Source organism: Micromonospora sp. NPDC006431 (assembly GCF_042870725.1).
Classification (GTDB): Bacteria; Actinomycetota; Actinomycetes; order Mycobacteriales; family Micromonosporaceae; genus Micromonospora.
The window spans coordinates 55678-102220 of record NZ_JBIAHQ010000024.1 but is presented as its reverse complement, the minus strand read 5'-3'; the positions used below and the strand labels follow the sequence as shown (position 1 = coordinate 102220).

Here is a 46543-nt window from a genome sequence, read left to right as displayed (position 1 = left end):
CAAAGGCACAAAGCCAGTCAGACGAAGAGTCACGCCCACTGCTGCCGACCATCAGCCCATCACCTGCAGACCGACCAAGCCAGCCTCACAGTCAGCCGAGGGTCACGTAGGGCCGGTTTCCAGGTGAGCCTTCAGCGTGGCCAGATCCTTCCGGTTCGCCCGGCGCATCGTGGCGGCCAGGACCGGAGCGGCGACCGACGCGAAGCCGCTGGGCTCGCCTCGATTGCGCAGGATCATCCGGGTGGCGCCGTCGCCGTGCGGCTCCCACCGGTAGGTGGTCTCCATCGGGAATGGCCCCTCGGCGGTCCGCATCACGAGCCGCTCGTCCGGGACCAGCTCGACGATCTCGTAAGTGTAGGCGAGCCGCCTACCGAGGAAGTGCGCCACGAAGGCGACCCGGGAACCGACCCGCAGGGGCGTCGGCGTCAACCATTCGACCGAGGTGATGTTCACGTACCACGCGGGCGCGTTCGAGGGATCGCCCGCGTACCGGGCCACCTCGGCGACCGGACGGCCGATCACCACCTCGGACACCACATCCACCGCCACGGGCACACCCTCCGCGTCCTGGCCACGCCGACTCCTCGTCGCATCCAGTCTGACCCGTCACCGGGCGCGCCGCGCCCACGACGGGCGGGCCCGCAACCTGGCGAGTAGCGTGCACGCCGAACGATCAACGCGAGGAGGCGCACCGTGCTGACGACGACCGTGGACGTGCCGACCGGCGACGGAGTGGCCGACGCGTATCTCGTCCGGCCCGACGGGGAGGGCCCATTCCCGGCCGTCCTGGTCTTCATGGACGCGTACGGGCTGCGCCCGCGGCTGGCGGAGATGGCCGAGACGATCGCCGCCCGCGGCCACGTCGTGCTGGTGCCGAATCTCTTCCACCGCTTCGGTCGCGCGCCGCTGGTCGACCTCTCCGGGCTCCGCGAGCCGTCCCAGCGCGGCGCGCTGTTCGAGGAGCTCGGCCCGATGATCCGCTCCCTGAGCCCGGACGTCGTCGCCCGGGACACCGCCGCCTACCTGGACTTCCTGGCCGCGCAGCCGGACGTCGCGCCCGGCCCGGTCGCCGTCACCGGCTACTGCATGGGCGGCCTGAGCGCGCTGCGGGCCATCGAGGCGCACCCGGACCGGATCGCCGCCGCGGCCGTCTTCCACGCCGGGCGGCTGGCCACCGACGCCCCGGACAGCCCGCACCTGGCCGTCGGCGCGGTCACCGGCGAGCTGTACTTCGGCCACGCCGACCAGGACCGGTCGATGCCGGCCGAGCAGATCGCCGTCCTGGAACAGGCCATGGACCGCGCCGGCGTCGCCTACCGCTCGCAGGTGTACCCGGGTGCCCGCCACGGCTACACCCAGTCCGACACCTCTGAGTACGACGAGCAGGCCACCGAGCGGCACTGGGCCGCCCTGTTCGACCTGCTCGACCGCACGTTCCGCCGCTGACCGGCGACCTGTACGCGGCGACCGGGTCAACCGTCACCAACAGGACGGTTCACGGTTCACCCGCGTTGCGTCGGGTAACCGCCGCCATGGCCGACAAGCGGCGTACCGCCGACACCGTCCGCTCGCCCCTGAACCGGGTGACGGGGCGGGGCGAACGAGCGGTGACCCGCGTCCGTAGCCAGGGCGGACAGGCCGGCCGGCTACGCCTGCGTCAGCTGGAGGTCACTGCCGTGATCTCCGTGCAGGCCGGGCTCGCCGCCGCGCTCGCCGCCCTGCTCGCCCAGTACCTCCTCGGCCCCGGCGCGCACGTCTTCGCCCCGGCCGCCGCGGTCGGCACGATCGCCACCGCCATCGGGCAGCGGGCCCGGCGGACCTTCGAGCTGCTGGTCGGGGTCGGACTCGGCATCCTCGTCGGCGACCTGTTGCGCTTTCTGCTCGGCTCCGGGTCCTGGCAGCTCGGGCTGGTCGTGGCGCTGGCGATCGCGACGGCGCTGCTGGTGGCCGGCCGGGGCGGCGCCCTGGTCGGCCAGGCCGGCGGTACGGCGGTCCTGATCTCCGCCCTGGCCCCGGTCCGGTCCGGCCTCGAGCTGCCCCGCATCTTCGACGCGCTCGTCGGCGGCCTGGTCGGCCTCGCGGTGGTCGTCCTGCTGCTGCCGGTCAATCCGATCCGGGTGCTGGACCGGGCCGCCGCGCCGATCTTCACCGTCCTCACCGAGCAGCTCGACGCGGTGGCGCACGCCCTGACCACCCGGGACGCCGACGCGGCGGTCCGCGCGCTGGAGCGGCTGCGCGGGCTGGACGCCGACGTCGGGCGGCTCAACGAGGCGCTCACCGGCGCCGGAGAGGTGGTCACGCTCGCGCCGGCCCGCTGGCACCGCCGCGCGCTGTACCACCGTTACGCCAATGGCGCGGCACATCTGGAACGGCTGATCCTCTACGCGCGGTCGGTGGCCCGCCGCTCCGCCACCGCCCTGCAATATGACGAGCCCATCCCGGCTGCACTCCCCGACGCCGTCTCCCGGCTCGCTGAGGCCGCACGGGCGCTGCGCCGAGCCGGCCGCTCCGGCGAGGACCTGGACCGCACTCACCAGCTGACCCGGGAGAGCGCCCAACTGGCCGGCCGGGCGTGGGCCCAGGGCGTCCGCTCGTACGGTGACGGCGTGATCACCGACCTCCGTACGGCGGCCAGTGAGCTGCTGCGCGCCACCGGATGCGAGCCGGACGACGCCAACCGGATGGTGCGGACCGCCGCCGGCGCGGGTGAGGCGGAGCTGCACCCACCGATCCGGGCGCGGATGCTCCGGCCCCGGCGGCACACCCCGCGCGCCCGGCGGCGCCTCCGGCTGGAGCGGCGGGCCCACGGACGACGGGGCCGTCGAACGAGCGCTCCAGCCCGAGGCGAACGGCGGGCCGGTGCGCCGGCAGGCCACGGACCGGAAACTGGCCCCTCCCATGACCGGCGAGCGTGATTAGCGTCGGGTCATGACCATGGACCCGGATGAATTGCGCGACCGCTTCGCGGCGCTGACCACGGCCCACGTCGCCGACGCCTGCCTGCGGGCTGCCGCGCCGGTCCGCTGCGCCCCATCCGGCGTCGGACCGGTGGTCGCCGGTGGGCGGGCCGCCGGGCGGGTGCTGCCGACCCGGCACGTCGGCAGCGTCGACATCTTCCTGGAAGCGATCGACCGGGCCACGCCCGGCGACGTGCTGGTGGTGGACAACGGCGGACGCACCGACGAGGCGTGCGTGGGCGACCTGGTGGTGCTGGAGGCGCAGGCCGGCGGGCTGGCCGGCCTGGTCGTCTGGGGCCTGCACCGCGACACCGTCGACATCCGGGCGGTGGGGCTGCCGGTGTTCAGCCTGGGCGCCACCCCCTCCGGGCCGCAACGGCTCGACCCGCGGCCGCCGGAGGCGTTGAGGTCGGCGCGGGTGGGGGAGTGGACCGTCGACCCCGACGACCTCGCGCTGGCCGACGAGGACGGGGTGCTCTTCATCTCGGCCACCCGGGCCCGGGAGTTGTTCGACCTCGCGGAGTCCATCCGGGACACCGAGCGGCGGCAGGCCGAGCGGATCCGTTCCGGCGAACCGCTGCGGGCGCAGGTGGGTTTCGGGGGCTACCTGGCCGCACGGGCCGAGAACTCGGCGCTGACCTTCCGGGACCACCTGCGTGCGGTCGGCGGCGCGATCGAGGAATGAGCTCGGCGGGGTCGCGGCCGGCGATCCCGCGGTCCGGGGCGTCGGACGCGTCACGCCGCCTGGGGCAGGTGCCGCAGCCGGCGGTTCCACCACCCGGGGCGGGTGTGGGCCTGCCGGCGCAACCGCCGGTGCTCCCAGTGCTGATAGGCGACGAGCACCGGCACGAGTCCGAGCATGACCGCCGGCACGCGCAGCCGGGCGGTGCGGTTCTCCCGGACCACGGCGAGCAGGCCCGCGACGGCCGAGGTGTAGAGGATCGGGTTGTAGAAGGACATCAGCTCCGGTCCCAGCCCCTCGCAGTCCTCCAACCACGGCAGGCCGGCTCTGGTGCGACGAGTTGGCCAACCGCGCAGATGAGCCGACACGGCGGCGAGCCCGAAGCCGTTCGCCGCGGCCAACAACGGGTCAGCGGACTCGTCGCGACCGGTCGCGGCCAGGACGCCGCCGGTGACGAGCGTCCAGAAACCCGCGGCGGCGTACGGCCCGATCAGCGAGGCGAGCGGCATGCCGACACCCGCTGCCAGCTCGAAGGCCACGTGTCCGGCCAGACTGACCACGGTCAGCCGGGTCAGGGGTCGGCGCCCGACGGGTCCGGCTCGGATGCGACGAGCGCGCCGCGCGTGGCCCCCGAACATCACCGGAGGCCGTCCGACGTGATGCACCGGAAATGCCCCACTACGCTCCGCCCCTCACGAGATTTGCCGCGCCGCTGCTGCCCGACGGCGAGGTCCGCCCGAGCGCGGCGGGTGTACCCCGTTTTCGGCCGGGCATTCGCCACGCTGCGATCAGCGGCCGGAGCCCCGGAGCGTCGGCCGGCAACCAGGACCGGCGGGACGTCGAGGACCGCGAGCCACCGCCGGCCCGGACGGCGCAGGAGCCGTCCGGGCCGGCGACGTACTCAGAAGCCGAGCGCCTCGCGGCCGCCGACGATCGGCAGGGTGAGGCGGCTGGAGCCGGGCTGGACGGTCAGCTGGGTGCCGCCGAGCGGCAGCAGGGTGTATTCCTGATCGCTGGAGAAGACGACGACCCCGATGCGGTGCCCCGCCGCGAAGACGTAGTCCTTCGGCTCCAGGGTCCAGCGGTAGTCGTACATCACGCCCTGCTGGACCGCGACCGTGTGCGACCAGCCGGTCCGGTTCTGCGGATCCATCCAGCCCCGCGTCACCACGACCGGCCGCGCGGTCGAGCCGGGCGCGCCGTAGTCGACCAGGTAGACCGACAGGTTCGCGTCGGCGCGGTTGTCGATGGACATCCGCAACCGCATCTCCGGCCGCCCGGACAGCCGCACGTCGCCGGTCAGCACCGGCGAACGGTAGAGCAGCCGGTTGGCGCTGGCCGTGTCAGGACCAGCCACCAGCGTGCTCGGGCTGATCGTGCGGCCCTCGTCCACGAACGACTGCTCGGTGCGCTGGTTCAACGCGCCGATGGTGAACAGGCTGCCGGGCTCGGACGCGCTGTCGGCGGCGAAGTGCAGCGCCACATCCCGGGCGCCCGGGTCCGGCCAGTTCGCGTACGTGGTGTAGGACCGGTTCTCGCGCTGCAGGACCGCCGTGGGCTCGTCCATGATGCCGTTCTGCACACCCCACAGCCAGTAGTCGAACCAGCGGTTCTCGGTCTGCTTGTAGGTCCACGCCTGGCCGCTCGGCAGGGTCACCGTCGCGGCGTTGCCCGGCCCGCCGTGGCCGCCCTGGTGCAGCCAGATCTTGCGCGGCACGCCGGCTTTGGCGAGCCGGTCCCACCAGCCGGCGAAGTTCTCCGTCTTCACGTTCCAGTCGTTGAGTCCGTGCACGACGAAGACGCTGGCGGTGACCTTCTTGGCGTCCGGCAGGTAGTCGCGGGCCCGCCAGAAGTCGCTGTAGTCCCCGGTAACCCGGTCCTGTTCCGCCGTCAGCTGGGCGATCTCGTCGACGCACCGGCCTTCGGCGCGCGCCCTGCCCGCCGTGTACTGCGCCAGAACGTCGAGGTCCTCGCCCTGGAAGGTGCCCGGTGCCACCACCAGCCCGTTGGCCCGGTAATAGTCGTACCAGTTGCTGATCGCCGAGACCGGGATGATGGTCTTGAGGTTCTCGACCCCGGTCGTGGCCACCATGTTGGGCAGCGTCCCGTTGTACGAGACGCCGGTCATGCCGACCGCTCCGGTGGTCCAGTCGGCGGTGACCGGTTCGCCGGCGGCGTTGTACGCCTTCGCCCGGCCGCCCAGCCAGTCGATGATGGCCTTCGTGCCCAGCGTTTCCGCCATGTCCCCACTGGTCGGACAGCCGTCGGAGTCCGCGGTGCCGATGCTCTGCCCGAGCACCACCGCGTACCCGCGGGGGACGTAGTAGTCGTCGAGGGATCCGGGCAGGTTGGCCTTGGCCCGCTGGATCCCGATCGCCTGTGACTGGCTGCGCAGCTGCGTGGTGAGCCCGGTCTGTGGCAGCTCGTCCACCAGCACGCTCGGGTACGGCACGTCGTTCCAGGTGCCCTTGCGGTACGGGCTGTGCTCGAAGACGACGGGGACCTTGAACCCCTCCGTGGCGGTCTCCCGAGGGCGGGAGATGTCGGCGACGACCCGGTCGAGCCGGCCGTCGTGGTCGGTGTCGAGCGGCGTCTCCACCCACACCCGTTCCTCGATGGCGTCGGCGAACGAGAACACCGGTTGGGTCATCCCGTCGCTGACGACGATGCCTGGTGACGGCGTGGCGGCGGCCGGTGCCGCGGGCACGGCCAGGACGGTTGTGGTGGCTAGAGCGGCGGTGAAGAGAATGCGATAGCGCGGTTGGCGCACGTATACCTCCCGTGGTGGGGGCTTCCCAAGAGGATCATGGTAGTTGCGCCACTGGCCACGGTCGATGGTCGCTCGGGCGCGAATGGCGCCCGGGTCAGACGTGGCTGATCACGTCCTTGCCGTACGCGGACAGGGTCTTCTCCTTGTCGTCGTGCATCAGGTAGAGGGCGAAGTTGTGCACCCCGATCTCCTTGAGTTCCTGCAGCCGGTCGACGTGAGCCGACTCGGGCCCGAGCAGGCAGAACCGGTCGACGATCTCGTCCGGCACGAAGTCGGTGGACGGATTGCCGGCCCGGCCGTGGTGCGCGTAGTCGTAGCCCTCGCGGCCCCGGATGTAGTCGGTCAGCGCCTTCGGCACTACCCCGGAGTCGCCGTAGCGGGCGACCAGGTCGGCCACGTGGTTGCCGACCATGCCGCCGAACCAGCGCAGATGGTCCCGCTGGTGGGCGAGGTTGGTGCCGACGTAGGCGGGCGCGGCCACGCACATGGTGATCGCGTCGGGGTCCCGGCCGGCGGCGGTGGCCGCGTCGCGTACCGAGCCGATCGTCCAGCGGGCGATGTCGGGGTCGGCGGTCTGCAGGATGAAACCGTCGGCCTGCTCGCCGACCAGCCGCAGCGCCTTCGGGCCGTACGCGGCCATCCAGACCTCCAGCCGGCCGTCGCGCACCCACGGGATGCGCACCGGCGTGCCGTGGTGTTCGGCCTCCCGGCCCTCGGCCAGTTCCTTGATCACGTGCATGGCCTGTTTCAGCGTGGCGAGGCTCGCCGGCGGCTGGCCGATGACCCGCCGGGCCGAGTCGCCGCGACCGATCCCGCAGACGGTGCGGTTGCCGAACATCTCGTTGAGGGTGGCGAACAGCGACGCGGTGACCGACCAGTCGCGGGTGCTCGGGTTGGTCACCATCGGCCCGACGATCAGGTGCTTGGTCGCGGCGAGGACCTGCGAGTAGATGACGAACGGCTCCTGCCACAGCACGCAGGAGTCGAACGTCCAGCCGTAACGGAAGCCGTTGTCCTCGGCGGCGGTGAGCCCGGCGACGACGTCGCGGGCGGGTGGGTCGGTCTGGAGTACAACACCGAAGTCCACGGCCACTCCTTGTCAAACCAGGTACTGGCAGAGATCGCGCTTGAGGAACGTGCCGTGTCCGGCGGCGCCGTGGAACGCGCCGTCGTCGACGACGACCCGACCGCGGGACAGCACGGTGGCGACCTTCCCGGTCAGCGCCATGCCCTCGTACGCGGAATAGTCCACGTTCATGTGGTGGCTGCTCGCGGAGATGGTCTGCCGGGCCGTCGGGTCGTACACCGTGATGTCCGCGTCCGCGCCGGGCGCGATGACGCCCTTGCGGGGGTAGAGGCCGAACATCCGGGCGGGTGTGGTGGAGCTGATCTCCACCCAGCGCGGCAGGGTGATCTCGCCGCGCACGACGCCCTGATAGAGCAGGTCCATCCGGTGCTCGACGCCCGGCATCCCGTTCGGGATCTTGGAGAAGTCTCCCCGGCCGAGTTCCTTCTGGTCCTTGAAGCAGAACGGGCAGTGGTCGGTGGACACCAGCGACAGGTCGTTGGTGCGTAGACCGCGCCACAACTCCGCCTGGTGTTCCTTGGGTCGCAGCGGGGGAGAGGCGACGTACTTCGCGCCCTCGAAGTCCGGCCTGGCCAGGTCGTCCAACGACAGGAACAGGTACTGCGGGCAGGTCTCGGCGAACACGTTCTGGCCGGTGTCCCGGGCGCGGGTGACCGCATCGAGGGCGTGCGCGGCAGACAGGTGCACGATGTACAGCGGCGCGCCGGTGACCCTCGCGAGGGTGATGGCCCGGTTGGTCGCCTCGCCCTCCAGCTCGGGTGGCCGGGTCAGCCCGTGCTGCACCGGGTCGGTCTGGCCACTCGCCAGTGCCTGCAGGACGAGCTGGTCGATGGCGATGCCGTTCTCCGCATGCATCATGATCATCGAGCCGGTGTCGCGGGCCTTCTGCATCGCCCTCAGGATCTCCCCGTCGGTGGCGTAGAAGACCCCGGGGTACGCCATGAACATCTTGAAGGTGTTGACGCCCGCGTCGATGCAGGCCTCCATCTCCTTCAGCGACGTGTCGTTCACGTCCGAGATGATCATGTGGAACGCGTAGTCGATCGCGCAGTTGCCGTCCGCCTTGCTGTGCCACTTGTCCAGCGCGGACAACAGCGACGTGCCTTTGGCCTGCACCGCGAAGTCAACGATGGTCGTCGTACCGCCCCAGGCGGCCGCGATCGTGCCGGTCTCGAACGTGTCCGTCGAGAACGTGCCGCCGAACGGCATCTCCATGTGGGTGTGCCCGTCGATGCCGCCCGGCACCACGTACTTCCCGGCGGCGTCGATCACCCGCTCGGCGCCGGCCGCCCACTGCTGCGCCAGACCCGAGTCGGGTGCGGCGAGCGCCGCGATCCGTTCGCCCTCCACCAGCACGTCCGCCGGGTACGCCCCGGTGGCGTTGACGACAGTCCCGTTGCGGATGACGATGCTCATGCCGGCGCCTCGCTTCGCTCGCCGCCGTCATGAGGCACATCCGCGCAGTGCTTGATGATTCGCTCGCTACGCTCGCTCATGCCGGCGCCTCGCTTCGCTCGCCGCCGTCATGAGGCACATCCGCGCAGTGCTTGATGATTCGCTCGCTACGCTCGCTCATGGCTTCACCAGCGATTCGTAGGTCTCGGGCCGGCGGTCGCGGTAGAACGCCCACAGGTCGCGCACCTCGGCCAGCCTGTCCATGTCCAGGTCGCGGACGACGACCTCCTCCTCGGTGTCCGACGCCGCCGCGCCGACCAGCTGCCCCCGGGGGTCCACGAAATAGGACTGGCCGTAGAAGTCGTTGTCGCCCAACGGCTCCACCCCGACCCGGTTGATCGTCCCGACGTAGTACTCGTTCGCGACCGCGGCGGCCGGCTGCTCCAGCCGCCACAGGTACTCCGACAGGCCGCGGCTGGTGGCGGAGGGGTTGAATACGATCTTCGCGCCGGCCAGCCCCAGGGCGCGCCAACCCTCCGGGAAGTGCCGCTCGTAGCAGATGTAGACGCCGATGCGACCCACAGCGGTGTCGAAGACCGGATAGCCCAGGTTCCCCGGCCGGAAGTAGAACTTCTCCCAGAACCCCTTCACCTGCGGAATGTGGTTCTTCCGGTGCTTGCCGAGGTAGGTGCCGTCGGCGTCGATCACCGCAGCGGTGTTGTAGTAGACCCCCGGCTGCTCCTGCTCGTACATCGGCACGATCAGGACCACCCCGTGCTGCTCGGCGACCTCGCGCATCAGCGCCGTCGTCGGCCCGTCCGGGATCGCCTCCGTGTACGAGTAGTAGTCGGCGTCCTGGACCTGGCAGAAGTACGGACCGTAGAACAACTCCTGCAGGCAGACCACCTGCGCGCCCTGCGACGCGGCGCGGCGGATCGCCTCGACCGCGTTCGCGATCATGGACTCCTTGTCACCGGTCCACTTCTGCTGCACCAGCCCGGCTCGGATGATGGTGCTCACCTGACCTCCCCCTTGGCGTGGCTGCCGCGCGGTGCCGACAGCGCCAGATAAACCACGAACGCGCCGACCAGGCCGGCGACCCAGCTGTAGTCGTAGAGCGGCTTGAGGAACGGGATGAGCCCGTCCTCCGGGAACGGGCCCTTGCCGGGCGCGGAGTAGGCGCCACCGACGGCGAGGACCGCGCCGACGACGGTGGCGACGACCGCCGTCCAACTCCAGCCGCCGGAGAACCAGTGTCGGCCCTCGGGGCGGTAGAGGGCGGGCAACTGCAGGCGGGTGCGGTTGCGGACCCAGTAGCCGGCGATGAGCACGCCGGCGACCGCGCCGAGCAGGCCCCCGTAGAACCCGAGCCAGACGAAGATGTAGATGTTCGGGTCCTGCACCAGCCGCCACGGCTGGATCAGGATGCCCAGCACCCCGGTGATCAGGCCTCCGGTCCGGAAGGTGACCAGCCGGGGTGCGGCGTTGGAGAAGTCGTACGCCGGACTGACCGTGTTGGCCGCCACGTTCACCGACAGCGTGGCCACCACCACCGTGAACAGGCCGAGCGCGACGACCAGCGGGTTGTCGAACTTCGCGGCCAGCTGGATGGGGTCCCAGATCGCCTCGCCGTAGACCACCGCCGTACCGGAGGTGATCACGATCGACAGGATGGCGAAGAACGACATCGTGGTGGGCAGCCCCAGGATCTGCCCGTACGCCTGCTGCCGCTGGCTGCCACCGAACCGGGTGAAGTCGGGGATGTTCAGCGAAAGGGTCGCCCAGAAGGCGATCATCGCCATCAACGACGGGGCGAACAGTTTCCAGAAGTCGGCGCCCCAGCCCAGCTTGGACGGCTGGGACAGGATCGGGCCGGGCCCGCCCGCCTCGACCAGCACCCAGATCAGCAGCGCGACGGCGACCACGATGACGAACGGCGCGGCCCAGTTCTCGAAGCGGCGCAGGGTGTCCATGCCGCGCCAGATGATCGCCATCTCGATCGCCCAGAACAGCAGGAACGACGCCCACAGCGTCCACGGGTGGTCCATCACCTCCGTCGCGTCGACCCACCAGGAGCCCAGCAGCTTGCCGGCGATCGCGTAGATCGCCTCACCGCCGATCCAGGTCTGGATGCCGAACCAGCCGCAGGCGATGAAGGCGCGCAGCAGGGCCGCGAGGTTGGCGCCCCGGACGCCGTAGAAAGCGCGGGCGAAGACCGGGAACGGGATGCCGTACTTCGTCCCCGCGTGGCTGTTCAACAGCATCGGGATCAGGACGAGCAGGTTGCCCAGGGTGATGGTGAGGAACGCCTGCACCCAGTTCATGCCGAGCTGGATGAGCCCGGCGGCGAGCAGATAGCTGGGGATGTTGTGCGCCATCCCGACCCACAGCGCTGTGAAGTTGTACGTGTTCCAGGTGCGCCGCTCGATGGGCACCGGGGCGAGTTCGAGGTTGAAGTACCGGCTGTCGGCGATGGTGGAGAAATCGCGCAGCTCCACTCGGCCATCCGGATGGGTGATCTGGGTGCCCGGCTCGACCGCGGTGGCTTCGTGGGGTAGGGGTTCAACGGCCATCGGTGTCACCTCCCTGTTGCGCTGCCGCAACAGCGCCGGGCAGCCGGCGCGCGTGCTGCGGATGGGGCGGAACAGCACGATCTTTATCTCGGAATGGTGAGTGTCACGGACCCGCCACGGGCAGTGGCAAAGTGTCCACGCTTGCCATGATCACGGCACACTGTGTCCACGGGCACGGCCGCAGCGATCATGTCAATCCGCGCGGCGGACGGATTCCGGCCGCCTACCGGATTCGGCGTCCCGTCATGCGTCGTCGAGTTCGTGCACCAGCAGCGCGACGTACAGCGACAGCATCGACTCCGGGTCCTCCAACGACACCCCGAGCACCTGCGCGATCCGCGCCAACTGCTGGTAGTACGCGGTCCGCGACACGTGTGCGGCAGCCGCCGCCGCGGACTTGTTGCCGCCCTGCTCGCAGAAGCAGCGCAGCAGCTCCAGCAGCCGGCTGTGGTGGTTGGCGTCCCGCGCCAGCAGCGGACCCAGCTCGCGGTCCGCGAAGGCCCGGACCCGATCGTCGTCGCGCAACAGGTGCAGCAGACCGCGCAGGCGCACGTTGTCCAGCCGGTGGTACAGCTGCGTGCCGGGGGCGCGCAGGGCCGCCCCCGCCACGTGAGCGGCCTCGCCCAGACTGCGGCGTACCTCGGCGACGTGCGACACGGTGGTGCCGACCGCCACCAGCACCGGACCGGCCGCCGAGCGGTGCACCTCCCGGGCCAACCGGCGCAGCACCGCGTCGACCCCGGCCTGCGCCGGCAACGACAACAGCGCGCGTACGGTCGTGTCGTCCACCACGCCCACCAGGGCGGGCACCGCCACCCGCCGCGCCGCCAGCGCGGTCGCCTCCGCGAGGTCCCGCAACACCTCCTGCGTGGCCAGCGCGGGGGCCCGGGGCGTCCCGGTGGCCGGCCGGATCGCCATCCCGACCAACTGCCGCCGCTCGACGCCGACCCCCAGCGCCGCCGCCCGGGCGGCCAGGTCCGGCGGCGGTACGGCCTGACCGAGCAGCTGCGCGAGCAGCATCCGGTGCGTCTGCCGCTCCAGACTTTCCCGGTCCCGCGCCACGAGCCGATGCACCGCCAACGCCGACGCGGCCCGCTCGGCGACCACCACGTGCCGGTGCGGTGGCGGGTCCGGTGAGAGCAGGACCAACCGCCCCCAGTCGGCGCCCTGCGCCCCGACCATGGTGGCCAACCAACCCGCGTCCTCGTCGTAGGCGGTCCGCTCGGGCGCGGCCACCGACCGGGACCGCTGCCCCCAGTCGGCCAGCAACTCCGTCGGGTCCCGGCCGGCCGCGTCGTACGCGAGCACCTCGTGCCCCAGCGTCTCCAGCACCACCGGCAGCCCGGAGATCCGGGCCACCTCGCGCAGCACCTCCGCCGGATCCGCACCGGCCACGGTGAGCGAGGTGAACGTCTCGTGCACCTGCTCGGCGGCCCGCAGCTCGGCGAGCTGCGCGTCGACGATCAGCGCCACCACCGCCTCGGTGACGGACACGAAAGGGGTCTCCTGCGCCAGCGTGATCAGGGGCAGGCGGTGCCGGTTGGCCGCCGCCACCAACGCCTCCGGCAGCTGGCCGCTCCACCGCCGGACCAGCTCGATGACCAGCCCCGCCGCGTGCACCGCGGCCAGGTCGTCCACGTACCTCGCCAGGGCCGCGGCCTCGTCGGGCAGCGCGATGCCGGTGGTGAGCACCAGCTCCCCGCCGCGCAGCAGGTGCGCGATGTCGGCCACCTCCGCCACATGGACCCAGCGCACCCGGCCCTGCATGCCGGCCGAACCGGCCACCACCTGCGGCTTCCCGCGCCGGATCACCGGCAGTGCGATGGCTTCTGCGACGGAGGGGTACATCGCGGCTCCCAGGGGAGGGACTGCACACAACGTAATGGTGCGGCGACCACAGCGGTACAGGTTGTGCGTAGCGGTTGCACAACGATTGCCGCCACACTCGCCGTGGGGACGAGTTACGGGAGGACGCGATGGCCCACCGCGAGCTGCTGGCCCGACACCGATCCGTGCTGCCGAACTGGCTGGCGTTGTACTACGAGCAGCCCATCGAGATCGCCGGTGCGCACGGCCGCCGGGTGACCGATCGTGAGGGGCGGACCTACCTGGACTTCTTCGCCGGCATCCTCACCAACGCCATCGGCTACGACATCGCCGAGATCAGCGACGCGATCCGGTCACAGGTCGACACCGGCGTGCTGCACTCGTCCACGCTTTACCTGATCCAGTCGCAGATCGAGCTGGCGGAGAAGATCGCGCAGCTGTCCGGCATCCCGGACGCGAAGGTGTTCTTCACCAACTCGGGCACCGAGGCGAACGAGACCGCACTCATGCTCGCCACCCAGCACCGCCGCAGCGAACAGGTGCTCGCCCTGCGCAACTCGTACCACGGCCGGGCCTTCGCCACCATCGCGATCACCGGCATCCGCGGCTGGTCGGCCAGCGCGCTCAGCCCGGTCAAGGTGAGCTGGGTGCACGGCGGCTACCGCTACCGCAGTCCGTTCCGGGACCTGTCCGACGCGGACTACATCAAGGCGTGCGTGGCCGACCTGCGCGAGGTCATCGAGACGACCACGGCCGGCGACGTCGCCTGCATGATCGTCGAGCCGATCCAGGGGGTCGGCGGCTTCGCCTCCCCGCCGGACGGACTGTTCGGGGAGTTCAAGAAGGTGCTCGACGAGTACGGCATCCTCCTCGTGTCCGACGAGGTGCAGACCGGCTGGGGCCGCACCGGCGAGCACTTCTGGGGCATCCAGGCGCACGGCGTCGTACCCGACGCGATCACCTTCGCCAAGGGCCTGGGCAACGGCCTCGCGATCGGCGGCGTGGTCGCCCGGGCCGACCTGATGGACTGCCTACGGGCCAACTCGATCTCCACCTTCGGCGGCAACCCGCTGGCCACCACCGGCGCGCTGGCGGCGCTGACCTACCTGCTGGAGCACGACCTGCAGGCCAACGCCGCACAGCTGGGCACCCGCCTGCTGGACGGCCTGCGCGCGGTCGCCGCGGCCCATCCCGTAGTCGGCGACGTGCGCGGCAAGGGCCTGATGATCGCGCTGGAGTTCGTCGGCCCCGACGGCGAGCCCCATCCGGCGGCCGCGACCGCGCTGCTGGAGGAGACCCGGGAACGCGGCCTGCTCGTCGGCAAGGGCGGCCTGTACGGCAACGTCATCCGCCTCGCGCCACCGATGACCCTGACCCGGGCCGAGGCGGAGGAGGCGCTGGAGATCCTCACCCAGTCGATCGAGGCGGTGGCCAAGGAGGTGCAGCCCCGATGAGGACCACCCACTGGATCGGCGGCAAGCCGTGGCACGGCGTCGCCGAGCGCACCGGAGACGTCTACGACCCCGCCACCGGCCAAGTCGCCGGACAGGTCGACTTCGCCACCGCCGCGGTCGTCGACGAGGCGGTCGCCACCGCCCGCGAGGCGTTCACCCGCTGGCGCACCGCCTCCCTCGCCCAGCGGACCACCGTGCTGTTCGCCTTCCGGGAACTGCTGAACACCCGCCGGGCCGACCTCGCCGCCATCATCACCGCCGAGCACGGCAAGGTCCTCTCCGACGCGGCCGGGGAGATCCAGCGCGGGTTGGAGAACGTCGAGTTCGCCTGCGGCATCCCGCAGCAGCTCAAGGGCGGATACAGCGAGAACGCCTCGACCCAGGTCGACGTGTACTCCCTACGACAGCCGCTCGGCGTGGTCGGTGTGATCTCCCCCTTCAACTTCCCGGCCATGGTGCCGTTGTGGTTCGTGCCGAACGCCATCGCGTGCGGCAACACCGTGGTGCTCAAACCGAGCGAGAAGGACCCGTCCGCGGCGAACTTCCTGGCCGAGCTGTTCGCGGAGGCCGGGCTGCCGGACGGGGTGTGCAACGTGGTGCACGGCGACAAGGAGGCGGTCGACCGGATCCTCGAGCATCCGCACGTCAAGGCCGTCTCGTTCGTCGGCTCCACCCCGATCGCCCGCTACGTCTACCAGAGCGGCACCCGGCACGGGAAGCGGGTGCAGGCGCTCGGCGGCGCGAAGAACCACATGGTCGTGCTGCCCGACGCCGACCTCGACCTCGCCGCCGACGCCGCCGTCTCGGCCGGCTTCGGCTCGGCCGGCGAACGCTGCATGGCCATCTCCGTCGTCGTCGCGGTCGACCCGGTCGGCGACGAGCTGGTCGCCAAGATCAGCGAGCGGATGGCCGCCCTGCACGTCGGCGACGGCCGCCGCCCCGGCTGCGAGATGGGACCGCTGGTCACCGGCGCCCACCGGGATCGGGTGACGGCGTACCTGGACGCCGGCCGGGCCGCGGGCGCGCAGCTCGTGGTCGACGGGCGGAACCACCCCGTCGACGGCGAGCAGGCCGGCTTCTGGCTCGGCCCGACCCTGTTCGACCACGTCGACACCGACATGTCCGTCTACACCGACGAGATCTTCGGGCCGGTGCTGTCGGTGCTGCGGGTGCCCAGCTACGACGCGGCCGTCGAGCTGGTCAACGCCAACCCGTGGGGCAACGGCACCGCCATCTTCACCAACGACGGCGGCGCGGCCCGCCGGTACCAGAACGAGATCGAGGTCGGCATGGTCGGGGTGAACGTCCCCATCCCGGTCCCGGTGTCCTACTACTCCTTCGGCGGCTGGAAGGACTCCCTGTTCGGCGACGCCCACGCGTACGGGCCGGAGGGGGTGAACTTCTTCGTCAGGTCCAAGGTGGTCACCAGTCGCTGGCCCGACCCCTCCCACGGCGGGGTCAACCTCGGCTTCCCGCAGAACCGCTGACCACCGGCCGACCCGGCGGCTGCCCGCCTGACCGGACCGCCCGCCGGGCGGTGGTTGGTGGGGTACTGACCTCCGTCACGACGCCCCGAAGCGGTCGGCGAACGCGGCCTCGACCGGCCCGCCGGCCCGGTCGAGCACCGCGAAGGTGACCTGGTCGAACCAGCCCGCCGCGTCGGCCAGGGCCAGCGCGAACGCCTCCGCCACCGTGGCCGGGTCGTTGCGGAACACGCCGCAGCCCCACGCGCCGAGCACCAACCGCCGGTGGCCGTGCGCCGCCGCGACGGCCAGCACCCGACGGGCCCGGGTACGCAGCGCCGGGGCGACCCGCTCAGCGTCGGCGGGCTGGTTGCGCAGCACCGCGCCGCGGTTGGGGGCGGCGGCGGTCAGGAACGACACCTCGTGGGCGGCGTCGAGCAGCCGACCCTTGTCGTCGCGGAACACCGGCACCCGCGGCGAGTGGATGACGCGGTCGCTGTAGAGCAGGTCCCGCTGCGCGCGGTGGAAGTCGTAGAACCCGGGGACCGCGGTCAGGCAGGGGAAGAGCGCCGAGGCCCGGGCGATGCTCTCCTCCTGCGCCTGCGCCCCGGTGCGGAACCCGCCGCCCGGGTTCTTCGCCGAGGCGAACACCAGCGCGGCGACGTCCCCGCCTCGGGCGAGGCGGCGGGCGGCCAGCAGCGTGCTCTCCCCGGTCACCTCCACCGCCGGGGCCGCGTCACCGGTGGGTGGGGTGGGCAGCGGGTCGTCGGGCAGGTGCAGGCGGGTGCCGGCGACGGCGGCGCGGACCGGGTCGGTGAGCTCGACGGGCTCGCCGTGCCCGTTGAGGTACCGGCCGGCGTCGAGGATGTCCAGGGTGTCGCGGGCGATGGCCCGCAGCCGCGTACTCATGATCGCCTGATTGTGCGGCAGCGGTCCGGGGCGCGACGACCGGTTATCGGGCCGGCAGGTGCTGGACGAGTTGGATCGGGTTGCCGTCCGGGTCGGCCGTCCAGGCGATCAGCAGCCGGTCGGGCCAGACGTGCGGGGCGGCCAGTGCGGGTGCGCCGTCGGCGGTGAGCGCCGCGTACGCGGCGGCCGTGTCGTCGGTCCAGAGGACGACCGCCGCGCGCTGTCCCGACGGCACCGGGTCGAGGCCGTGGTCGTCCCAACGCCGCTCAGTCGGGCAGGCGGGGCATCTCCAGGCCGGGATCCCGGCCGAGCAGCACGGCCCGGGTCAGCGCGGACGACCCGAACCGGTCCCGGACGGCGTCCACCGCCGCATCCAGCTCCGCGCCCGGGTCGCGGGTGAACGGCAGCGTCAGCTGCACGTGCCCGGTGTCGAGGTTGCCGACGGACACCCCGATCAGCGTCACACCCCGGGCGTCGATCTCCGGCAGCGCCGCCCGCAGCAACGCGCGGGCGGCCTCGAGCAGTGGCCGGGTCTGGGCGGTCGCCTTGTCGATGGTGTGCGAGCGGGTCGCCCGGGTGTAGTCGGCGAAGCGCAGCCGTAGGGTGACCGTACGGCCGGTGCGCCGCGCCGCGCGCATCCGCCCGGTCACCCGGTCGACCAGCCCGGCCAGCACGGCGTCGAGCTCGGCGGGGGAGCGCGGCTCCCGGCCCAGTGCGTGCTGGGCGCCCATCGACGACCGGCGCCGCCCGACCTGGACCCGGCGGGGGTCGCGGTTGTGGGCGAGGGCGTGCAGGTGGCGGCCGGCACCGCCGCCGAGCAGCGACACCAGGGTCGGCTCGTCCAGCCGGGCCACCTGCCCCACGGTACGGATGCCCCGGTCGCGCAGCTTCGTCGCGGTCACCGGGCCGACGCCCCACAGCCGCTCCACCGGCAGCGGATGCAGGAAGGCCAGCTCCCGCCCGGGCTCGACGACCAGCAGCCCGTCCGGCTTGGCCACCCCGCTGGCCACCTTGGCGAGGAACTTCGTCCGGGCCACGCCGACGGTGATCGGCAGGCCGACCTGCTCGCGTACCTCGCGGCGCAGCCGGGCCGCGATGTCGGCCGGCGGGCCGACCAGCCGGCGCAGGCCGCCCACGTCGAGGAACGCCTCGTCGATGGAGAGCCCCTCCACCAGTGGCGTGGTCTGCCGGAAGATCTCGAACACCGCCCGGCTCGCCGCCGTGTACGCGGCCATCCGCGGCCGCACCACGATCGCCTCCGGGCACAGCCGTAGCGCCTGCCGCCCGCCCATCGCGCTGCGTACGCCCCGGGCCTTGGCCTCGTAGCTGGCCGCCAGCACCACGCCGCCGCCGACGATCACCGGCCGGCCGCGCAGCCGGGGATCGTCGCGCTGCTCGACCGACGCGTAGAAGGCGTCCAGGTCGGCATGCAGGATGGTGGCCTCGCCCGACACGAACACATGTTCGCACAGGTGTTCGACAATGCTCCGCTGACCTGCCGAAAACAGGTCAACTCAGCGCCGGCCCGGGCACTGCGGCGGCGCCCGGGTTGGCTCAGCGGTGGGGACCGGTCACGGCAGCGCGAGCACCGCGGCGTGCCCCAGATGGTCCGACGCCCACCGGCCGTCCGGGGTCTGCCGCTCGGTGCCGAAGACCTCGCTGCGCACCGGCACGACCGCGCCCTTGACCAGAACCATGTCGATCCGGTGCTCGACGTCGCCGGCCGGCTGGTTCAGGTCGTCGCCCAGTCCCGAGGTGTACCCGGGGTCTCCGGGGTGCAGGACCGGCCAGGTGTCGATCATGCCGCCGCCCACCAGCGTGAAGTACGCGAGCCGGTTGTTCGGATCGGGCAGTTCCGGCCCGGTGTTGAGATCCCCGACGAGGATCAGCCGGCCGGTGGTGCGCAGCGGTCCCTGCAGCAGCTCCTGCGCCTGCAGCACCCGGACGCCCGGGTGGAACGCCTCCAGGTGGGTGTTGACGAACCGGTAGGTCCGGCTGCCCTGCGCCACGTCCACCGCCGTCCAGCCGCGGGTGCTGGTGGCGCTGCCACCGACCGGCGGGAGCGGGGTCACCAGATTGTGCACGAAGTTCCCCGACGACGTCCCGGTCACCTTCACCCGGCCGCCGTGCCGCACCAGGATCACGTCGCGCATGGTGAGCCGGGCGTCCACGTTGTGCGGCGCCCCCGCCGGGGCCTCCAGGTCCGCCTCGTTCTGCACCACCGCCACGTCGTACGGGTGGCCGGAGCCGGCCAGGTCGGACATCAGCAGGGCCAGGTAGTCGTACCGGAGCGTGGTGGCCGGCGCGGGATCGCCGAGCGGCCCGGTGCGCCACAGCGCCACCTCCTGCAGGCCGACCAGGTCGGGCTTGCGCTCGCGGATCTCCGCGGCGACCAGCCGCGCCCGGGCGGGGAAGTCCATCCGGTCGACGTGGCTGAGCAGGGCCGCGTTGGCGGCCAGGAACGCCGGCAGGGTCGGCGCGGTCATCGATCCAGTGAGGTCGCCGCCGAGATAGAGGTTGCGGGTCAGCACCGTCACCTTAGGGCCGGCCTCCGCCTGCGCCGGCGCCGGGAGAAGCCCCAGGCTGGCGGCCACGACGGCGGCGGCGGTGACCAGCCGGGTCAGTCGGAAACGTGTTCTGCCGTCCATGCCCCGGTCCTCTCTCCAGCGGATGATCCGCGTCGGGTAACCAGGGCGTACGGTAGCGCCGCGGCGACCATCGTGGACACCGCCGTTCGGGCGGTTCCACCAGCTCCGAGAGCAGTGTCAGACGGGCAGGGATACGTGCGACAGACCGGCGGCCGCCCCGGTCCAGGGCGGCCGCCGGTCGTTGGTCGTGCGGCGGTCAGGAGACGGTGATCGCGAGCTTGCCCAGCGCGCCCGCGAAGTCGCCGAGCGCTTTGGGCACCTCGGCCAGGTCGTAGCGTCGGGTGACCGGGACGTGCAGCCGACCGGCCGCGAGGTCGCCGGCGAGCCGGTCGAGCGTCTCGGGGCTCGGGCTGCCCATGATCGACGTGGCGGCCGGATGCTGGTCGGGGCCGAAGCCGATGGTCGAGGCGAGGCGCCCCTCGAAGGCGAGCAGCCCGGCGAGTTCCATGCCGTCACCGGCCAGGTGCACCACCGCGGACACCCCGTCGGGAGCTACCGCGCGGACCTGGGCGCTCAGGTCGCCGGTGTAGTCCACCACCTCGGCGGCGCCCAGCTGCCGGACGAAGTCCGTGGCGGCGCCGGGGCGGGCGGTGGCGATGACCCGCGCGCCGGCCGCGGTGGCGTACTGGACGGCGAGCGCGCCGACGCCGCCGGTCGCGCCGGCGACCAGGACGGTGTCTCCCTGACCGGGTGCGACGGTGTTCACCACGTCGACCGCGGTGGCGCCGGCCAGCCCGAGCGCCCCCGCGGTCGACGGGTCGAGACCTGCGGGAAGGCGGGTGATGCCGAACTGTTCGCCGACCGCCACGTGCTCGGCCCACGAGCCGTCGCCCAGGTAGGACCGCATCACCACGCCGAACACCGGGTCGCCGACGCGGAAGCGGGTCGCCCCGTCGCCGAGCGCCGCGACCTCGCCGGCGAAGTCCTTGCCGAGCACGACGGGGTACCGGTACTCGAGCCCGCCCTTCATCATCCCGGCCGCCGCCTTCTTGTCGAAGCCGTTGACCGAGGACGCCCGGACCCGCACGAGCACCTCACCGGGGCCGGGGCTGGGCTGGGGCAGGTCGCGGAGGGCGGGTTCCCCTCCCTCCGCGACCAGCGTGATCGCCCGCATGCGCGTACCCCTCTCGTCGCCGCGGTCCGTCAGGCGCCCCGCGTGTGGGGCCGGCCAGCGGCGCCGCGCGACAGCGAACTCGGCGCGTTCACCCCCGCCTGGTCGCTGACGCCGACGCCGAGCCGCTCGACCAGCTCACCGCCGAGCCAGCCGGTGAAGCCGGCCAGCACGATGCCGACGAAGCTGCAGCCCAGAGCCGCTGCAGGGGGTTCCCAGTTTGTTGCCGACAGCCGCAGGAACCAGCTCGCCGCGAACAGCAGCAGCACCACCACGTTGCCGAGGCCGTGGACCGCGCCGACCCGCTTCGCGCGGGTGCCGGCGGGGATGGACAGCCAGTCGACCAGGCCGAACACCCCGGCGATCAGGCCGCCGATGACACCCGCGGCGATCGTGTACGCCGCGGAGATCTGGAAACCCGCCCGGTCGGTGATCAGGTAAAGGATGTCGAAGATCACCGAAGTGGCGAGCAGGCCCAGCGGGAACACGATCAGGATGGGGTGGATCCCGTGCCCCATCGCCTTGGCGCGACTCTCCATGCCAACCCTCCTGTCTGTTCAGGTGAGGGCGCTTTCCCCGCCACCGCCGGACTACACGTGCCGGCCCACCCGGTCGACCGCTCAGGCCCGCCGCCCACGGCGGGAGACCGCCTGCCGCGGGGGACGCCGGATCACCGCCAGCCGGTCCCCGCGCGCGCTGATCGAGGTTCGCCCGCCGCGCCGGCGGCGCACAGTCAGGTCGACGGTGGCGCCCCCCACCTGTACGCCCTCCAGCCGCAGGTCCGGCAGCCATTCGGGCAGGTGCGGGTCCACGATGATCGCCCGCAGGGGCGCGACCGGGCGCAGCGCCAGCAGCGCCTGCACCAGCGCCACGATCGCGCTGGCCGACCACGCCTGCGGAGCGCAGGAGTTCGGATACACGCCGGGGTGCGGATGGTTGGCGTCTCGGGGCAGGCCGCTGAGCGCCTCGGGCAGGCGGTGCTCCTCGAACAGCGCCGCCGCGGCGAACATCCCCTCGGCCAACCGGTGCAGGTGCTCCCAGCACCCGTACCGGGCCAGCCCGAGCCCGATGGTGCCGGCCTCCACCGGCCAGACACTGCCCCGGTGGTAGCTGAACGGGTTGTACGCCGGATGCTCCGCCGACAGCGTCCGGACCCCCCAACCGCTGAACATGTCGGGCGCGAACAGCCGGTCGACCACCCGGGTGGCGGCCCGGGCCGGGACGATGCCGGTGGTGAGCAGGTGCCCGTCGTTGGAGTTGGTCGACCGCACCGGCCGCCGGTCCGGCCCGAGCGCCATCGCGTAGCAGCCCCGGTCCGGCAGCCAGTACGCGTCGTGGAAGCGCCGCCGTAGGGCACGGGCCCGGGCCAGCAGCGCGGCGCCCCGGGCCGGGTGGCCGGTCACGGTGAACACCACGGCGGCGTGCCGCAGCGCGGCGTACCAGTAGCCCTGCAGTTCGCTGGTCGCGATCGGGTTGGGCACCACCTGCCCGTCCTCGTCGACGATGGCGGTGTCCGAGTCCTTCCACCCCTGGTTCTTCAGACCGCGCCGGGAGCGGTGGTGGTACTCGAGGAAGCCGTCGCCGTCGGGATCCCCGTACCGTTCGATCCAGTTCAGGGCCTGCCGGGCGGTCGGCAGCAGGTCCCGCACCGTGTCCAGGTCGCCGGTCCAGGCCAGGTACTGCCCGAGGAAGACCAGGAAGTCCGGGGCGGTGGACCAGTCGCCGTAGTAGGCGGTGTACGGGTCCAGGCCGAGCACCGAGACCGGGCCCCGGCGGGCCTCGTGCAGCGGCTTGCCCGGTTCCTCGTCCCGCCAGTCGTCGAATCGCTGCCCGAGGTGCTGGGCGTTGAGCCGCAGGCTGTCGGCCAGCATGGTCGGCCCGGCCAGCAGCGCCTGCCAGGAGGCGGTCATCGTGTCCCGGCCGAAGATCTCCTGGTACATGGGCAGCCCGGCCATCGGCGCGGTCGGCCCGGCCGGTTCGCCGAGCGGCAGCACGGCCAGTTCCTCCACCGCGTTGCGCCAAGCCGCCGTGACGTCGAAGTTGCTGCTGGTCAACCCGGCGAATTCGCTGACCAGCAGGCCTCGGGCCCGGGCGGCCGTGTCGGTGGCACCGGTGAAGCTGGCCGGGGGCGCGGGCAGGCGCGCGCCGTCGAAGATCGGCTCCACGATCAGGTCCACCCGGGCGGCACCGCGCGGCGACACCTCGACCTCGACCGCGAACGCGCCGTCGGCGTACCGGACGGGGGTGTCGGCGCGCACCGCGACGGCGACCGCACGGTCGATGTCGTCGCGCAGATAGGTCAGGCGGAGCTCCTGCGCCGCGGCGTCCCAGTCCGCACCGACATCGCCCGTCTGCAGCCGGCGGCCCGTCTCGGCCTCGACGCTGTCGGCGAAGTCCGCCTCGACCCGGATCGCCAGCGCCAGCCGCAGCGGCTGCTGGGCGTAGCTGACCACGGTCAGCCTGGTCCGCAGTCCCGCGCCGACGAACCGTTCGGTCAGCAGGTAGGCCGCCCGGGACGGCAGCTCTTCCCCGTCACCCAGCGCGGCGTACGACAGCTGGGAGCTGCCCAGCACGTTCGCCGCGCTGAACGGGATCGGCTCCCGACCGTCGACCGTGACCTGCTCGACGCTGAGCACCCGGGTGTTGCGGGCGAAGAATCCCTGCGGGTCGGTTCCGGTGACCCGGCAACGCACGTCGGTGACCAGCGTGCTCCACCCACTCGCCACGTAGAGCAGGTCGGGCCGGACGCGGAGGTTGCGCACCCTGGTCATCGGGCACGCCTGTACCCGGTCCGACGGCCGGTACACGTGCCCGCCGGGGCCTCACGGCTGGATCCGCGCCTGGTGGCGGACGAGCAACTCCACGGCGAGGGCGATCGCCACCGCCTCCACGGCGAGCAGGGTGATCAGGATGAGCAGCTGGGTCGCCCCGGCCTGGAGCGGGCCCGCCCCGCCGAGCAGCACACCGACGAACGCGCCCGGCAAGGTGACCAGCCCGACCGTGCGGGTCTGGTCCAGCGCCGGGATGAGAGCCTGCCCGGCAGCCGGCCGGCAGATCTCCAGCGCGGCGTCGCGGGGGAGCAGCCCCAGGGCCAGCCCCGCCTCGTACTCGCCGTGCCGGGTGCGCAGCTCGTCGAGGGTCCGCCGGCCGGCCAGGCTCGCCGCGGTCATCGCCCCGCCGATCAGGATGCCGGCCGTCGGCAGCACCACCAGCGGCGCCGCGGGCAGGGCCCGGCTGGCCAGCAGTACGGCGAGACTCGGCACCACCCCGACCGCGATGGCCAGCGGCGCGACCCGGCGCGGAACGGCCGGCCCGATCCGCCGTCCCGCGGTGACGCTGGCAACCACGTACATGAGCAGGATGAACGCGGCGGTGCTCCACCACGCCTGCAGCACCGCGACGATGATCAGCGAGACGGCGCCGAGCTGGATGGTGGCCCGGCCCGCCGCGCCCAGCACGGCCCGCGCCCGGCCGAGCCCGGACAGCCGCAGCACCACGGCGCCGGCCAGGGTGAGCCCGGTGAGGGCGACCACCAGGGTCGGCCCGATCGGTACCGTGCCGCCACCTGTCGCCGCGCCGCTCATCGTCCCGCCCGGTCGCGGGGGATGTCGTCGACGCCGGCCACCTGATGATCGTATTCGGGCCGTCCGGCCGGTGCGCGCGACCGGCCGGACGTGCCGGACCTCAGCGCCCGAGGTCCCTTCGGCGGGCCGGCCCGTTCGTCGTGGCCGTTGCCCGGGTCAGGCCTGCGGCTGGGCGATGTTGACCATCCAGCCGATGCCGAACCGGTCCACGCACATACCGAACTCGTCGCCCCACATCTGCTTCTCCAGCGGCACCGAGACCGTGCCACCTTCGGCGAGCTGCTTCCAGTAGCCGCGCAGCTCATCGGCGTCGTCGCCGCTCAGGCTGATCGAGATGTTGTTGCCGGGGCTGTATTCCATCTCCGGCGGGGTGTCGGAGGCCATCAGGGTGAACCCCCGGTCGGTCTCCAGCATGGCGTGCATGACCTGGTTGGCCACCGCCGGATCCGGGTTGCCAGCCTCGCCGAAGGTGCTCAGCGTCAGGTTGCCGCCGAACACGTTCTGGTAGAACTCCATGGCCTGCCGCGCGTTGTCGCGGAAGCTGAGGTACGGGTTGAGCCGAGACGCCATTGTGCGACCCTCCTTCGTCCTTGACGAGGGTCATCGTCGCAGCCGGGTGCGACAGGGACAACGACGTGTGCTGGGCGAGTCGTACCGAAACGGACGCGGTGGGGGTGGCGCCGTTGCCACCCCCACCGCTCTCCCCGCCGGTACGTCAGCCCTGCTGGAAGGACTGCCGCACCACACCCCCCACCAGCGCACACCAGGTGGTGGTGCTGACCTTGCCGTTCGGGTCCAGACCGTGCAGGTGCTGCAGGTCCTTCAGGGCCTTCTTGGTGACGTAGTCGTACTCGCCGGTGATCGCCACGTCGGCGTAGCCCTTGGAGTTGAGCATGAACTGGACCGCGGTGACGGGGATGCCCGTCGCGTCCTTGTCCAGCTCAGGCGCCAGGGTCTCCCAGGTCGGCGCGGTGAGGGTGGCGTCGATGTCGACCGGGATGCCGTTGCGGGCCTGCCAGTCCTGCACGGCGGCGACGGTGGCGGCGTCGAAGACGCCGTTGACCGGGACGGTGTAGCCGCGGAAGGTGAGCAGGTACTGGGCGACGCGGACCACCGGGCCGCCGACGAACCGCCAGATGTCCGGCCACCGGCGGGCCGGCACGTCGGCCAGGTCGGTGCCGAGCTCGGCGAAGACCCGGCGGCGCAGGGTGGGGAATTCCCGGTAGAACATCGCGCCGGGGCACAGCGTGGCGCGGAAGTCCCAGTGGCCGAAGATGTCGTGCGCGTGCAGGCCGTACTGCTGGCAGATGGTGGTGCAGAGCTTGACCAGCGAGTCGAGCAGTTCCCGGGGCGGCGTGTCGGTGACGTACGTGCCCTCGTTCTCGATGCCGATGGCCCGGCCGTTCTCGCCCGGGCAGTGCGCCGAGATCATCTGTCGGTCGCCGGCCTGGAGCCGCTCCAGGCTGCCGTGCCGGCCCTCCAGGACGTGCCCGCCCCGGCTGACCGTGAAGTGCTGCCCGGTGTCCGACCACCCGTTGCCGTCCATGTGCAGGTCCTGGCAGTCGCGGGCCAGCTGCTTGGCGTGCTCCTCGGAGTAGTCCGTGCTGTTCGGGAACGCCATGTGGTGCACGATGATCTTGTTGGTGGCGATGGCGCTGATCGACAGTGGGTCCGCCGGGGGGCGCGCGCCCCACTCGTCGCAGCTGATGATCCAGTCGAGGTTCGCGCCGGGCGCGGCCTGCGCGGCGGTCGGGAAGGCGAGCTCGCTCCCGACGACCGCGACCGCGGCGGCGCCGAATCCGGCCCGCAGCAGGGTGCGGCGGTCCAGCTCAGGGTGGTTGAAGTGCATGTCGTCTCCTCCGCGGCCGGGCAAGGACCAGGGCATGAAAAGGAACTTCAAGAGCCGCGCGTGAGACGGAGGATATTGCCACGAGTGCGCCAGCGCTAGGGGGTGGCGGGGGCGAGAATCGATCTGTGTCCCGGATGGAGGGTCGAATGTGGCCCAGAATGGTCAACTCGGGCGGGCGATGTCGCGTGGGTCGCCCAGGCGGTTGCCGGTCGCCCCGTAGCCGGCGGTGAGCAGGAGCAGCGCCGTGGCCGGGGCGATCGCCGTGCCAGGCCACCCGGCTGGTCGGCCCTGGTTGGAAACGTTTCCGTAACGAGCCCTTGACCTGGCCGCCGGCTCGGCGCAGACTCCCGGAAACGTTTACAGCAGACAGGTGGAGGTGCGGGGCGTGGGTCGTAAACGTTTACAGGAGTCGGCCGACGGCCGGCCCACCGTCCACACCGTCGCCGCCCGCGCCGGTGTCTCCATCGCGTCCGCCTCCCGCGTGCTCAACGGCGTCGGTGGCAGCCCGGAGACCATCCGCAAGGTGCGCGAGGCGGCGGCCGAGGTCGGCTACGTGCCCAACGCCATCGGCCGCTCGCTCCAGTCGCAGCGCACCGGCCTGGTCGCGCTCGCCGTCGAGGACATCGGCAACCCGGTCTACGTCGAGATGATGCGGGCCATCGAGTCGGTGGTCGCCGCCTCCGGCCGGCAACTGCTGGTGCACGCCACCGGCGGGCAGATCGCCAACGAGACCGCGCTGCTGCGCCGGCTCGCCCACCGCTACGTCGACGGGATGATCGTCTCGCCGATCCGGGTCACCGACGACCACCTCGCCGCGCTGGTCGACAGCCCCGTGCCGGTGGTCGTGGTCGGCCAGCTCGGCGCCGACGCGCCGGTGGACAACGTGCGCACCGACTCGCGTACCGGTGTGGGGCTGGCGGTCGACCACCTGGTCGCGGCCGGGCGGCGGCGGATCGGGTTCGTCAACGGCCCGCTCGACACCGTCCCCGGCGCCGCCCGCGACGCCGGCTTCCGGGCCGCCCTGGCCGCCCACGGCATCGACCTCGACGAGCGCCTCATCGAGGTCGGCGACTTCCAGTACGCCGCCGGCCGCGCCGCCACCGAACGGCTGCTCGCCCGGGCCCGCCCCGATGCGCTGGTCTGCGCCAACGACCTGATCGCCGTCGGCGCGCTGCACGCCCTGCTCGCCGCCGGCCACCGCGTCCCGCAGGACGTCGCGCTGGTCGGCATGGACGACACCGAGCTGGCCCGGATGATGTTCCCGCAGCTGTCCAGCGTCTCCCTTGGCTCCGCCGAACGTGGTCGGCGCGCCGCCGAGCTGCTGCTGCAACGCATCGCCGACCCGACCCTGCCGCCGCGGCGGGAACAGGTCGCGCCCAGCCTCGCCGTCCGCGCCTCCAGCGCCACCGGGCCCGCGACCGGCGTAACCCTGCCCGCACCGCGTACCCAGGAGGTGACGGCATGACCACCCTGGCCGAGCGGCCCGACGTCGCCCCCGCCGACGGGCCGCGGGTGGCCCGGTCCCGGTCCGACCGGATGGGCATCTACCTGCTGCTGCTCCCGTCGCTGCTGCCGATCGTGGTGCTGTCGGTGTTCCCGCTGCTGCGCGGCATCTACCTCGGCTTCACCGACGCCCGCGCCGGACGCCACGTCGAGATCAGCTTCACCGGGCTGGCCAACTACCGCGAGCTCCTCGGCGACGAGCTGTTCTGGAACTCCTTCAAGATCGGCCTGCTCTGGGCCGTCGGCGTGACCGTGCTGCAGTTCCTGCTCGCCCTCGGCCTGGCCCTGCTGCTCAACCAGCAGCTGCGCTTCCGCGGCGTGGCCCGGGTGCTTTCCGTGGTGCCGTGGGCGATGCCGCCGGTGGTGGTCGGCATCCTGTGGAAGCTCGTCTACCACCCGGACGCCGGCCTGCTGAACGAGTTCTTCCACCGCATCGGCGCAGACGGGCTGCGCACCAACTGGCTCGGCGACTTCAGCACCGCGCTGCCCGCCGTCATCCTCGTGGGCGTCTGGGCCGGCATGCCGCAGACCACCGTCGTACTCCTGGCGGGGTTGCAGGGTGTGCCGCGCGAGCTGCACGAGGCGGCCGCGGTCGACGGCGCCAGCACCTGGCACCGCTTCCGCAACGTCACCCTGCCCGCCATCACCCCGGTGGTCGTGGCAATCACCTCGCTGGACTTCATCTGGAACTTCAACTCGTTCGGCCTGGTCTACGTGCTCACCGCGGGCGGCCCGGGCGGCAAGACGATGCTGCCGATGCTCTTCGCCTACGAGGAGGCGTTCCGCTACGGCAACTACGGTTACGCCGCCGCCCTCGGCAACGTCATGGTCGTGATCATCGTCGCGCTGCTCGCCGTCTATCTGCGTCGTCGGTTGAGGGAGGCGAACTGACATGTTCGGAAAGCCGAGCCGCACCGGGCGCACGCTGCAGTACCTTGCGCTGACCGGCTACCTGGTCTTCCTCGGGTTCCCGCTGGTCTGGCTGCTCTCCACCGCGTTCAAGCCGCCCTGGGAACTGGTCCAGCTGCACCCCACGCTGATCCCCAGCAACCCGACCGTGCAGAACTTCGTGCAGGCCTTCACCGAGCAGCAACTCGGCCGGGCCGCGCTGAACAGCCTCCAGGTGTCGCTCGCCTCGGCGGTGCTCACCGTGCTGGTCGCGCTGCCCGCCTCGTACGCCCTCGCCCGGTTCCGCACGAGGCTCGGCACCGTCGCGCTCGGCTGGGTGCTGCTGTCGCAGCTCTTCCCGTTCGTACTGCTGATCATCCCGATCTTCCTGATCCTGCGGCAGGTCGGGCTGGCCAACACGCACGCCGGGCTGGTGCTGATCTACGTGGTCTGGGCGCTGCCGTTCGCCCTGTGGATGCTGCAGGGCTTCGTCCGCAACATCCCCCGCGACCTGGAGGAAGCGGCCGCCGTCGACGGCGCCAGCCGGCTCCAGGTGCTGCGCCGGGTGGTCTTCCCGCTGCTCGCCCCGGGCATCGTGGCGACCGCGCTGTTCTCCTTCATCTCCGCCTGGAACGAGTTCTTCTTCGCCCTGGTGCTGGTCAAGACGCCCGAGCTGGCGACCCTGCCGGTCGCCCTGGCCCGGTTCGTCGGCATCGAGGGCACCGCCCGGCTCGGCCCCCTCGCGGCCGGATCCCTGCTCGCCACCCTGCCAAGCCTGATCTTCTTCGCGTTCATGCAACGCCGACTCTCGTCCGGGTCGCTCGCCGGCGCGGTCAAGGGCTGAACCCCATCCCCCCACCCACCACCAAGGAGGAAACCCCCATGCTCCGAAGCAGATTCCGTCGGCTCGCCGCGGCCACCGCGGTCGCGGTCGTCGGCCTCGGCGCCCTCACCGCCTGCGGTGACGGCGGCGGCGAGGACGAGGCGTCGTCCGGCCCGGTCAAGCTGCGCTTCCTCAGCCTGGCCTGGCAGAAGGAGTCGCTGCAGGCCAACAAGGACCTGGTCGCCAAGTGGAACAGCGAACACCCGGACATCCAGGTCGAGTACGTCCAGGGCGACTGGAACTCGATCCACGACCAGCTGGTCACCTCGTTCGAGGGCGGCGACGCCGCCGACATCGTGCACTACGAGGCGTCCGCCATCGGCGAGTTCAGCAAGCAGGGCTACCTGACCGACGTCTCGAAGCTGCTCAGCAACGACTTCAAGGGCCAGATCGACCAGGGCGTCTGGGACACCGTCACGTTCGACGGCAAGGTCACCGGAGTGCCGTTCCTGCTGGAGTCGCAGGTCGTCATCGCCAACAAGAAGCTGCTCGACGCCGCCGGCGTCACCGTCCCGCCGGCCGACGGCGGCTGGACCTGGGACGAGTTCCAGGCCAACGCGCAGAAGCTCACCAAGCCCGGCCAGTACGGCGTGGCCTGGGCGCTGAAGTCGCCGACCAACCGGGTGATGAACCTGGCGTTGAACTACGACGGCAAGTTCTTCTACACCGACGGCGGCAAGACCGAGGTCAAGGTCGGCGACCCGGAGAAGGAGGTGCCCAAGCGGATCCACGACATGCTCTACACCGCCAAGTCCGCCTCCCCGGAGGCGCTCGGCATGAGCGGCGCGGACACCCTGCCCGGCTTCTTCGGCGGCAAGTACGCCATGCTCCCCGGCTCGGTCTCGCTGCGCCAGCAGATGGTCGAGCAGGCCCCCGCCGGCTTCGAGTGGGTGACCCTCCCGCCGATCAAGGGGCTGTCCAGCAAGCAGGCCGCCAACCCGCAGACGCTGTCCATCTCCGAGGACAGCAAGCACAAGAAGCAGGCCGCGCAGTTCCTGGAGTGGTTCCTCAACCCCACCAACATGGCCACCCTCGCCAAGGGTGACTGGCTGGTGCCCACCGGCAAGCAGGCCAACCAGGAGCTGGTCAAGGCCACCGGCGGCAAGCAGGGCTGGGACGTCGCCGCGGACAGCGCCGCCGACCTGACCGTCGCGCCGTTCCAGAAGGTCGACGGCTACCCGGAGTGGAAGACCAAGTACGCCACCCCGGCGCTGCAGCAGTACTTCGCCAACAAGATCACCCTGGACCAGCTCGGCACGCAGCTGGTCGACGGGGGCAAGCAGGTGCTGAGGTAACCATGTCACTCTTGCTCGACAAGTCGGTCGGCTGCCTGGTCGGCGCCGCAGTGGGCGACGCCCTCGGCGGGGCCACCGAGACAGCCCTGCCGGAGCAGATCCGCGCCCGCTTCGGCGGCTGGGTCGAGGGGATCGTGCCCCCGTACCACGCCGACTGGGCCACCGCGCGGCCACTCGCGCCGTACCACAAGGGCGACGGGCACATCACCGACGACACACTGATGACCCACGCCCTGGTCCGCGCGTACGCGGCCAAACGGGACCACCTCGACGCGTACGACGTGGCGGAACTGCTCGTCCCCGACCTGATCGAGCGGGTGGTGTACCTCCCGGACCTGGAGCGGGAGGGGGTGACCTTCCACCGGCTGGCCGCGGCCGAACGGTGGCTGGTCACCCGCCTGCACCACGCGCACGCCGACCCCCGCGAGGCCGGCGTGGGCAACATCGTCAACTGCGGCGCCGCCATGTACATGGCCCCGGTCGGCATCGTCAACGCCGGCGACCCGGCCGGGGCGTACGCCGAGGCGGTGGAGCTCACCGGGGCACACCAGCACAGCTACGGGCGGGAGGCCGCAGCGGTGTTCGCCGCCGCGGTCGCCGCCGCCGCGGCACCCGGCGCGGGTGTCGACGACGTGATCGCCGCGGCCCTCGACCTGGCCCGCGACGGCACCCGCGCCGCCGTCGACGCGGTGGTCAAGGAGGCCCGCGGGCACGACGACTGGAAGGCGGCCATCCCGGCGCTGCGCGCCGCCGTCGCGCCCTACGACACGGTGGGCGAGGAGTACCGCAACCCGGGCCTGGGCGCCCGCCGGCCCAGCCGGCTGCACGCCATCGAGGAACTGCCGGTGGCGCTGGGCATGCTGGTGGTGGCCGGCGGCGACTACCGGGCGGCGGTGCTGGGTGCGGTCAACTACGGCCGCGACGCCGACTCCACCGCCACCATGGCCGGCGCGATCGCCGGGGCGCTCGGCGGCGCCGCGACCGTGCCGGCCGAGTGGTCGCAGGCGGTCGCCTCCGCGTCCCGCACCGACCTGGTCGAGCCCGCCCGGGTCCTCGCCCAGGTGGCCACCGAGGTCTTCGACCGTGACCGGGAGCGGTTCGCCCGCCGCGCCGAACGCTTCGGCGGTCTGGCATGAGTGAGCGTAGCGAGCGAATCAGCAGGCTCGGTGCGCTGTGGCCTCATGCCGGTGCAGACCGAAGGGAGGCAGCGGCATGAGTGCTGGCCCGGGTCGCGGGCTCCGGCTGACCTGGGTGCAGCCGGAGGACCTGCTGCCGCACGAGCTGGCCGCGAGCCGCGACGAGGGCCGCGACGTCACCGACCTCGCCGACCGGTGGGCGGCGGCCGGTGGTGACGTCACCGCCCCGGTCAGCGGCGCCTCGCCCGTGCCGGCGTCGCCGCGGCTGCGCGCCCTCGCCGTCGACCTGCTCGACGCCGCCGAGGCGCGGCCCGGACCGGACACCGCGCACGAGCCCGACGACCTCGACGCGGTCCACGCGACCTGGCCGAGCGCCTGGCACCTGCCGACCACAGTCGAGCGGGACCGGCTGCACGGCGCCTGGCTCGGCCGGGCCGCCGGCTGCCTGCTCGGCAAGCCGGTGGAGAAGATCCCCCGTCACGGGATCCGGGAGATCCTCTCCGCCACCGGCCGGTGGCCCCTGCGCGGGTGGTTCACCGCGCAGGGGCTGCCAGCCGACGTCGCCGCCCGCTGGCCGTGGAACCGGCGCAGCGCCCCCACCAGCCTGGCCGAGAACATCGCCGGCATGCCCGAGGACGACGACCTCAACTTCGCGCTGCTCGCGCTGCGCATCCTGGAGACGTACGGGCCGGACTTCACCAGCACCGACGTGGCGCAGGCCTGGCTGGACTGGCTGCCCGCCGGGCGGGTCTTCACCGCCGAACGGGTCGCCTACCGCAACCTGCTGCTCGGCCTCACCCCGCCGCGGACCGCCCGCCGGCACAACCCGTTCCGGGAGTGGATCGGCGCGCAGATCCGCACCGACGTGTACGGCTGGACCAACCCCGGCCGCCCCGACCGCGCCGCCGAGGCGGCCTGGCGGGACGCCGCCGTCAGCCACGTCCGGGCCGGGGCGTACGGGGCGATCTGGGTGGCCGCCCTCGCCGCGGCGGCACCGGTCGCCACCAGCATCGACGAGGTGCTGGACGCGGGCGAGTCGGTGCTGCCCCCGGACAGCCGGTTCACCGCCGCGATCCGGGAGGCACGCGCCCTCGGCGCGGGCACCGACGACTGGGAGCACATTGTGGACACCCTCTACGTCCGGCACGGGCACCTGCACTGGGTGCACGTCCGCAACAACGCCGCCCTGGTCGCCGCGGCCCTCGCGTACGGGCGCGGCGACCTGGAACGGTCCATCTGCGCCGTGGTCTCCGGCGGCTGGGACACCGACTCCACCGGCGCCACCGTCGGGGCCGTCACCGGGGCGCTCACCGGCGCGTCCGCCCTGCCCGGGCCCTGGGTCACCCCGCTGCGCAACCGCCTGGCCAGCAGCATCGCCGGCTTCGACGGCGTCCGCTTCGACGAGCTGGCCGGCCGGACGCTCGCCCTGGCCCACCGGGGTGCGGCGTGACCGCGCGGGTGGTCGTGGTGGGCAGCGCCAACCTGGATCTGGTGGTGACCGCGCCGCAGCTGCCCAGGCCCGGCGAGACGGTGCTCGGTGACGGCTTCCGCACCGTGCCCGGCGGCAAGGGCGCCAACCAGGCGGTCGCCGCCGCCCGGGCCGGCGCGGACTGCGCCTTCGTCGGCGCGGTCGGCGCCGACGACTTCGGGGCGCAGCTGCGGGACAACCTGACCGCCGCCGGCGTGGACGCGGGCGGCCTGCGCACCGTCGACGCGCCCTCGGGCGTCGCCCTGATCGCCGTCGACCACGCCGCGGAGAACTGCATCGTCGTCGCGCCCGGCGCCAACGCCACCCTGACCGACCTGCATCCCGCCGACCGGGCGGCGGTGGGCGCGGCCGACGTGCTGCTGCTCCAGCTCGAGGTGCCGCTGACGGCCGCCACCCAGGCCGCCGACCGGGCCCGCGCCGACGCCACCACCGTGGTGCTCAACGCCGCTCCGGCCCGCCCGCTCCCCGACGAGCTGCTCGACCTCGTCGACGTGCTGGTGGTGAACGAACACGAAGCGGCCGTCGTCGCCGGGATGTTCATCGACGAGCCCGCCGCCCTGCTCGACGCGCTGGTGGCCCTGGTGCCCCGGGTGGTGCTGACCCTCGGCGCCCGGGGCGCTGCCTACGCCGACCGGCACGGCACCCGCCTGCAGGTGCCCGCGCCGGCGATCGAGGCGGTCGACACCACCGCGGCCGGCGACGCGTTCACCGGTGCCCTCGCGGTCGCCCTCGCCGAACGCGGCGGCACCCTCACCGCCGCCACCGCGCCAGCCGTCCTGCGCTGGGCCTGCGCCGCCGGGGCGGCCTGCGCCCAACGCCCCGGCGCGTCCACCGCGCTGCCCGACCGGGCCGCCATCGACACCCTGCACGCCGCGACCTACGGAGCGGAAGAGTGAGCTTCAACCCGTACGTCCCGCGCCCCATCGACCGGCCCACCGAGGTGCCGCTCGGGGCGCACGCCGACCTGGCCACCCTCGACGAGGCGAAGATCTTCGCCGCCCCGGGCCACCCCGCCGACTGGCCCGCCTGGCGCGACCAGCTCACCCGCTGGCGGGCCGACGCCAGGGCCCGGCTCGCCTACACCGGCGAGCACTACGACGACATCACCGGCGACTGCTTCACCGTCTGCCTCGCCTGGCTGTGGGACGAGACCCTCTACGACCACGACCGGGGCGAATTCACCGTGGACGCGTTTCTCGACGCGGCGCGGCGCGACTTCGGCGGCTTCGACGGAGTGGTCCTCTGGCACGCGTACCCGGTGATCGGGCTGGACGCGCGCAACCAGTTCGACTGGTACCGGGAGGTCCCCGAGCTGCCCGACGTGGTCCGCCAGTTCCAGGCCCACGGAGTCCGGGTGTTCGTCGACTACAACCCCTGGGACACCGGCACCAGGCGGCAGCCCGGCACCGACGCCGAGGAGGTCGCCGCGCTGGCCGCCGCCCTCGACGTCGACGGGGTCTTCCTGGACACCCTCAAGGAGGGCGCCGGCGAGCTGCGCAAGACTCTTGACGCCGTCCGCCCCGGCCTGGTCCTGGAGGGTGAGAGCCGGGTGCCGCTGGCCCGGATCGCCGACCACGCCATGTCCTGGGCGCAGTGGTTCGCCGACTCCGACGTGCCCGGCGTGCTGCGGGCCAAGTGGTTCGAGCGGCGGCACATCCTGCACCACACCCGCCGCTGGCACCGCAGCCACCTCGACGAGCTGCACTCCGCCTGGCTCAACGGCTGCGGCGTGCTGGTCTGGGAGAGCGTCTTCGGCGTCTGGGTCGGCTGGAACGACCGGGACAAGGCCGTGCTGCGCGCCATGCGGCGGGTGCAGGCCAGCCACGCGGCGTGGCTGCGCGCCGAGGACTGGGTCCCGCTCGCCGATCACCCCGGCACCGGCCAGGTGTACGCGTCCCGCTGGACCCACGACGGCCAGCCCCTGTGGACGGTGGTCAACCGGGGCGCCGACCACGACGGCCCCTGGCTGCTCACCGAGCCCCGTCCCGGCCGCTTCGTCGACCTGGTCACCGGCGCCGAGCTGGCCGTCACCGAACTCGAGGACGGGCGGGTCGCCGTCGGCGGGCCGCTGCCCGCCGGGGCGATCGCCGCGGTGGTCGCCACCGACACCCCTGTCGACCGGCACGAGCCGCCGACCGGTGATCCGTCCTTCCCGGCCCGCGCCGCCGTGCGTACCCGCACCCCGTGGTCGCCCCTCGCGGCCCTGCCCGACGGCATGGTCTCCGTCGACGGGGGCCACCACGAGCTGACCGTCCGCCACCGCGTCCGGGAGACCGGCCTGTACGGCGAAGCCCCCTACGTCGACGAGTGGAAACCCCTGCCGCCCCGACTGCACCACACCGGCACCCTGCGCCGCCCGGCCCGGCTCGGCCGCTTCGCCATCGACACCCGCGAGGTCACCCACGGCCAGTACGCCCGCTTCCTCGCCGCCACCGGCTACCGGCCGGTCCGGCCGGAACGGTTCACCGCCGGGCAGGGACCCGCCGACGCCCCGGTCACCGGCGTCGACCTCGCCGACGCCCGCGCGTACGCCCACTGGGCCGGGCTGCGGCTGCCCACCGAGGACGAATGGCAGGTCGCCGCCGAGGCGGGACTGCTCGCGCGCCGGGCACCCCTGGTCTGGAACCTGACCGAAAGTGAACACTCCGACGGGCGTACCCGGTTCGTCATCCTCAAGGGCGGCTGCGCGTACCGGGCGGAAGGCTCCGACTGGTATCTCGACGGCGGCCCGCAACCGCCCGAGGTGTCGGTGAAGCTGCTGCTCACCGGCGCCGGCCTCACCCGCTCCGACTCGATCGGCTTCCGCTGCGCCGCCGACCTGCCCGCCGAAGGAGCCCACCGATGAGCAGAACGTGGCGCACCGGCGCCATCCTCGTCGCCCTGCTGACCGCCGTCGGGCTCACCGGCCTGGCGCCGGAGACCGCTGTCGCCGCCAAGGATCCCGCCGGCACGCTCAGCACCGCCACCGCGCCCTCGCCGGCCCTCGGCGGCAGCATCGACTACACCGTCTACCTCCCGTACGGCTACCGCGACCCCGCCCAGGCCGCCACCCGCTACCCGGTGCTGTACCTGCTGCACGGGCGCGGCGACACCATGCAGGCGTGGACCCGCATCAAGTCGGACCTCGACCGGCTGATCGCCGACCGGCAGGTGCCACCGGTGATCGCCGTGCTGCCCGACGCCCCGTGGAGCAGCCGCGGCAGCTGGTACGTCGACTCCGCGTACACCGGCGCCGACAACCCGGGCCGCCCCGTGGAAACCGCGCTCACCCGCGACCTCGTCACCCACGTCGACGTCACCTACCGCACCGCCGCGCACCGGAACGCCCGGCTCGTCGGCGGCTACTCGATGGGCGGCGCGGGCGCGCTGCGCTACGCCCTCGCCCACCAGGACCTCTTCGCCAACGCGCTGGTGCTCAGCCCCGCCGTCTACCAGCCGCTGCCGCCGGCCGACTCCTCGGCCCGCGAGTTCGGCGCCTTCGGCGCCGGCGACCAGCTCTTCTCCGACGACGTCTACCGGCGGCTGAACTACCCGGCCCTGCTCCCCGGCGTCGACCCGGAATCCCCGGTCCGGATGTTCATCGCCGTCGGCGACGACGAATGGCCCAACCCGGACCCGGCCGACGCCGTCCACGACCTCGACTACGAGGCCGCCACCCTCTACAACACCGTCCGGCGCACCGACGGCATCGCCGCGGAGTTCCGCGTCCTCGACGGCGGGCACGACTGGGACGTCTGGCGCCCCGCCTTCGTCGCCGGTCTCACGCACCTCGCCGCCACCCTCAGCGTCACCCCGCCCGCCGGGCTGCCCGCCCCGCTGCACGGAACCCCCGGCGCGGACTGGGCCGGCGGGGTCGCCGCCCACCCCGACGGCGACGTCACCCTCGGCTACGCGGCGTCCGGCAGTGTCGCCGGCCAGCCGTACGCCGGCGGCCTCGACGCCGTGGTCACCCGGCTCGCCGCGGACCGCACCACCGCCCGCTGGACAGCCCAGTTCGGCACCGCCGCCAACGACCGGCTCTACGGGACCGTGCCGCTGCCCGACGACAGCGTGCTCACCGCCGGCTACACCCGCGGCGACCTCGACGGCCGGCACCCGGGCAGCCCGGCGGACGACGGGTTCGTGGCGAAACTGACCGCCACCGGGCAGCGCGCCTGGCTCACCCAGGCCGGTGACCCGGCCAAGGCCGACCGCTTCTACGCCCTCGCCGCCGCACCGGACGGTGGCGCGTACGTCGCCGGCTACACCAGCGGCGCGTTCGGCGGCACCAACGCCGGCGACAAGGACGCCGTGCTCGCCCGGATCGCCCCGGACGGCACGCTCGCCTGGACCCGCCAGTTCGGCGGCCCCGGCGAGGACAAGGCGTACGCCGTCGCCGTCGGCCCCGACGGCGTCTACGTCGCCGGCGGCACCTCCGCCGCCCTGCCCGGCACCACTCCGCTCGGCGGCGCCGACGGCTGGCTCGCCCGGTTCACCCCAGACGGCACCCGCGACTGGCTCACGGTCGCCGGCGGCGACGGGGACGACCTGCTCGGCGGCGTCACCGTCACCGGCGTCGGGCAGGTCGTGGCCACCGGCGCCACCTCCGGCGACGTGCTGACCGTCGCGTACACCAGCAAGGGCGCACAGCGCTGGCGGACCGTCACCGGCGGGCGCGGCGCGGACGCCGGCACCGACGTCCTAGCCCTGATCGACGGCTCGCTCGCGGTGGTCGGCTTCACCGGCAGCACGCTCGGCGTGCCGGCCGGCGGGGCGGACGTGCTCACCCTGCGCCTCGACGCCCGCGGCCGGCAGCTCGCCGTCGCGCAGTACGGCACCGCCCGCGACGACGCGGCCGATCCGTTCGGCGAGGAGAACGTCTACGCCACCCTCGCCCCCGACGGCCGGCTGCTGGTCAGCGGCCGCACCGCCGGCACGCCCACCGGTGGCGCCGCCCTCGGCAACGGCGACGTGTTCCTCGCCGCCGTCGACCCGGCGAAGGGAACGCCATGACCGCGCCCTCCCCGCTGCACGGCGTCAAGGTGGTCGACCTGGCCACCCTCTTCGCCGGTCCGCTCGCCGCCGCCTTCCTCGGCGACTTCGGCGCCGACGTGGTCAAGGTCGAGCACCCGGCCAAGCCCGACCCGTCCCGCGGGCACGGCCCGGCCAAGGACGGCGTCGGCCTCTGGTGGAAGGTGCTCGGCCGCAACAAGCGCACCGTCACGCTCAACCTGTCCGACCCGCAGGGCGCCGAACTGCTGCGCCGGCTGCTCGCCGACGCCGACGTGCTGGTGGAGAACTTCCGCCCCGGCACCCTGGAACGCTGGGGCCTCGGCCCGGACGCCCTGCACGCGGTCAACCCACGCCTGGTGATCGCCCGGATCAGCGGCTTCGGCCAGGTCGGCCCCTACGCACCCCGGCCCGGGTTCGGCACGCTCGCCGAGGCGATGAGCGGCTTCGCCGCCGCCACCGGGGAACCCGACGGGCCGCCCACCCTGCCCCCGTTCGGCCTGGCCGACTCGGTCACCGCGCTCGCCGCCGCGTACGCGGTCCTGCTGGCCCTGCGTGGCCGCGATCTGACCGGCCGGGGCCAGGTGGTCGACCTGGCCATCATCGAACCGATCATGGCGATGCTCGGCCCGCAGATCACCTGGTACGACCAGCTCGGCTACGTGCAGCCCCGGCTCGGCAACCGGTCCAACAACAACGCCCCGCGCAACACCTACCGGTGCGCGGACGGCCGCTGGGTGGCCGTCTCCACCAGCGCGCAGAGCATCGCCGAGCGGGTCATCCGCCTCGTCGGCCACCCCGAGCTGGTCGACGAGCCCTGGTTCGCCACCGGCAGCGGCCGGGCCGCGCACGCCGACGAACTCGACGCCGCCGTCGCCGGCTGGGTGGCGCAGCGGGACCGGGACGAGGTGGTGGCCGCGTTCGAGGCGGCCCAGGCGGCCGTCGCGCCCGTCTACGACGTCCGGGACATCGTCGCCGACCCGCAGTACGCGGCGCTCGGCACCGTGACCGCCGTCCCCGACGAGGACCTCGGCGAGGTCCGCATGCAGAACGTCCCGTTCCGGATGTCGGCCACCCCCGGCGAGATCCGGCACGCCGGCCGGCGGCACGGCCAGGACACCGACGAGGTGTTCCGGGCGCTCGGCCTGACCGACGCGGACCTGGCCGCGCTTCGCGAGCGGGGCGTGATCTGATGCTGCTGACCTGGCTATACGTGCCTGGCGACCGGCCGGACCGGTTCGCCAAGGCGGTCGCCTCCGGCGCCGACACGGTCATCCTCGACCTGGAGGACGCCGTCGTCGCCGGCCGCAAGGCGTACGCCCGCGACGCTGTCGCCGAGTTCCTCGCCGAACCGTCGCCGGTGCCGGTCCAGGTGCGGGTCAACGAGCTGACCGGCCCGGACGTCGACGCCGACCTGGCCGCCGTCGCCGGTAAACCGGGGCTGGCCGGCCTGCGCCTGCCCAAGGTGGAGTCCCCGGCGACCGTCGCCGCCGTCGCCGCCCGGGTCGACACCCCGCTGCACCCGCTGATCGAGTCCGCGGTCGGGCTGGAGTCCGCGTACCGGATCGCCGCCGCCCACCCGGCGGTTGCCTCGCTCGGCCTGGGCGAGGCCGACCTCCGCTCCGACCTGGGCGTCGCCGGCGACGACGGCCTGCTCTGGGCCCGCGGCCGGATCGTCGTCGCGGCCCGCGCCGCGGGCCTGCCGCCGCCGGCCATGTCGGTGTACGCGAACGTCGCCGACCTCGACGGGCTGGCCGCCTCCTGCGCCGCCGGCCGGCGGCTCGGCTTCCTCGGCCGGACGGCCATCCACCCACGACAGCTCCCGGTCATCGCCGCGGCGTTCCGCCCGGCCGAGCGCGAGGTGGCCCGGGCGCGGGAACTGCTCGCCGCCGTCGCCGAGGCGCAGACCCGCGACTCCGGCACCGTGGTGCTGCCCGACGGGCGGTTCGCCGACCGGGCCATGGTGGCCGCCGCCCGCCGGGTCGTCGACCTCGCCGCCCGCTACGCCGCCTGAGCGCAGCTCACTCCGGTCAGCCGCGCGCCACCCGGCCGGCAGACATCGGCCAGGGGCGGGTCAACCTCGCCTGGTCGGGCTGGAAGGGTGCGGGGTGAGCCCGTCCGCGACCGCCTCGATGAACTGGGTGAGGTAGTCGAAGTCGGGCACGGCGACCCGCTCGGCCCGTTCGTGCAGGGTGTCCGGGGTGACCGTGTCGTCGATCCGGGCGACCTCGTGGTGTCCGTCGCGGTCCATGGAGTGCCTCCCGTCACTGGTCGTGACGATGGTCGGTGCTGTCACAGCATCGCTTGCATACAGCCATCATTGCACTGTGCCAGCATCTTCGCCAGGTTCTGACGCATGACCGGTAGGCGGCGCGGTCAGGCCTCGGCCTCCGCCGGGCTGTCCACCGCGGCGAAGCCCAGCCACCACTCCTGCTCGGGCAGCTCACCCGCCGCGGTGGCGAACGCGGTCAGCGCCTCGGTCACCGTCGGCTGCCAGTACGCCGAGGTCGCGGCGACGATTCGAGACAGCTCCGCGCGCCGCCGACGGATCACCTCCTGCACCAGGGCCAGCCCGGCGGGGGTGAGCCGCAGCCGCACCACCCGGCGGTCGCTGGTGGAGCGGGACCGCCGGACCAGGCCCTTGCGGATCAGACGGTCACACATCCGCGTGCCGGTCGACGGGGCGACCTGGAGTTCGGCGGAGATGTCGACGGCGCGCTGGGGTCCCCGGGTGGCCAGCACGACCAACGCCCGAAACTGTGGCAGGGTGACCTCGGCGTCGAGGCCGGCCAGCGAGCGGGCGGCCAGGCCGACGAACGCGCGGCTGGCCGCCATCAGCGCCTCGACGGCCGCCGTTTCGCTGTCGCCGGCGGGTGATCGCATCCCGCCATCATTCCAGTAGGGCGGTAGCCCGTCGGGCGACGCCGGGGGCGGGCGCCGGCGGGTTTGCTTCCGGCGATCCGCGGTATCTCCGATCCATGCAGCGCATCACCTCCGCAGTCGTGGCCTCCCGGCGCGTGGACCGAGGTCCTGCCGTCCCACCGCGTCGGGAGGCCCGCCGTGCGGGGTGACTCCGTGGTCGACCGGGTGACCGCCGGGGCGTACCGGATCCCCACCGACGCCCCGGAAGGGGACGGCACCGCGGCCTGGAGCGCCACCACGCTGGTGCTGGTCCGGGTCAGCGCGGGCGGCGAGGTGGGCACCGGCTGGACGTACGCGGCGGCCGCCGCCGGCGAGCTGGTCACCGAGCTGTTGGCCGGGGTGGTGACCGGGCGCGACGCGCTCGACGTCCCCGGCAGCTACCAGGCCATGCAGGCGGCCGTGCGCAACGTGGGCCGCCCCGGCGTCGCCGCCTACGCCATCTCCGCGGTCGACGTGGCGCTGTGGGACCTCAAGGCCCGCCTGCTGGGGATCCGTCTGGCCCGGCTGCTCGGCCTGGCCAGGGAAACCGTGCCGGTCTACGGCAGTGGCGGCTTCACCACCTACGACGAGGCGCAGCTGCGCGCCCAGTTCACCCACTGGGTGCACGAGCTGGGCATCCCGCGGGTGAAGATGAAGATCGGCGAGTCGTGGGGGACCCGCGTCGAACGCGACCTGGCCCGGGTCGGCACGGCCCGGCAGATCATCGGTCCGGCCGCCGAGCTCTACGCCGACGCCAACGGCGGCTACCAGCGCAAACAAGCGATCCGGGTGGGACAGGCGCTGGCCGACCAGGACGTGCGGTGGTACGAGGAGCCGGTCTCCTCAGACGACCTGGCCGGCCTGCGGCAGGTGCGCGACGCCGTCCTGCCCGACGTGGCCGCCGGGGAGTACGGCTATCACCTGCCGTACTTCGCCGCGATGGTGCGGGCCGGCGCGGTGGACTGCCTGCAGGCGGACGTGTCCCGGTGCGGCGGTATCACCGAGTGGCAGCGGGTGGCCGCGGTGACCGCTGCGGACAACCTCCAGATCTCCGGCCACTGCGGCCCGCACCTGCACCTCGACGTCGCCGCCGCGACGCCCAACCTGCGGCACCTGGAGTGGTTCCACGACCACGTCCGCATCGAGTCGATGTTGTTCCAGGGCACGGTCACGCCCGAGCCGGGCGGCCTGCTGCGGCCCGACCTGTCCGTGCCCGGGCACGGGCTGCGGTTCGACGAGTCGGCGGCGGCGCCGTACCGGATCGGGTGAATCCGGCGGGTGCGCGCCGCGATCCGGCAGGACTGAACGGCGCCGGAACGGGTAGGCCCGGCGCCGGGAGGCGGGCGCCTCCGGGATCGAGGGGGACCATGGCAGTTGCCGCCATCGTCGCAGTGGTGATCGTCGTCGTGCTCGCGCTGATCGTGCTGTCGCTGAGCGTCCGGCTGGTGCAGCAGTACCAGCGCGGCGTCGTGTTCCGCTTCGGCCGGGTGCTGGACCGCATCCGCCAACCCGGGTTCCACCTGATCATCCCGGTCGCGGACCGGATGGTGCGGGTCAGCATGCAGACCACGGTGATCGGGGTGCCGGCACAGGGCGTCATCACCCGCGACAACGTCACGCTCACCGTCGACGCGGTCGTCTACTACCGGGTGGTCGACCCGGTGAAGGCCCTGGTCAACGTGCGGGACTATCCGGCGGCGGTGCTCCAGGTGGCGCAGACCGCGCTGCGGTCGGTGATCGGCAAGGCCGACCTCGATACCCTGCTGCGGGACCGGGACAAGATCAACGCCGAGCTGAAGGCCGTCATCGACGCGCCCACCGAGAAGCCGTGGGGCCTGCTCATCGAGCGGGTCGAGGTCAAGGACGTGTCGCTGCCCGAGGGGATGAAGCGGTCGATGTCCCGGCAGGCCGAGGCGGAGCGGGAACGGCGCGCACGGGTGATCGCCGCCGACGGTGAGTTCCAGGCCTCCCGCCGGCTCGCCGACGCCTCGCGGGCGATGGCGAACACCCCTGGGGCGTACCAGTTGCGGTTGCTGCAGACGGTGGTGGACGTGGCCGCGGAGAAGAACAGCACGCTGGTCATGCCGTTCCCGGTGGAGCTGCTGCAGTTCTTCCAGGAGTACGGGCGGCGCGCCCGCGAGCAGGCGGCGCCCGGTGGGTCGGGGCGGACAGAACCGGCCGAGGCGCTCGGCCCGACCACGGAGGGCGTCGCCGCGGCGGCCGAGGGGGACGGGCACCGACCTCAGCGCTGACCGGGACAGCGCATATATCGGTAGCTCGCCGCCCTGATCGGGCTGCGCCGGGTCGCGGCCGGACTCGCCTGGGCCGGGGTCGTCGGCTGGCTGGTGCTGGTGTGGGCCGGGCGTCCGCCGCCGGTGGCCCCGTGCTCAGGCCGGGGCCACCGCGGCCGTTCGCCGGACTCGGTCAGTCGAGCAGGCCACCGGTGGGTAGCGGCAGTCCGGGCAGCCCAGGCAACAGGGGCGAGAGGCTGGGCGAGGGCGGCCGCGGCGGCTTGGGCAGCGGCAGCAGACCACCGCCGTCGCTCACGGCGCCGCCCGGCGTGGTCGAGGCCGGCGGCTGGGACGGCCCGGGCGGCGGAGCCATCGTGCCGGTGCTGGGGCGAGTGGCCGGGGTGGTCGGGACGACGCCGGGCCTGGGGGAGATCGGCACGGCGGTGGGTAGGAGCTTTGCCCGCTCCGCGGTGAGGTCCCGCCCGAGCACGTCGAGGTCGGCGCGCAGTCGGGCCGCGCTCGCCGGGTCGGTGACCTGGTCGAGTTCGCCGTGTGCCTGGTCGACGAGTTCCTGGGCCTCGTCGAACCGCCGCTCGGTCAGGGCCGTGCGGGCCCGCGTGATCGTGTCCTCGACGTCCCGTACCTCCGCCTGCTGCGGGTAGAGCAGCCTGGTCAGCGACCACAGCGGACTGCCTGGCTCGGCGTTGCGACTGCTGATCCCGAGCCCGGACGTCAGGGCCAGCAGCGCGACGGCGGCCGCCGCGAGACGCACCGCCCAGGGGCGGGGTCGCCTGGTCCGGGCCGGACGTACCGGCGGTGGCGTGGGCTCGACCGGGTTCTCGGCCGGCGCCGCCGGACGGACCTCGGCCGGTTCGGGGACGCCGTCGGCGACGTCGGCCCGCCAGGCGGCGAGCAACTCGGCCAACTCGTCTCCGGCCGGCATCAGCGCGCCCCGTCCCAGCGCGTCGAGCAGCGCGTCGTCGCGGGTCAGGATGTCCAGATCCACCGCCTCGCCGCCGTTCGGCGTCCGCCCGCTCATGCCGCCACCTCGTCCAGGGAACCCCCGGCAAGGGTACGGAGCCGGGCGAGCGCGCGGGACTGGGCCATCCGTACCGCCGCCGCCGTCATCCCGACGATGGTGCCCACCTCGTCGGCGGACAGGCCCACCGCGACCCGCAGCAGGATGATCTCCCGCTGGACGTCGGGCAGCCGGTCCAGCAGGGCGGACAGCCGCCGGGCCAGGTCGGTGGCCATCACCTGCTGCTCCGGCCCGGGCGCGGCGTCGGGCTGATCCAGCGGGGCGTCGGTGGGGGTGACGGCCGCGTCCCGGATGGCCGCGCGTTGGGCGTCGGCGACCTTGTGCGCGGCGATGCCGTAGACGAAGGCGGCGAACGGGACACCCTGCTCGCGGTAGCGGGGGAGCGCGCGCAGCACCGCCACGCACACCTCCTGGGCCACGTCGTCCGCGGTGGTGTACGCCCCGCCGACCCTCCCCAGGCGGCCCCGGCAGTAACGGACCAGGCCGGGGCGCACGTCGGTGAGCAGTGTCGCGGTCGCCGCCGGGTCGCCCGCGGCGGCCCGGCGGACGAGATCTGGCTGCTGGATCACTGTCATGAGCTCGCGAGGCACCTTCATTACCGGCGGGTTACCGGCACGCTATCGAGCCTTGCTCAATTTTCCTAGCTCACGGTTTGTGACGAACCCATGCCGGAAAGAAGTTTGTTGCGTTCTCCACGGTCGCGCCGATGTGTCAGGCAGCGACGGAGAGGGGAGGGATCAGTGGGCGTCGAGGTCGCCGTGCAAGGGCTGACCAAGTCGTTCGGCGGGCAGCCGGTCTGGTCGGACATCACCCTGACCCTGCCCGCCGGGGAGATCTCCGTCCTGTTGGGACCCTCCGGCACGGGAAAGTCGGTCTTCCTCAAGACACTGGTCGGGCTGCTGCGGCCCGACCGGGGTGCCATCCTGATCGAGGGCAAGGACCTGCCGCGGCTGTCCGAACGCGAGCTGTACGAGGTACGCAAGCTGTTCGGCGTGCTGTTCCAGGACGGCGCCCTGTTCGGCTCGATGAACATCTACGACAACGTGGCGTTCCCGCTACGCGAGCACACCCGCATGTCCGAGTCCCAGATCCGGGCCGTCGTCACCGAGAAGCTGGAAATGGTGGGCCTGGTCGGAGCCGAGAAGAAGCTGCCCGGCGAGATCTCCGGCGGCATGCGCAAACGGGCCGGCCTGGCCCGCGCGCTCGTGCTCGACCCGCAGATCATCCTCTTCGACGAGCCGGACTCCGGGCTGGACCCGGTGCGCACCGCCTACCTCAACCAGCTCATCATCGACCTCAACCAGCGCACCGAGGCGACCTTCCTGATCGTCACCCACGACATCAACACCGCCCGCACCGTGCCCGACAACATCGGCCTGATCTACCACGGGCACCTGGCCATGTTCGGGCCGCGGGAGATGCTGCTGTCCAGCACCGAACCGGTGGTCCGGCAGTTCCTCAACGCCCAGCGGATCGGGCCGATCGGCATGGCCGAGGAGAAGGACGCCGACGAACTGGCCGCCGAGGCGGAGTCCGGGGTGGAACTGCCGCCGCTGCCGCCGATCCCACTGCAACTGCAGCCGTCGGACGGACTGCCCCGCCGGGCCGAGCGCCCACCCGGGCAGTGGTGCCGCGAGCAGGGCATCACCCCGCCGCCCGGCTCGTTCGAGGGCCTCCGGCAGGTGGAGCGACCGACCATCGACCTGGCGCAACACCTCACCGACGACCCGGGCAGGCACAGCCGGGAGGTGGCCCGATGAGCGCCCCGACCGCGGCCGTCCGCCGCTCCGGTGAGTTCTTCGCGTTCTGTCTGGACACCCTGCGCGGGCTCGGCCGGCGGCCGGTGCAGGTACGCGAGTTCGTCCAGCAGGCGTGGTTCA

General features: G+C 72.9%; 42 protein-coding genes (1 of these 42 cut by a window edge). 20 read left to right on the top strand and 22 right to left on the bottom strand.

The genetic code is table 11. The annotated features are described in order from the left end of the window. Positions 1 to 102: 102 nt before the first annotated feature. A complete protein-coding gene (locus ACFYM6_RS30060) occupies positions 103 to 549 on the bottom strand; it encodes an SRPBCC family protein (RefSeq protein ID WP_387280834.1) in 447 nt (148 codons plus the stop codon). A gap of 144 nt (positions 550 to 693) precedes the next feature. Here ACFYM6_RS30060 and ACFYM6_RS30055 point away from each other — a divergent pair, with 144 nt between their 5' ends. The 3 genes from ACFYM6_RS30055 (at position 694) to ACFYM6_RS30045 (ending at position 3642) form a co-directional block, all read left to right on the top strand. Further along, on the top strand, positions 694 to 1446 hold the full coding sequence (locus ACFYM6_RS30055) for a dienelactone hydrolase family protein (RefSeq protein ID WP_387280833.1): 753 nt from the start codon (positions 694 to 696) through the stop codon (positions 1444 to 1446). A gap of 65 nt (positions 1447 to 1511) precedes the next feature. Continuing rightward, on the top strand, positions 1512 to 2915 hold the full coding sequence (locus tag ACFYM6_RS30050; protein ID WP_387280832.1) for an aromatic acid exporter family protein: 1404 nt from the start codon (positions 1512 to 1514) through the stop codon (positions 2913 to 2915). A gap of 13 nt (positions 2916 to 2928) precedes the next feature. Next, positions 2929 to 3642, top strand: a complete 714-nt coding sequence (locus ACFYM6_RS30045) for an RraA family protein (RefSeq protein WP_387280831.1) — start codon at positions 2929 to 2931, stop codon at positions 3640 to 3642. A gap of 50 nt (positions 3643 to 3692) precedes the next feature. Here the strand turns inward: ACFYM6_RS30045 and ACFYM6_RS30040 are convergent, their stop codons facing one another. From ACFYM6_RS30040 to ACFYM6_RS30010, 7 genes are all read right to left on the bottom strand, one after another. Beyond that, positions 3693 to 4199 (bottom strand): hypothetical protein, encoded by a 507-nt coding sequence (locus tag ACFYM6_RS30040; RefSeq protein WP_387280830.1) that lies wholly within the window; start codon positions 4197 to 4199, stop codon positions 3693 to 3695. Positions 4200 to 4540: 341 nt separating this feature from the next. Beyond that, positions 4541 to 6409 (bottom strand): Xaa-Pro dipeptidyl-peptidase, encoded by a 1869-nt coding sequence (locus ACFYM6_RS30035; protein ID WP_387280829.1) that lies wholly within the window; start codon positions 6407 to 6409, stop codon positions 4541 to 4543. A gap of 94 nt (positions 6410 to 6503) precedes the next feature. After that, entirely contained in the window at positions 6504 to 7496 is a 993-nt protein-coding gene (locus tag ACFYM6_RS30030; RefSeq protein WP_387280828.1) for a TIGR03842 family LLM class F420-dependent oxidoreductase, read from the bottom strand. Between the two features lie 12 nt (positions 7497 to 7508). Then, on the bottom strand, positions 7509 to 8912 hold the full coding sequence (hydA, locus tag ACFYM6_RS30025; RefSeq protein ID WP_387280827.1) for a dihydropyrimidinase: 1404 nt from the start codon (positions 8910 to 8912) through the stop codon (positions 7509 to 7511). A gap of 156 nt (positions 8913 to 9068) precedes the next feature. Beyond that, positions 9069 to 9911 (bottom strand): nitrilase-related carbon-nitrogen hydrolase, encoded by an 843-nt coding sequence (locus tag ACFYM6_RS30020; RefSeq protein WP_387280826.1) that lies wholly within the window; start codon positions 9909 to 9911, stop codon positions 9069 to 9071. Beyond that, positions 9908 to 11464, bottom strand: coding sequence for an NCS1 family nucleobase:cation symporter-1 (locus ACFYM6_RS30015; RefSeq protein WP_387280825.1), 1557 nt, complete (start codon positions 11462 to 11464; stop codon positions 9908 to 9910). The genes ACFYM6_RS30020 and ACFYM6_RS30015 overlap by 4 nt, the downstream gene beginning before the upstream one ends. A 243-nt stretch (positions 11465 to 11707) precedes the next feature. Beyond that, positions 11708 to 13312, bottom strand: coding sequence for a PucR family transcriptional regulator (locus tag ACFYM6_RS30010; protein WP_387280824.1), 1605 nt, complete (start codon positions 13310 to 13312; stop codon positions 11708 to 11710). 128 nt (positions 13313 to 13440) lie between these two features. Between ACFYM6_RS30010 and ACFYM6_RS30005 the strand changes: the two genes are divergently transcribed. Together ACFYM6_RS30005 and ACFYM6_RS30000 are read left to right on the top strand one after the other, a co-directional pair. Next, the gene (locus ACFYM6_RS30005; protein ID WP_387280823.1) at positions 13441 to 14745 is read left to right on the top strand and encodes an aspartate aminotransferase family protein; all 1305 of its coding nucleotides are present in this window, start codon (positions 13441 to 13443) and stop codon (positions 14743 to 14745) included. Continuing rightward, complete coding sequence (locus tag ACFYM6_RS30000) at positions 14742 to 16232, top strand: CoA-acylating methylmalonate-semialdehyde dehydrogenase (protein WP_387280822.1); 1491 nt, start codon at positions 14742 to 14744, stop codon at positions 16230 to 16232. Before ACFYM6_RS30005 ends, ACFYM6_RS30000 begins: the two co-directional genes overlap by 4 nt. Positions 16233 to 16307: 75 nt before the next feature. Here ACFYM6_RS30000 and ACFYM6_RS29995 read toward each other — a convergent pair whose 3' ends face one another. From ACFYM6_RS29995 to ACFYM6_RS29950, 10 genes are all read right to left on the bottom strand, one after another. Next, positions 16308 to 17117, bottom strand: a complete 810-nt coding sequence (locus ACFYM6_RS29995) for a TIGR02452 family protein (protein WP_387280821.1) — start codon at positions 17115 to 17117, stop codon at positions 16308 to 16310. 43 nt (positions 17118 to 17160) lie between these two features. Beyond that, positions 17161 to 17352: a VOC family protein gene (locus ACFYM6_RS29990; protein ID WP_387280820.1), complete on the bottom strand. Its 192-nt coding sequence runs from the start codon at positions 17350 to 17352 to the stop codon at positions 17161 to 17163. Positions 17353 to 17383: 31 nt separating this feature from the next. After that, positions 17384 to 18571: a DNA polymerase IV gene (gene dinB, locus ACFYM6_RS29985; RefSeq protein WP_387280819.1), complete on the bottom strand. Its 1188-nt coding sequence runs from the start codon at positions 18569 to 18571 to the stop codon at positions 17384 to 17386. A gap of 117 nt (positions 18572 to 18688) precedes the next feature. Then, on the bottom strand, positions 18689 to 19765 hold the full coding sequence (locus ACFYM6_RS29980; RefSeq protein WP_387280818.1) for an endonuclease/exonuclease/phosphatase family protein: 1077 nt from the start codon (positions 19763 to 19765) through the stop codon (positions 18689 to 18691). Between the two features lie 196 nt (positions 19766 to 19961). After that, positions 19962 to 20879, bottom strand: coding sequence for an NADP-dependent oxidoreductase (locus tag ACFYM6_RS29975; protein ID WP_387280817.1), 918 nt, complete (start codon positions 20877 to 20879; stop codon positions 19962 to 19964). Positions 20880 to 20908: 29 nt separating this feature from the next. Then, positions 20909 to 21415, bottom strand: a complete 507-nt coding sequence (locus ACFYM6_RS29970; RefSeq protein WP_073838742.1) for a DUF2231 domain-containing protein — start codon at positions 21413 to 21415, stop codon at positions 20909 to 20911. An 81-nt stretch (positions 21416 to 21496) separates the two neighbouring features. Further along, positions 21497 to 23647, bottom strand: a complete 2151-nt coding sequence (locus tag ACFYM6_RS29965; RefSeq protein ID WP_387280816.1) for a glycogen debranching N-terminal domain-containing protein — start codon at positions 23645 to 23647, stop codon at positions 21497 to 21499. A gap of 51 nt (positions 23648 to 23698) precedes the next feature. Further along, positions 23699 to 24460, bottom strand: coding sequence for an ABC transporter permease (locus ACFYM6_RS29960; RefSeq protein WP_387280815.1), 762 nt, complete (start codon positions 24458 to 24460; stop codon positions 23699 to 23701). Between the two features lie 156 nt (positions 24461 to 24616). Further along, positions 24617 to 25030 (bottom strand): VOC family protein, encoded by a 414-nt coding sequence (locus ACFYM6_RS29955; RefSeq protein WP_387280814.1) that lies wholly within the window; start codon positions 25028 to 25030, stop codon positions 24617 to 24619. Between the two features lie 145 nt (positions 25031 to 25175). Beyond that, complete coding sequence (locus ACFYM6_RS29950) at positions 25176 to 26309, bottom strand: N-acetylmuramoyl-L-alanine amidase (RefSeq protein ID WP_387280813.1); 1134 nt, start codon at positions 26307 to 26309, stop codon at positions 25176 to 25178. Positions 26310 to 26694: 385 nt separating this feature from the next. On the opposite strand from ACFYM6_RS29950, the gene ACFYM6_RS29945 reads away from it, so the two are divergent. From ACFYM6_RS29945 to ACFYM6_RS29895, 11 genes are all read left to right on the top strand, one after another. Continuing rightward, complete coding sequence (locus tag ACFYM6_RS29945; RefSeq protein ID WP_387280812.1) at positions 26695 to 27774, top strand: LacI family DNA-binding transcriptional regulator; 1080 nt, start codon at positions 26695 to 26697, stop codon at positions 27772 to 27774. Beyond that, entirely contained in the window at positions 27771 to 28703 is a 933-nt protein-coding gene (locus ACFYM6_RS29940; protein WP_387280811.1) for a carbohydrate ABC transporter permease, read from the top strand. Before ACFYM6_RS29945 ends, ACFYM6_RS29940 begins: the two co-directional genes overlap by 4 nt. Position 28704: 1 nt before the next feature. Then, on the top strand, positions 28705 to 29544 hold the full coding sequence (locus ACFYM6_RS29935; RefSeq protein WP_387280810.1) for a carbohydrate ABC transporter permease: 840 nt from the start codon (positions 28705 to 28707) through the stop codon (positions 29542 to 29544). Between the two features lie 38 nt (positions 29545 to 29582). Further along, complete coding sequence (locus ACFYM6_RS29930) at positions 29583 to 30878, top strand: ABC transporter substrate-binding protein (protein WP_387280809.1); 1296 nt, start codon at positions 29583 to 29585, stop codon at positions 30876 to 30878. Positions 30879 to 30880: 2 nt separating this feature from the next. Beyond that, positions 30881 to 32014 carry an ADP-ribosylglycohydrolase family protein gene (locus ACFYM6_RS29925; protein WP_387280808.1) on the top strand — a complete coding sequence of 378 codons (1134 nt, stop codon included), beginning with the start codon at positions 30881 to 30883 and terminating at the stop codon, positions 32012 to 32014. A 76-nt stretch (positions 32015 to 32090) separates the two neighbouring features. Then, entirely contained in the window at positions 32091 to 33464 is a 1374-nt protein-coding gene (locus ACFYM6_RS29920; protein ID WP_387280807.1) for an ADP-ribosylglycohydrolase family protein, read from the top strand. Continuing rightward, on the top strand, positions 33461 to 34399 hold the full coding sequence (locus ACFYM6_RS29915; RefSeq protein WP_387280806.1) for a ribokinase: 939 nt from the start codon (positions 33461 to 33463) through the stop codon (positions 34397 to 34399). Before ACFYM6_RS29920 ends, ACFYM6_RS29915 begins: the two co-directional genes overlap by 4 nt. Then, complete coding sequence (locus tag ACFYM6_RS29910) at positions 34396 to 36348, top strand: formylglycine-generating enzyme family protein (protein WP_387280805.1); 1953 nt, start codon at positions 34396 to 34398, stop codon at positions 36346 to 36348. The genes ACFYM6_RS29915 and ACFYM6_RS29910 overlap by 4 nt, the downstream gene beginning before the upstream one ends. Continuing rightward, positions 36345 to 38495 (top strand): alpha/beta hydrolase-fold protein, encoded by a 2151-nt coding sequence (locus tag ACFYM6_RS29905; RefSeq protein WP_387280804.1) that lies wholly within the window; start codon positions 36345 to 36347, stop codon positions 38493 to 38495. The genes ACFYM6_RS29910 and ACFYM6_RS29905 overlap by 4 nt, the downstream gene beginning before the upstream one ends. Next, positions 38492 to 39685, top strand: coding sequence for a CaiB/BaiF CoA transferase family protein (locus ACFYM6_RS29900; RefSeq protein WP_387280803.1), 1194 nt, complete (start codon positions 38492 to 38494; stop codon positions 39683 to 39685). Before ACFYM6_RS29905 ends, ACFYM6_RS29900 begins: the two co-directional genes overlap by 4 nt. After that, positions 39685 to 40506: an HpcH/HpaI aldolase/citrate lyase family protein gene (locus tag ACFYM6_RS29895; protein ID WP_387280802.1), complete on the top strand. Its 822-nt coding sequence runs from the start codon at positions 39685 to 39687 to the stop codon at positions 40504 to 40506. Before ACFYM6_RS29900 ends, ACFYM6_RS29895 begins: the two co-directional genes overlap by 1 nt. A 60-nt stretch (positions 40507 to 40566) precedes the next feature. Here the strand turns inward: ACFYM6_RS29895 and ACFYM6_RS29890 are convergent, their stop codons facing one another. Both ACFYM6_RS29890 and ACFYM6_RS29885 read right to left on the bottom strand, forming a co-directional pair. Next, positions 40567 to 40743, bottom strand: a complete 177-nt coding sequence (locus tag ACFYM6_RS29890; RefSeq protein WP_387280801.1) for a hypothetical protein — start codon at positions 40741 to 40743, stop codon at positions 40567 to 40569. A 125-nt stretch (positions 40744 to 40868) separates the two neighbouring features. Continuing rightward, entirely contained in the window at positions 40869 to 41375 is a 507-nt protein-coding gene (locus ACFYM6_RS29885) for a MarR family winged helix-turn-helix transcriptional regulator (protein ID WP_387280799.1), read from the bottom strand. A gap of 177 nt (positions 41376 to 41552) precedes the next feature. Between ACFYM6_RS29885 and ACFYM6_RS29880 the strand changes: the two genes are divergently transcribed. Together ACFYM6_RS29880 and ACFYM6_RS29875 are read left to right on the top strand one after the other, a co-directional pair. Then, positions 41553 to 42662, top strand: coding sequence for an enolase C-terminal domain-like protein (locus tag ACFYM6_RS29880; protein WP_387280797.1), 1110 nt, complete (start codon positions 41553 to 41555; stop codon positions 42660 to 42662). 98 nt (positions 42663 to 42760) lie between these two features. Continuing rightward, the gene (locus ACFYM6_RS29875; protein WP_387280796.1) at positions 42761 to 43645 is read left to right on the top strand and encodes an SPFH domain-containing protein; all 885 of its coding nucleotides are present in this window, start codon (positions 42761 to 42763) and stop codon (positions 43643 to 43645) included. 172 nt (positions 43646 to 43817) lie between these two features. Here the strand turns inward: ACFYM6_RS29875 and ACFYM6_RS29870 are convergent, their stop codons facing one another. Further along, positions 43818 to 44663 (bottom strand): anti-sigma-D factor RsdA, encoded by an 846-nt coding sequence (locus ACFYM6_RS29870; RefSeq protein WP_387280795.1) that lies wholly within the window; start codon positions 44661 to 44663, stop codon positions 43818 to 43820. Further along, positions 44660 to 45238: an RNA polymerase sigma factor ShbA gene (shbA, locus tag ACFYM6_RS29865; RefSeq protein ID WP_387280794.1), complete on the bottom strand. Its 579-nt coding sequence runs from the start codon at positions 45236 to 45238 to the stop codon at positions 44660 to 44662. Before shbA ends, ACFYM6_RS29870 begins: the two co-directional genes overlap by 4 nt. A gap of 165 nt (positions 45239 to 45403) precedes the next feature. Here shbA and ACFYM6_RS29860 point away from each other — a divergent pair, with 165 nt between their 5' ends. Together ACFYM6_RS29860 and ACFYM6_RS29855 are read left to right on the top strand one after the other, a co-directional pair. After that, complete coding sequence (locus ACFYM6_RS29860; RefSeq protein WP_387280793.1) at positions 45404 to 46423, top strand: ABC transporter ATP-binding protein; 1020 nt, start codon at positions 45404 to 45406, stop codon at positions 46421 to 46423. Further along, positions 46420 to 46543, top strand: the 5' end (the start) of a protein-coding gene (locus tag ACFYM6_RS29855) for an MlaE family ABC transporter permease (RefSeq protein WP_387280792.1). It continues 647 nt past the right edge of the window; 124 of the gene's 771 nt are visible here — the first part of the coding sequence; the start codon lies at positions 46420 to 46422; its stop codon lies beyond the right edge, outside the window. Before ACFYM6_RS29860 ends, ACFYM6_RS29855 begins: the two co-directional genes overlap by 4 nt.

Bases quoted from the DNA above. Each gene is read 5' to 3' on its own strand.
- ACFYM6_RS29875 (WP_387280796.1), top strand. From the start codon at position 42,761: ATGGCAGTTGCCGCCATCGTCGCAGTGGTGATCGTCGTCGTGCTCGCG.
- ACFYM6_RS29950 (WP_387280813.1), bottom strand. From the start codon at position 26,309: ATGCACTTCAACCACCCTGAGCTGGACCGCCGCACCCTGCTGCGGGCC.
- ACFYM6_RS29970 (WP_073838742.1), bottom strand. From the start codon at position 21,415: ATGGAGAGTCGCGCCAAGGCGATGGGGCACGGGATCCACCCCATCCTG.
- ACFYM6_RS30005 (WP_387280823.1), top strand. From the start codon at position 13,441: ATGGCCCACCGCGAGCTGCTGGCCCGACACCGATCCGTGCTGCCGAAC.
- ACFYM6_RS29955 (WP_387280814.1), bottom strand. From the start codon at position 25,030: ATGGCGTCTCGGCTCAACCCGTACCTCAGCTTCCGCGACAACGCGCGG.
- ACFYM6_RS30010 (WP_387280824.1), bottom strand. From the start codon at position 13,312: ATGTACCCCTCCGTCGCAGAAGCCATCGCACTGCCGGTGATCCGGCGC.
- ACFYM6_RS29925 (WP_387280808.1), top strand. From the start codon at position 30,881: ATGTCACTCTTGCTCGACAAGTCGGTCGGCTGCCTGGTCGGCGCCGCA.
- ACFYM6_RS29900 (WP_387280803.1), top strand. From the start codon at position 38,492: ATGACCGCGCCCTCCCCGCTGCACGGCGTCAAGGTGGTCGACCTGGCC.
- ACFYM6_RS29935 (WP_387280810.1), top strand. From the start codon at position 28,705: ATGTTCGGAAAGCCGAGCCGCACCGGGCGCACGCTGCAGTACCTTGCG.
- ACFYM6_RS29960 (WP_387280815.1), bottom strand. From the start codon at position 24,460: ATGAGCGGCGCGGCGACAGGTGGCGGCACGGTACCGATCGGGCCGACC.
- ACFYM6_RS29870 (WP_387280795.1), bottom strand. From the start codon at position 44,663: ATGAGCGGGCGGACGCCGAACGGCGGCGAGGCGGTGGATCTGGACATC.
- ACFYM6_RS29920 (WP_387280807.1), top strand. From the start codon at position 32,091: ATGAGTGCTGGCCCGGGTCGCGGGCTCCGGCTGACCTGGGTGCAGCCG.
- ACFYM6_RS30000 (WP_387280822.1), top strand. From the start codon at position 14,742: ATGAGGACCACCCACTGGATCGGCGGCAAGCCGTGGCACGGCGTCGCC.
- shbA (WP_387280794.1), bottom strand. From the start codon at position 45,238: ATGACAGTGATCCAGCAGCCAGATCTCGTCCGCCGGGCCGCCGCGGGC.
- ACFYM6_RS30045 (WP_387280831.1), top strand. From the start codon at position 2,929: ATGACCATGGACCCGGATGAATTGCGCGACCGCTTCGCGGCGCTGACC.
- ACFYM6_RS29905 (WP_387280804.1), top strand. From the start codon at position 36,345: ATGAGCAGAACGTGGCGCACCGGCGCCATCCTCGTCGCCCTGCTGACC.
- hydA (WP_387280827.1), bottom strand. From the start codon at position 8,912: ATGAGCATCGTCATCCGCAACGGGACTGTCGTCAACGCCACCGGGGCG.
- ACFYM6_RS29975 (WP_387280817.1), bottom strand. From the start codon at position 20,879: ATGCGGGCGATCACGCTGGTCGCGGAGGGAGGGGAACCCGCCCTCCGC.
- ACFYM6_RS29895 (WP_387280802.1), top strand. From the start codon at position 39,685: ATGCTGCTGACCTGGCTATACGTGCCTGGCGACCGGCCGGACCGGTTC.
- ACFYM6_RS30015 (WP_387280825.1), bottom strand. From the start codon at position 11,464: ATGGCCGTTGAACCCCTACCCCACGAAGCCACCGCGGTCGAGCCGGGC.
- ACFYM6_RS29890 (WP_387280801.1), bottom strand. From the start codon at position 40,743: ATGGACCGCGACGGACACCACGAGGTCGCCCGGATCGACGACACGGTC.
- ACFYM6_RS29930 (WP_387280809.1), top strand. From the start codon at position 29,583: ATGCTCCGAAGCAGATTCCGTCGGCTCGCCGCGGCCACCGCGGTCGCG.
- ACFYM6_RS29980 (WP_387280818.1), bottom strand. From the start codon at position 19,765: ATGGACGGCAGAACACGTTTCCGACTGACCCGGCTGGTCACCGCCGCC.
- ACFYM6_RS29995 (WP_387280821.1), bottom strand. From the start codon at position 17,117: ATGAGTACGCGGCTGCGGGCCATCGCCCGCGACACCCTGGACATCCTC.
- ACFYM6_RS29965 (WP_387280816.1), bottom strand. From the start codon at position 23,647: ATGACCAGGGTGCGCAACCTCCGCGTCCGGCCCGACCTGCTCTACGTG.
- ACFYM6_RS29940 (WP_387280811.1), top strand. From the start codon at position 27,771: ATGACCACCCTGGCCGAGCGGCCCGACGTCGCCCCCGCCGACGGGCCG.
- ACFYM6_RS29885 (WP_387280799.1), bottom strand. From the start codon at position 41,375: ATGCGATCACCCGCCGGCGACAGCGAAACGGCGGCCGTCGAGGCGCTG.